The following is a 55,330-nucleotide window of genomic DNA, read 5'->3' on the forward strand; positions in this document are numbered from 1 at the left end:
GTTGTGACCGGTCGTATCGAGCGCGGCATTGTCAAAGTCGGCGAAGAGATCGAAATCGTCGGCATCACCGATACCGTCAAAACGACTTGCACCGGCGTGGAAATGTTCCGCAAGCTGCTGGACCAAGGTCAAGCTGGCGACAACGTTGGTCTGCTGCTGCGCGGCACCAAGCGTGAAGACGTGCAACGTGGTCAAGTTCTGGCAAAACCAGGCTCGATCAAGCCGCACGCCCACTTCACCGGCGAGATCTATGTTCTGTCGAAAGACGAAGGCGGCCGTCATACGCCATTCTTCAACAACTACCGTCCACAGTTCTACTTCCGTACGACGGACGTGACTGGTTCGATCGAGTTGCCAGCAGACAAAGAAATGGTCATGCCAGGCGATAACGTGTCGATCACCGTCAAGCTGATCAACCCGATCGCGATGGAAGAAGGTCTGCGCTTCGCTATCCGCGAAGGCGGCCGTACCGTCGGCGCTGGTGTTGTTGCAAAAATCATTGCTTAATTTTTAAGCAGATATAAAAGAAGACGCGTCGTCGCCCGGCGCCCTTCTTTTTATTCAACTGCCGGGGTTGGCAAGCATTTTGGTGCTATCATGTCGACCCTGACGGTTGTTGCGTCAGAAATCCCCGTATGACCTCATTGCCGTGCGCACCGCGCGGTTCGTTCTTTTAAGGAAATATCATGTCGGCACCAAACCAAAAAATCCGTATCCGCCTGAAGGCTTTCGATTACAAACTGATCGACCAGTCCGCTCTGGAAATCGTTGAAACCGCGAAGCGCACCGGCGCTGTCGTCAAAGGCCCAGTACCACTGCCTACCCGTATTCAGCGTTTCGATGTGCTGCGTTCCCCGCACGTCAACAAAACTTCGCGCGATCAGTTCGAGATCCGTACGCACCAACGCCTGATGGACATCGTTGACCCAACGGACAAAACCGTTGACGCGCTGATGAAGCTGGACCTGCCAGCTGGTGTTGATGTCGAAATCAAACTGCAATAAGATTTTTAAGCGTTACCCAATCGGGTAGCGTCTGCCGGCGCGGTATGCCGCGCCAGGCCTGTCAGGGCCGGTTCCATCATCGATGGCACCGGCCCTGATTGCATTGCGGCCCCGGTCTTTACTGCAAGCCGGCCGCCACCGCCGCGAAGCGCTGGCCCAGCGCCGCCTGCGGGCCGCCCTGCAGCTGTTTGGCATACTGCTGCAGCACTTGCGCCGCATAGCCGCGCGCGGCCGGCGACAGTTTCGGCAGCAGGGGCAGGGCGCGTTCCAGGTACGTGCTGCCCTCCTGCCATTTGCCTTGCGCCGACAACGCCGAAGCCAGCTCCACCAGGCGCCGGCCGACGCGCGCATCGCTGCGCGGCTGTGCCGCTTCCTCCGTGGCCAGCGCTTGCCGATACAGTGTTTCCGCTTCCGCGTTCTTGCCCTGCAGCCGCTTGATGCGGCCCAGGTTGTACTGGCGCTGCGAAATGATGTCCGCGCCGGCACCGGCCTGTTCGGCCATGCGCAGCGCCTGCACGCAGGCCAGTTCCGCCTCCCCCAGCTGGCCCTTGAGTTCGGCCGCGTTACAGGCATCGTACTGTTCGTTGGAAGCGGTGGTGAGCGACGCGGGCGTCGTGCAGGCGGCCAGCAGGGTGGCCGCGCAGAGCAGGGTGATGCCATGGTGCTTGAGCGTAAGATGCTTCATAGTCTCCTCGTACGGGTGTGGGACACGGGGTAGCAATGGCGTCATGCGATATGAAATATACCACCAGTTTTTCATCGCGGGCGGCCTTTTGCCGGTGTCGCTTTCCGGCCACTGGCGGGGCGCTGCATGCGCGCGATTGACGCCGCTTGCCTGCTTCAGGGATACTCCGGCTCTCTCCCTCAACGTGCGATGCCGCCATGTCCAAGACTATCCTCATCGTGGAAGATGAACAGGCGATTGCCGACAGCATCGCCTATGCCCTGCGCACGGATGGCTTCACGCCGCAGCACGTGATGCTGGGCGAGCAGGCGCTGGCCGCGCTGCGCCCGGCGCCGGGCAACGCCGCGCCAGCGCCCGTTCTGGTGGTGCTCGACGTGGGCCTGCCCGACATGAGCGGCCTGGAGGTGTGCCGCCGCCTGCGCCAGTTTTCCGACGTGCCGGTGATCTTCCTGACGGCCCGCAGCGATGAAATCGACCGTATCGTGGGCCTGGAAATCGGCGCCGATGACTATGTCACCAAGCCGTTTTCACCGCGCGAACTGGTGGCGCGCATCCGCGTCATCCTGCGCCGCGCGGGCGCCGCGCCAGTGCCGCGCGAGACTGGCATGACGATAGCCGCCACGGTCGCCCCTGCCGCCGCGCCGGCGCGCTTCGAGTTGCGCGCGCTGGAGGCACGGGTGCTGTTCCACGGCCAGCCCCTGGCGCTGACGCGCTATGAATACCTGCTGCTGAAAACCTTGCTGGAACATCCTGGCCATGTGCTGTCGCGCGAGCAGCTGATGCAGCGCGTGTGGAGCGGGGCGCCCGACACGCTCGACCGTACCGTCGATGCGCACGTCAAATCGCTGCGCGCCAAGCTGCGCGCGATCGATGCGCAGACCGATCCGATCCACACCCACCGTGGCCTCGGCTACAGCCTGGCTGGCGCATGAAGATCGGCCTGCGCATCCTGCTCGGCTACTTCCTGATCGTCGGGCTGGCCGCATGGTTCCTGCTGAATGTGTTCATGGAGCAGGTCAAGCCGGGCGTGCGCTCGACCCTGGAAGATACCCTGGTCGATACCTCGCAGCTGCTGGCCAGCCTGGTGGCGCCCGACATGCGCGCCGGTGCGCTGGCGAACTCGCCCGTGGTGGCGCGCATGCAGGATTACGCGCGCCATGGCGTGGACATCAACATCAACGGCGTGCGCAAGCAAACCCTCGATTACCGCATTTACATTACGGACCGGCGCGGCATCGTGCTGTTCGATTCCAGCGGGCGCGACGTGGGGCGCGACTATTCGCGCTGGAACGATGTGTACCTGACCCTGCAGGGCAAGTATGGCGCGCGCAGCACGCGCAGCGTGCCTGACGACGAGATGTCGACGGTCATGCACGTGGCCGCGCCCATCCGCGAAGGTGGCGAGGTCATCGGCGTGCTGACGGTGGCCAAGCCGAATGCCAGCGTGCAAGCCTTCGTCGAACGCAGCCAGCGCAAGATCCTGCAGCGCGGCGCCGTGCTGCTGCTGTTGTCATTGCTGATCGGTCTGGCCTTCGCCTGGTGGCTGCACCATGCGCTTGGCAAGCTGATGCGCTATATCGGCGAGGTGGAGGCGGGGCGCAAGGTGGCGTTGCCGGCGCTGGGCCGGAACGAGTTCGGCACCCTGGGGCGGGCGCTGGAAGCGATGCGCATACGCCTCGAAGGCAAGGAATATGTGGAGCAGCTGATGCATACCCTGGCGCATGAATTGAAAAGCCCGATCGCCGCCATCCAGGCGTCGGCCGAGCTGCTGCAGGAAGACATGCCGCCGGCCGAACGGCGCCAGTTTCTCGCCAGTATCCTGGAGCAGAATGCGCGCCAGCGGCAACTGATCGACAAGCTGCTGGCCCTGGTCCGCGTGGAGAAGCAGCAGCGCCTCGACCATCCGGAGCGCATCGCGCTGGCGCCGCTGCTGGCGCAGGTGGCGCAGGATGCGGCTGCCACGCTGGCGGCGCGTGGCCTGCATTTGCAACTCGATGCCGACGAGCTGGCCGTGGCCGGCGACGCCCTGCTGCTGCGCCAGGCCCTGGGCAACCTGCTGGACAACGCGGCCGGCTTCGCGCCGCCGGGCAGCCGGATCGACCTGACGGCGCATCGCCAGGGGGCGCACGTGGAAATTGCCGTGCGCGACCGCGGCGCGGGCATCCCCGCATATGCGCGCGAGCGCGTCTTCGAGCGTTTCTATTCCCTGCCGCGTCCCGCCAGCGGCAAGAGCACGGGCCTGGGCCTGCCCTTCGTGCGCGAGGTGGCGTCCCTGCACGGTGGCACGGTCGAGGTCGTCAACCATGCGGAAGGCGGCGCCTGTGCCCGCCTGTGCCTGCCCCTGGCGTAGCTGGCCCGCTGCCGGCGTAAACTTGTTGCCGGACTTCACACGCAGCGCATCGTCAATGCACATGGTTTTTTTACACTGGCCGCCTTACTTCAAGGATGCGCCATGCAAAAAACTTTATTCGTCAAAGCGTTGATCGTGTTCGGCCTGATGCTGCTGATCGGCTTGCCGTTGCTGATGATTCAGGAAACGATCAAGGAAAGGATGGAATTCCGTCAGGAAGCCGTCAACAGCATCGCCGCCGATTCGGTGCGTGAACAAACCATCATCGGGCCCATCCTGGTGATCCCCTACACGGAGCAGTACGACGAGCGCGTGGAAGTTGCCAAGGGCGATGACAAGGAAGCGAAAACGCCGGTGCGCACGGAGTTGCTGCGTCGCACGGTGCAGCGCCGTTTCCTCGTCTATCCGAACGATCTGCAGATCACTGGCAGCATCGACACGGACCGCCGCTACCGGGGCATCCACCAGGTGCTGGTCTACAGTGGCCAGCATGCCTTCAAGGGCGATTTTACGTTGCCGGCCAGCACCCAACTGCCGCGCAAGTCGCCCGATTCGCGCGTGACGCCGGGCGAGCCTTTTGTCGCCCTGTCCATCGAGGATGTGCGCGGCATCCGCAATATCCCGAAAATCGACTGGGGCGGCCAGAAGATCGAGTTCGAGCAGGGCACCGACCTGTTCGCCTTCCGCAGCGGCCTGCACGCGCCGCTGGGCGCCGTGCCGCTGGCGCAAGCGCAACAGGTGAAATTCAGCTTCGACCTGGGCCTGGACGGCATTGAACGCCAGCACTTCGTGCCGGTGGCGAAAAACAGCCAGATCAGCATCAAGTCGAACTGGCCCCATCCGCAGTTTGGCGGGCGCTTCCTGCCGTCGCCTAAATCCCGCCAGATCAGCGCCGATGGCTTTCAGGCCGAGTGGCATATCTCGTCGCTGGCCACCAATGCGCAGACGCAGCTGAGCACCATCGAAGGCGAATTCAAGGTGCCCGACAGCGCGCCGCTGGGCCAGATCGACCGCTTCAGCGTCGGCTTCATCGAGCCGATCAATGTCTACTCGCAATCGGACCGCGCCACCAAATATGGGCTGCTGTTCGTGGCGCTGACCTTCGCCGCCTTCTTCATCTTCGAGATCCTGAAGAGCCTGCCGATCCATCCCGTGCAATACCTGCTGGTCGGTCTGTCGCTGGTGATCTTCTTCCTGCTGCTGGTGGGCCTGGCCGAACACATCGCCTTCCTCGCCGCCTACCTGATCGCCAGCGCCGCCTGTATCGCGCTGACCAGCTTTTACCTGGCGCATGTCTTGCGCAACGCCTGGCGCGGCATCGGCTTCGGCGTCGCCTTGACCCTGCTGTACGGCGCCCTGTATGGCTTGCTCAGTTCGGAAAGCAATGCGCTGGTGATGGGCAGCATCCTGCTGTTCGCCGTCCTGGCGGCCATCATGGTGGTGACGCGCAAGGTCGATTGGTACCAGGTGGGCAAAGGCCCCGCGCAAGAATAGGCGGGAATGCGCCGCCGGCATCGCGGCGCGCTGGCCGCCCCGCCCCTGTGACTGGGTGGTTGGCGGCCCGTCCCTGGCACGATTGTCAGACGCCTGAGCTTATCTGTTTTGTCAATTAATTGGTGTTTGGTTGGTATTGTTTACGGTATTCTATTGGCATTACTTTTTTAGTAATGGCAGGCTGCGTGCAGCTTGCCGGGGCGGGGCGCCGAGGGCGTCGCGGCCCTGCCGGTTTTCCCATCGCATTCGCCCATCAACCAAACGGAGACTTACCATGATCAAGAAAACCGCGGCCTTCCTGTTTGCGCTCGGCCTGAGCGCGTCGTATGCATTTGCCGCCGGCGACGTGTCGCAGTGCTACATGGACTGCGGGCAAAAGGTGGCGAATTGCCAGGCGCACCTCGGTGGCAGCCCCATCTGTACCGAGCTGTATGACCATTGCCTGGCCAACTGCCAGAAATAAGCGCCAGGACAGTGTGGGGGAGGGCCCGTACGCCATGTGCGCGCCCTTGTTGTTGGCGGGATAGCCAGCCTTGGCGTCGTGCGCGCAAGCCGCATGCTGCCGTGCTTTACCACCTTTTCCTTGCCTGGCGACGCACTTTTCGCGCGCCGCCGACAACTCCCGCAGGGGCGTCGCGCAACACTTTGACATACCTCGTGTTAACTTGTTGCGTCAAGGGTTTTTGTGCTATATACTAGCCGGCTTCGGTATGGATTCGTCTTTTTTGAGTCCTACGTTACTTTGTAGTTAAACAAGCCCCGCCCAATCGCAGGTGGGAATGGAGAAAAAATGAGCCTAGGCCTTCTCGGTCGCAAGGTTGGTATGATGCGCATTTTCACGGATGAAGGGGATTCGATTCCTGTCACCGTGTTGGACGTATCGAACAACCGTGTTGCGCAAATCAAAACCCCTGAAACAGATGGCTACTCCGCTGTTCAGGTCGCATTCGGTCAACGTCGCGCTTCCCGCGTGACCAAAGCTGTTGCTGGTCATCACGCTAAAGCTGGTGTTGAAGCCGGTACTCTGTTGAAAGAGTTCCGCGTTGACGCTGCTAAAGCCGCTGAACTGAAAGCTGGCGAAGTTATCGCTGCTTCCCTGTTCGAAGTCGGTCAAAAGATCGACGTGCAAGGCGTTACCATCGGTAAAGGCTATGCAGGCGTTATCAAACGTTACCACTTCGCTTCCGGCCGTCAAACGCACGGTAACTCGCGTTCGCACAACGTTCCAGGTTCCATCGGTATGGCACAAGATCCAGGTCGCGTTTTCCCTGGTAAGCGCATGACCGGTCATCTGGGTGACGTTAACCGTACGATCCAGAACCTCGTGATCGCCCGTATCGATGCCGACCGTCAGCTGCTGCTGGTCAAAGGCGCGATTCCAGGTGCGAAAAATGGCCAGGTAGTTGTCTCGCCAGCCATCAAAACCAAAGCCAAGAAGGGAGCTTAAACGATGGAACTCAAGCTTCTGAATGCGCAAGGTCAAGCCGCCTCGAACGTTGCTGCAGCCGATACGATTTTCGGCCGTGACTACAATGAAGCGCTGATCCACCAAGTCGTCATCGCTTATCAAGCGAATGCACGTAGTGGTAACCGCAAGCAAAAAGACCGTGAAGAAGTTCACCACACGACGAAAAAGCCATGGCGCCAAAAAGGTACCGGCCGCGCGCGTGCTGGTATGTCGTCGTCGCCACTGTGGCGCGGCGGTGGTCGGATTTTCCCGAACTCGCCTGACGAAAACTTCACCCACAAAGTGAACAAAAAAATGTATCGCGCAGGTATCTGCTCGATCCTGTCGCAGCTGGCTCGCGAAGAGCGCCTGATCGTCATCGACGATCTGACGATCGACGCGCCAAAAACCAAGCTGCTGTCGCAAAAATTGAACGGCCTGGGCTTTGATTCGGTTCTGATCATCACCGACGTTCTGAACGAAAACCTGGAACTGGCATCGCGCAACCTGCCTAACGTACTCGTCGTTGAGCCACGTCACGCAGACCCGATGTCCCTGGTGTTCTACAAGAAGATCCTGGTCACCAAAGCTGCATTGGCCAAGATTGAGGAGATGCTGGCATGAGCGCGATTTTGAAACATAGCGAAGAACGCTTGATGAAGGTGCTGTTGGCGCCCGTGATTTCCGAAAAGGCCACCATGGTCGCGGAAAAGAACGAGCAAATTGTATTCCGCGTACTGCCGGATGCAACCAAGCCTGAAATCAAGGCAGCGGTCGAACTGCTGTTCAAGGTTGAAGTTCTGTCCGTGCAAACTGCAAACCGCGAAGGTAAGCAAAAACGCACCGGCAAGTTCAACGGTCGTCGTAACCATACCAAGCGTGCTTTCGTGTGCCTGAAGCCTGGCCAGGAAATCAACTTCTCCGAGGAGGCTGCATAATGGCACTCGTTAAGATGAAACCAACCTCGCCAGGCCGTCGCGGCATGGTGAAGGTGGTGAATGCCGACCTGTACAAAGGTCGTCCGTTCGCTGCCCTGGTTGAAAAGAAATCCAAGACCGCTGGTCGTAACAACAACGGTCATATCACCACCCGTCATATCGGTGGTGGTCACAAGCAACACTATCGCCTGATCGACTTCAAGCGCACCAAAGATGGTATTCCAGCGAAAGTGGAACGTATCGAATACGATCCAAACCGCACCGCGAATATCGCTCTGCTGTGCTACGCCGACGGCGAGCGTCACTACATCATCGCAACCAAGGGCATGGCCGTTGGCGACAGCGTGATGAACGGTTCGGAAGCACCGATCAAATCGGGTAACTGCTTGCCAATCCGTAACATCCCAGTCGGTACCGTGATGCATTGCGTCGAAATGCTGCCAGGTAAAGGTGCCCAAATGGCACGTACCGCCGGCGCCGGCGTCGTGCTGATGGCCCGCGAAGGTACCTACGCTCAAGTGCGTCTGCGCTCGGGTGAAGTACGTCGCGTGCACATCGAGTGCCGTGCTACCGTTGGTGAAGTCGGCAATGCCGAGCACAGCCTGCGTAAAATCGGTAAAGCTGGTGCGATGCGCTGGCGCGGTGTTCGTCCTACCGTTCGCGGTGTGGTCATGAACCCGGTCGATCACCCGCACGGTGGTGGTGAAGGTAAAACAGCAGCTGGTCGTCATCCAGTTTCGCCTTGGGGCCAACAGACTAAAGGTAAGAAGACGCGCAGCAACAAGCGTACGACTTCCATGATCGTCTCGCGCCGCGGCAAGAAATAAGGGGTAGCACATGACACGTTCATTGAAAAAAGGGCCGTTCTGTGACGCCCACCTGGTGAAAAAAGTTGAAGCCGCGCAAGCAGCCAAAGACAAAAAGCCAATCAAAACCTGGTCGCGTCGTTCGACAATCATGCCTGACTTTATCGGCCTGACGATCGCGGTACATAACGGCAAGCTGCACGTGCCGGTGTATGTTTCCGAAAACATGGTTGGTCACAAGCTCGGCGAATTCGCACTGACCCGTACGTTCAAGGGCCATGCAGCTGACAAAAAGGCTAAGAAATAATGGAAACTAAAGCTATCCTCAAAGGTGTGCGCCTGTCGGACCAAAAGGGCCGCCTGGTTGCTGACCTGATCCGTGGCAAGAAAGTTGACGCAGCACTCAACATCTTGCAATTCAGCCCGAAAAAAGGTGCTGCGATCATCAAGCGCGTTCTGGAATCCGCTATTGCGAATGCCGAGCACAATGATGGCGCGGACATCGACGAATTGTTCGTGAAAACGATCTACGTCGAAAAGGGCCCCGTCCTGAAGCGCTTCACCGCGCGTGCAAAAGGCCGTGGCGACCGTATTTCGAAACAATCCTGTCACGTTTACGTGACTGTCGGTAACTAAGGAGCCACGATGGGTCAGAAAATTCATCCAACCGGTTTCCGTCTGGCGGTCACCCGTAACTGGGCTTCGCGCTGGTATGCAGGCAACGGTAATTTCGCTGCCATGCTGAACGAAGACTTGAAAGCACGTGCTTACCTGAAAAAGAAACTGAAGAACGCTTCCGTTGGCCGCATCGTTATCGAGCGCCCAGCCAAGAACGCGCGCTTCACGATCTACAGCTCGCGTCCAGGCGTGGTCATTGGTAAAAAAGGCGAAGACATCGAAGTACTGAAGTCCGCGCTGACCAAGATCATGGGCGTGCCTGTTCACGTGAACATCGAAGAAATCCGCAAGCCGGAAATCGACTCGCAACTGATCGCCGATTCGATCGCTCAGCAGCTGGAAAAACGGATCATGTTCCGCCGCGCCATGAAGCGCGCAATGCAAAACGCAATGCGCCTGGGTGCTCTCGGTATCAAGATCATGTCGTCCGGCCGTCTGAACGGTATCGAAATCGCGCGTAAAGAGTGGTACCGCGAAGGCCGCGTGCCTCTGCATACCCTGCGCGCCGATATCGACTACGGTACCAGCGAAGCGTCGACCACCTACGGCATCATCGGCGTCAAGGTGTGGGTATACAAAGGTGACCGCGCGCCTAACGGCGATGCACCAGTCATCGATACTCCAGCTGACGAGAAGAAGAGCCGCGGTCCACGCCGTGACGATGGCAAGCCAGCCGGCCGCCCACGTCCAGCGGGTGCGAAACCATCCACAGCACCAGGTGCTGCTCGTGTGCGCGCCGCTAAACCGGCCGCCGCTGCACCAGCTGAGAAAGCAGGAGAATAATCATGCTGCAACCAGCACGCAGAAAGTATCGTAAAGAGCAGAAAGGCCGTAACACCGGTATTTCGCACAGCCGCGGCACCGCCGTGTCGTTTGGCGAATTCGGTCTGAAGGCAGTTGCGCGCGGTCGTATCACTGCGCGTCAAATTGAAGCGGCGCGTCGTGCAATGACGCGTCACATCAAGCGCGGTGGCCGTATCTGGATCCGTATTTTCCCGGACAAACCGATTTCGAACAAACCGGCTGAAGTCCGTATGGGTAACGGTAAAGGTAATCCTGAGTACTACGTCGCTGAAATTCAGCCAGGCAAAGTACTGTACGAAATGGATGGCGTTGATGAAGCGCTGGCACGGGAAGCATTCCGTCTTGCCGCCGCTAAACTGCCACTGGCGACGACGTTTGTCATCCGCCAAGTCGGCCAATAATTGGAGTTGTATATGAAAGCATCTGAACTCCGCGGCAAGGACCAGCCAGCTCTGCAAAAAGAGCTGAATGACCTGTTGAAGGCACAGTTCGGCCTGCGCATGCAAATCGCTACGCAGCAGCTGAGCAACACTTCGCAGCTCAAGAAGGTACGCCGCGATATCGCGCGTGTGAAGACGGTAATGAATCTGAAGGAAGCCAAATGAACGAACCAGTGAAACAGTCGCTCAAGCGCACGCTGATCGGTAAAGTGGTTTCGGACAAGATGGACAAGACCGTTACCGTTCTGATCGAGCGCCACGTAAAACATCCTTTGTATGGCAAGATCATCATGCGTTCGAACAAGTATCACGCGCATGACGAGACCAACCAAGTCAAGGCCGGTGACACGGTCGAGATCCAGGAAGGTCGCCCGATCTCCAAAACGAAGGCATGGACGGTGACACGTGTGGTTCAAGCCGCACCAACCGTTTAAATAAAAACCACCGTTTCGGCGGTGGCTTTTAATTAGTACTTGCAGGCCCGCAAATTGTATGTAATACTTGCGGGCTTCGTTCATGTAACGCCGCAAAGTGTCTGGCCACAGACAGTAGCATTCGCGGTCAGTTGATGTATGAAGGTCATGCACCCAAACAGTGAAGCCCAGCAGGGCGGCTCTGGCGGGACCAAGACTGACCGTGGGTCTACATTGTGTGGATTCTTCGGCTTAAGTTGGGAAAGAGAATACTATGATTCAAACTGAAAGCCGGCTCGAAGTGGCTGACAATACCGGTGCCAAAGAAGTAATGTGCATCAAGGTATTGGGCGGCTCCAAGCGCCGTTATGCTGGCATTGGCGATGTGATCAAGGTAACCGTTAAGGTTGCTGCGCCACGTGGCCGTGTCAAAAAAGGTGAAATTTATAACGCCGTGGTTGTGCGCACCGCTAAAGGTGTTCGCCGCCAAGACGGTTCCCTGGTGAAGTTCGACGGCAACGCCGCCGTTCTGTTGAACGCCAAGCTGGAACCGATCGGTACCCGTATTTTTGGACCTGTCACGCGCGAACTGCGCACTGAGAAGTTCATGAAAATCGTGTCCCTGGCACCGGAAGTCCTGTAAGGAGTCGTAATGGATAAGATTCGTAAAAACGACGAAGTCATCGTTCTGACCGGGAAAGACAAGGGCAAACGTGGTGTGGTACAGCAGCGTATCGATGCTGAACATATCGTGGTTGACGGCATTAACATCGCTAAAAAAGCGACTAAGCCAAACCCGATGACTGGCGTAACTGGTGGTATCGTCGATAAGACCATGCCAATTCACGTGTCCAACGTTGCATTGTTCAATGCAGCGACTGGCAAGGCAGATCGCGTGGGTTTCAAAGAAGTGGATGGCAAAAAAGTCCGCGTCTTTAAATCCTCCGGCGAAGTAGTGAAGGCTTAAGAAATCATGGCACGTCTCCAAGAATTCTATAAAGAAAAAGTCGTTGCCGACCTGACCAGCAAGTTTGGTTACAAGTCGGTAATGGAAGTTCCACGCCTGACCAAGATCACCCTGAACATGGGTGTTGGTGAGGCTATCGCGGATAAAAAAGTTCTCGAGCACGCAGTTGCTGACTTGACCAAGATCGCCGGCCAGAAGCCAGTGACCACCAAGTCCCGCAAAGCGATCGCAGGCTTCAAAATCCGTGAAGGTTACCCGATCGGTACGATGGTCACCCTGCGCGGCGCTCGCATGTACGAGTTCCTGGATCGCTTCATTACCGTGGCTCTGCCGCGCGTACGCGATTTCCGTGGTGTGAACGGCCGTGCATTTGATGGTCGTGGCAACTACAACATCGGTGTCAAGGAACAGATCATTTTCCCTGAAATCGAATACGACAAGATTGACGCGTTGCGCGGTATGAATATCAGCATCACGACAACCGCTAAGACCGATGACGAAGCCAAAGCTTTGCTCGCCGCCTTTAAATTCCCTTTCAGGAACTGATCATGGCCAAACTGTCACTGATTAATCGTGAGATCAAGCGTGCTGACCTGGTGGCGAAATTCGCCCCTAAGCGCGAAGCTCTCAAGGCCATCGTCGATGACCAATCGAAATCGGAAGAAGAGCGCTACGAAGCTCGCCTGAAACTGCAGGCGCTGCCACGTAACTCGAACCCGACGCGTCAACGTAACCGTTGCGCCATCACCGGTCGTCCGCGCGGCACATTCCGTAAATTCGGTCTGGGTCGTATCAAGCTCCGTGAATTCGCCATGCGTGGTGAAATTCCGGGTATGACAAAAGCAAGCTGGTAATAGGAGAATATGCAATGAGTATGAGCGATCCTATCGCCGATATGCTGACCCGCATTCGCAACGCACAAGGCGTGCAAAAAACGACCGTGGCCATGCCATCGTCGAAAGTCAAAATTGCGATTGCCAACGTCCTGAAGGACGAGGGTTACATTGAAGATTTCGCTGTTGCCGAAGCTGGTGGCAAGGCGGAACTGAAGATCGGTTTGAAGTATTATGTTGGCCGTCCCGTTATTGAGCGCTTGGAGCGCGTGTCCCGTCCGGGTCTGCGCGTCTACAAGGGTAAAGACGAGATCCCTGTTGTGATGAATGGCTTGGGTGTGGCGATCGTGTCGACTCCGCAAGGCGTCATGACTGACCGCAAAGCACGCGCTACCGGTGTCGGCGGCGAAGTTATTTGCTACGTGGCTTAAGGAGTTACACATGTCTCGAGTAGCTAAAATGCCTATCGTAGTGCCAGCTGGCGCCGAAGTCGCCATCTCCGCACAAGCGATCACCGTAAAAGGCCCGCTGGGCGTGCTTTCCCAAGCCCTCACCGGCCTGGTCAAAGTAGAAAACAATGCAGGAACCCTGAGTTTCGACGTGGCGAATGACAGCCGCGAAGCCAATGCCATGTCCGGCACGCTGCGCGCACTGGTCAACAACATGGTTGTTGGCGTCACCAAGGGTTTCGAGAAAAAGCTGAACCTGGTAGGCGTGGGTTACAAGGCGCAAGCTCAAGGCGACAAGCTGAATCTGTCCCTGGGTTTCTCGCACCCTGTAGTGCATGACATGCCAGCCGGCGTTACCTGCGCAACACCAACCCCGACCGAGATCCTGATTAAAGGTATCGACCGTCAACAGGTTGGCCAGGTAGCCGCTGAAGTTCGTGCTTACCGCGCTCCTGAGCCTTATAAAGGCAAGGGCGTTCGCTATGCGGACGAAGTGGTTAAGCTTAAAGAAACCAAGAAGAAGTAATTAGGGGCTGACGATGGATAAGAAAGAATCACGGCTTCGCCGCGGACGCCAAACCCGCATCAAGATTGCGGAATTGAAAGTAAATCGCTTGTCGGTGCACCGCACCAACCTGCACATTTACGCCAACCTGATCAGCCCGGACGCTAAAGTCCTGGTTTCGGCCTCGACGGCTGAAGCGGAAGTACGCGCTGAACTGGCAGGCCAATCCGGCAAAGGCGGCAATGCCGCTGCTGCAGCCTTGATCGGCAAGCGCGTCGCTGAAAAAGCGTTGAAAGCAGGAATTACCGAAGTTGCGTTCGACCGCTCCGGTTTCCGTTACCACGGCCGTGTGAAAGCGTTGGCAGAAGCCGCACGCGAAGCCGGTCTGAAGTTCTAAGGATCAATCATGGCAAAAATGCAAGCAAAAATGCAAAGCGACAAGCCGGATGATGGCATGCGCGAAAAAATGATCGCGATCAACCGCGTGACCAAAGTGGTCAAGGGTGGTCGTATCATGGGTTTCGCCGCGCTGACCGTAGTTGGTGATGGCGATGGCCGCGTCGGCATGGGCAAGGGCAAATCGAAAGAAGTGCCAGTTGGCGTGCAGAAGGCAATGGAAGAAGCCCGTCGCAACCTGATCAAAGTACCGCTCAAAAACGGCACCTTGCATCACACGGTTGTTGGTCGTCACGGCGCCTCCAAGGTCCTGATGAACCCAGCTAAGCCGGGTACTGGCGTTATCGCTGGTGGCGCAATGCGCGCTATCTTCGAAGTGATGGGCGTGACGGACGTGGTGGCGAAATCCACCGGTTCGAACAACCCATACAACCTGGTACGCGCTACGCTGGACGGCCTGTCGAAAATGAGCACTGCTTCCGATATCGCTGCCAAGCGCGGCAAGTCGGTCGAAGACATTCTGGCTTAAGGTGGACAAAATGACAAACACAGTCAAAGTGCAATTGGTCAAGGGCTTGATCGGTACGCGCGAATCGCATCGCGCTACCGTGCGCGGTCTGGGTCTGCGTCGTGTAAATTCGGTTTCCGAATTGCAAGACACCCCATCCGTACGCGGCATGATCAATAAAGTATCGTATCTCGTTAAAGTTGTCGGGTAAGCCTTCGGGCTTACACGAACGGAGCAAATCATGGAATTGAATACTATTGCACCAGCCGAAGGCGCTAAGCACTACAAGCGTCGCGTCGGCCGCGGTATCGGCTCCGGCCTGGGTAAAACCTCGGGTCGTGGTCACAAAGGTCAGAAATCGCGTTCGGGCGGCTTTCATAAAGTCGGTTTCGAAGGCGGTCAGATGCCTCTGCAACGCCGTCTGCCTAAGCGCGGTTTCAAATCGATGCACGCAACCTTCAAAGCTGAAGTGCGCCTGTCCGATCTGAACAACCTGGCTGTTGGCGATGTCGACATTCTGGTCTTGAAGCAAGCTGGCGTTCTGGGCGTGTTGGCCCGTGACGTGCGCGTGATCTTGTCCGGCGAAATCACCAAAGCGGTGAATTTGAAGGGCTTGAAAGTGTCCGCTGGCGCGAAAGCAGCCATCGAAGCAGCCGGCGGCTCGGTAGCCTGAGTTGACCGCTAACAGCTTGATCGGAGCGAAAATTGGCGACTAATCCACAACTTGCTAAAAGTGCAGCGGCCGGTTTCCCTTGGGGACGGCTCTGGTTTTTGCTTGGCGCATTGGTGGTTTATCGTATCGGTGCTCACGTCCCGGTTCCCGGGATTGACCCGACACAATTAGCCTCGCTGTTCAAGGAGCACGAAGGCGGCGTCCTGGGCATGTTCAACATGTTCTCGGGCGGTGCCTTGTCTCGTTTTACAGTGTTTGCGTTGGGTATCATGCCTTATATCTCGGCCTCGATCATCATGCAATTGCTGTCGATCGTGTCACCGCAGATGGAAGCGTTGAAAAAAGAAGGCGAAGCAGGTCGTCGCAAGATCACCCAGTACACCCGGTATTTCACGGTTGCCCTGGCACTGTTCCAAGCGTTAGGCATTGCAGTCGCACTGGAGTCGCAAGCTGGTCTGGTGTTGGAACCTGGTCTTGCATTCCGCTTCGTGACGGTCGTCACTTTGTTGACCGGAACAATGTTTTTGATGTGGTTGGGTGAGCAAATTACCGAGCGTGGCTTGGGGAATGGCATCTCGATCATCATTTTTGCCGGGATTGCAGCCGGTCTGCCGTCGGCGTTGGGTGGCTTGTTCACTCAGGTGTCGAATGGTTCGATCAGCAGCTTCAGCGCGATTTTCATCGTCATCCTGGTAGCACTGGTAACGTACTTCGTTGTATTCGTCGAACGTGGTCAGCGCAAAATATTGGTCAATTACGCGAAGCGCCAGGTAGGCAACAAGATTTATGGCGGTCAAACCAGCCATTTGCCGTTGAAGCTGAACATGGCCGGCGTGATCCCGCCGATCTTTGCTTCTTCGATCATCTTGTTTCCGGCCACTATCGTGGACTGGTTTTCAAAGGGCGCCGACAACGCTAACCCTGCGGTGCGGTTCTTGAAAGATTTGGCAGCATCGATGGGGCCTGGTGAGCCTATCCATGCGCTGTTGTACGCAGTGGCGATCGTGTTCTTCTGTTTCTTCTATACAGCGCTGGTATTTAACAGCAAGGAAACAGCGGATAACTTGAAGAAAAGCGGTGCGTTCATTCCCGGGATCCGTCCAGGCGAGCAGACAGCCCGTTACATCGACAAGATCCTGACACGCTTGACACTTGCCGGCGCAGTCTACATCACCCTGGTGTGTTTATTGCCGGAATTTATGCAAGCCCAGTGGAAGGTACCATTCTATTTCGGCGGTACTTCTTTATTGATTATTGTAGTTGTCACCATGGATTTCATGGCGCAAGTACAGAACTACGTGATGTCGCAGCAATATGATTCGCTGCTGCGCAAAGCAAATTTCAAGGGCGGAATTCCGACGCGTTAAGCGCGGTAAACATACCGAATGGCAAAAGACGACGTCATACAGATGCAGGGCGAGATTCTTGAGAATCTCCCAAATGCAACATTTCGAGTGAAGCTGGAGAACGGACACGTGGTGCTCGGGCATATTTCAGGTAAAATGCGGATGAATTATATTCGCATTCTCCCTGGAGACAAGGTGACGGTGGAGTTGACGCCGTACGACCTGAGCCGAGCCCGCATTGTGTTCCGTACCAAGTAACACACTGAATCAAACCAAAGAAGCGAAAGAAAGAGCCCAAAAATGAAAGTTCTCGCATCAGTCAAGCGGATCTGCCGCAACTGCAAGATCATCAAGCGCAAAGGCGTAGTCCGCGTTATCTGCGTGGAACCACGTCACAAGCAGCGTCAAGGTTAATCGAGGAATAACAAATGGCACGTATTGCAGGGGTTAATATCCCAAATCATCAGCATACCGTTATCGGCCTGACGGCCATCTACGGTGTGGGCCGTCCACGCGCAGAGAAAATCTGTGCATCGACCGGTGTAGCAACCAACAAAAAGATCAAAGATCTGGATGACAGCGAACTGGAAAAGCTGCGCGATGAAGTAGGTAAATTCATCGTCGAAGGCGATCTGCGTCGTGAACTGTCCATGAACATCAAGCGTTTGATGGATCTGGGTTGCTACCGCGGCATGCGTCATCGTAAGGGTCTGCCTTGCCGTGGCCAGCGTACGCGTACGAACGCACGTACCCGCAAGGGACCGCGTAAAGCCGCTCAATCGCTGAAAAAATAATCCGCTAGGGAATAATTATGGCTAAGTCGCAAAATAACGCCGCATCAGCACGCGTGCGTAAAAAAGTTAAAAAGAACGTCGCTGAAGGCATCGCACATGTCCACGCATCGTTCAATAACACCATCATTACCATCACCGATCGTCAAGGCAATGCCTTGTCGTGGGCTACCTCCGGCGGTGCAGGCTTCAAGGGTTCGCGTAAATCGACCCCGTTCGCAGCGCAGGTCGCCGCGGAAGCCGCTGGTAAAGTGGCTGTTGAGTGTGGCGTCAAGAACCTGGAAGTACGTATCAAGGGCCCAGGTCCTGGTCGTGAATCCGCCGTTCGCGCGCTGAACAACCTGGGCATCAAGATCACCGAGATCCAGGACGTGACGCCGGTACCGCACAACGGTTGCCGTCCACCGAAACGTCGTCGTATCTAAGATAGTGTTGCAGAGGGCGCTTCGGCGCCAGCTGCTTTGCTGTCTGTTGTAACTCAGTACAGTTGTGTGAAAACGCTGGAGCAGGGGGCCGGAAACGGTTATACTGCCCGGCTGTTCTTGCCTGTCAAATCCTGTTTGACGGGTTTTTCGTTTTCAGCCACCGTCTGATTGAAACCAAATCAGACTAGCGCCTAACCGCATCAGTGTGTTTGATCATGCATGTGGCTGGGGCGTTATCATTTAAAAAAAGGAAGTATCGTGGCACGTTATATCGGACCTAAAGCAAAACTTTCCCGCCGTGAAGGTACAGACCTGTTCCTGAAGAGCGCACGTCGCTCGCTGGACAGCAAGTGCAAACTGGACGTCAAGCCAGGCCAGCACGGTGTCAAATCCGGCGCCCGCACCTCGGACTACGGTAACCAACTGCGCGAAAAGCAAAAAGTCAAGCGCATGTACGGCGTGCTGGAACGTCAATTCCGCCGCTACTTCGCTGAAGCAGACCGTCGTAAAGGCAACACCGGCGAAACGCTGTTGAAGTTGCTGGAAACGCGTCTGGACAACGTTTGCTACCGCATGGGCTTTGGCTCGACCCGCGCTGAAGCGCGTCAACTGGTCAGCCACAAAGCGTTCACCGTGAACGGTATCGTTGTGAACATCGCTTCGTACGCAGTTAAAGTCGGTGACATCATCGCTGTTCGTGAAAAATCGAAAAAGCAAGTGCGTATCGTTGAAGCACTGTCGCTGGCTGAACAAGTTGGTATGCCTAGCTGGGTTTCGGTTGATGCCAAGAAAATGGAAGGTACCTTCAAGTCCCTGCCAGAGCGTAACGAAATCGCTAACGACGTCAACGAATCGCTGATCGTCGAGCTGTACTCGCGTTAATAGTAGTCAGTAGCAAGATCTCCGCCCACTTTGCTTTGGTAAAGTGGGCGTTTCACTAATGCCATCAGCCTTATCGGTGTAATGAGCCGAGGGTATTGAAAAGGACATTTCATGCAAAACAGTTTGTTGAAGCCACGTATTATCGATGTTGAAGCTCTCGGTGCAGGTCACGCCAAGGTCGTGATGGAACCGTTCGAGCGCGGCTATGGCCACACATTGGGTAACGCGTTGCGCCGCGTTCTGCTGTCGTCGATGGTGGGCTACGCGCCGACCGAAGTGACGATCGCTGGCGTCGTCCACGAATATTCCTCCCTCGATGGCGTGCAAGAAGACGTCGTCGATCTGTTGCTGAACTTGAAGGGTGTGGTTTTCAAAGTCCACAACCGCGATTCCGTAACGCTGACACTGAAAAAAGAAGGCGAAGGCGCGATCCTGGCCTCCGACATCGACCTGCCGCATGACGTCGAACTGATCAACCCTGACCACGTGATCGCCCACCTGACCGCTGGTGGCAAGCTGGACATGCAGATCAAGGTTGAAAAAGGCCGCGGCTACGTTCCTGGTAACGTGCGTCGCCTGTCGGAAGACACCAACAAGACGATCGGCCGCATCATCCTGGACGCGTCGTTCTCGCCAGTGCGCCGCGTATCGTACTTCGTTGAATCGGCCCGCGTTGAACAGCGTACCGACCTGGACAAGCTGATCATCAACATCGAAACCAACGGCGTGATCTCGCCGGAAGAAGCGATCCGCCAGTCGGCCCGCGTCCTGGTGGACCAGTTGAATGTGTTCGCTGCCCTGGAAGGCACGGAAGCCGCCGCCGAAGCGCCATCGCGCGCGCCGCTGGTCGATCCTATCCTGTTGCGTCCAGTCGACGACCTGGAGTTGACCGTGCGTTCGGCAAACTGCCTGAAAGCGGAAAACATCTACTACATCGGCGACCTGATCCAACGTTCGGAAAACGAACTGCTGAAAACGCCAAACCTGGGCCGCAAGTCCCTGAACGAAATCAAGGAAGTGCTGGCATCGCGCGGCTTGACCTTGGGCATGAAGCTGGAAAACTGGCCGCCTGCCGGCCTGGAAAAGTAATTTGTAGCAAACTGCCTGGGACAGGTGTCCCAGGCTTTTATTTTGTCGTACCAAACCGGTCCGCGGCCAGTCGGGGTTTCCCGCCCAGCCGATCGAAGAACTGGAATTTAAACACTCACCGAAAGGATTTATCATGCGTCACGGTCACGGCCTCCGTAAACTGAATCGTACCTCGTCCCACCGTCTGGCAATGCTGCGCAACATGACAGTATCGCTGCTGCGTCACGAAGCGATCAAAACCACCCTGCCAAAAGCAAAAGAACTGCGCCGCGTTGTCGAGCCAATTCTGACCCTGGGCAAGACCGACTCCCTGGCAAACAAGCGTCTGGCCTTCAACCGCCTGCGCGACCGTGAAATGGTCGTCAAACTGTTCGCTGAACTGGGCCCACGTTTCGCCAACCGTAACGGTGGTTATGTGCGTATCCTGAAAATGGGTTTCCGCGTCGGCGATAACGCTCCTATGGCGTTCGTTGAACTGATGGATCGTCCAGATACGACCGAAGCAGTTGAAGTTGCTGGCGAGTAATCCCAGTAATTGCATCTGAGAAAGCCAGGCCTAGCCTGGCTTTTTTGTTTTCTGCTGCAGCCATTCGTACTGCAGTGTACTATTCTCCTTTCGCGCCGGCCCGGCACATGCGCTGCCTGCTCCGCGCGTCCTCTGTCGAATGGTCGAAAAGGTAGTTCATGTCCCGTTTCCCCTCCAGCGCCACCGCGCGCGCCGCGCCACGCCATCCTTTGTTCACCTGGTTTGCTGCCTGCCTCTTCCTGCTGGTCGCCGTTTTTGGCGCCGGCCATGCCCGTGCCGACGATGAATTCCTCGATCCGGAACTGGCGTTCAAGTTTTCCGCGCGCATGCAGGACCCCTCCACCATCGCCGTCACCTATGTGATCGCCGATGGCTACTATATGTACCACGAGCGCTTCAAGTTCGAGGCCGTGGGGGCCAAGCTGGGCACGCCCGTGTATCCGAAGGGCAAGGTGAAGTTTGACGACACCTTCCAGAAAAACGTGGAAACCTTCCGCAAGACCCTCACCATCACCATTCCCGTGGAAGCGGCCGGTGCCTTCACCCTGAAGGCGACGGGCCAGGGCTGCTCCGACAAGGGCCTGTGCTACGCGCCGCAGGATGCCACGGCGCAGCTGGTGGGGGGAGGCGGCGGGCAGAGTCTGGCGCCGGGCGGTCTGCCGTCGAAATTCGCCTTGCCGGCCGCGCCGGCGGTCGACACGGCGGCCGTCAACGGTCCGCAGGCGCAGGCGTCGCCTGGCGTGTCCGTGATGAGCATTCCCCAGGCGGACATCACCAGCACGCCGGACCCGGTGGCGGCGGCGCCCGTGGCGGCAGCGGCCGCGCCGCAGCAAAACGAGATGGGCAAGATCGAGTCGGCCCTGAAGGGCGGCAAGCTGCTCGTCATCGTGCCCCTGTTCATGCTGCTGGGCCTGGGCCTGGCGTTTACGCCGTGCGTGCTGCCGATGGTGCCGATTTTGTCGTCGATCATCGTCGGCGATGGCGCCAAGGTCAGCCGTTCGCGCGGCTTGCTGCTGTCGCTGACGTACGCGCTGGGCATGGCCATCGTCTACACGGCGCTGGGCGTGGCGGCCGGCCTGGCGGGCGAAGGCCTGGCGGCCAAGCTGCAAAATCCATGGGTGCTGGGCTTCTTTGCCCTGCTGATGGCGGGTTTGTCGCTGTCGATGTTCGGCTTCTATGAATTGCAGGTGCCGGCTTTCCTGCAAGGCAAGCTGACCTCCGTGTCGAACCAGCAATCGTCGGGCCGCCTGGCCGGCGTGTTCGTCATGGGCGCCATTTCCGCCCTGATCGTGGGGCCGTGCGTGGCCGCGCCGCTGGCCGGCGCCTTGCTGTACATCAGCCAGACGCGCGACGTTGTCATCGGCGGCAGCGCCCTGTTCGCCATGGCGGTGGGCATGAGCGTGCCCTTGATACTGGTGGGCGTGTCGGCCGGCACCCTGCTGCCGCGCGCCGGCGCCTGGATGGATGCCGTGAAGCGCTTCTTTGGCGTGCTGCTGCTGGGCGTGGCGTGGTGGCTGGTGTCGCCCGTCCTGCCGGGCGCCGTGCAGATGCTGGGCTGGACAGTCTTGTTTGTCGGCTATGGCATGTATCTGCTGGTGGGCAAGAGCGGGGCGAAAAATGCCTGGGTCGCCAAGGCCTTCGGCCTCGTGTTCGCCGTGCTGGGCGTGCTGCAGCTGGTCGGCGTGGCCAGCGGTGGCCGCGATCCGCTGGCGCCGCTGGCGCACCTCGGTGGCGGCCAGGTGCACGCGCAAGCGTTTACGCGTGTCAAAACCGTGGCGCAGCTCGATGCGGCGCTGGCCCAGCTGAATGGCAAGCCCGCCTTGCTGGATTTCTATGCGGACTGGTGCGTGTCCTGCATCGAGATGGAAAAACTGACCTTCGTCGACCCCGCCGTGCGCGAAAAGATGGGCCAGGCCGTGCTGCTGCAAGTCGATGTGACGGCCAACGATGCGGACGACAAGGCCATGCTGAAGCGTTTTCAACTGTTTGGACCACCGGGCATCATCATGTTCAACCCGCAGGGGCAGGAGATCGCACAGTCGCGCGTGATCGGCTTCCAGAGTGCATCGACTTTCCTGACCTCCTTGCGCAAGCTTGACGGGCAGTAAGTATTTACTTGTGTTTGCCATAAGAAAAAAGCCCGCATCGCGGGCTTTTTCTATTTCTGCACAGCGAACACTTAGCTGGCTTTGGGATGCTCCTGCATGCCATGGTGTTCGCCATGATGGCGGCCACGCATGCCGCCATGTTTGCCGCCAGGCACGCTGTCGTCAAACACTTTCTTCTGTTCCGGCGTCAGCACGGCATAGAAGGTTTTCAGCGAGGCCAGGCGGCTTTCCTGGCTGGCGATGCGTTCCTTCGACATGGCGATCCATTGTTCCATGCGTTCCGGCGCCGACAGCTTGGCCATCGCTTCGCGCTTGGCTTTCCAGTCGCCCATGGGTTTTTTCGGCGCATTGGCGGCCGTGAACGTGGCCCAGGCCGGTTCCTGCGCGGCCGTCAGCTTCAGCTTGTCGTGCAGGCGGGCCTGGTACTTGGCCATGCGTTCCGCGGGATTGCTTGCGCGGTGCGGGCCGCGCTGGCCTTCATGTTGTTGCATCTTGGTGCTGGCGGCTGGCGCGCTGGCGGCCGCTTCCTGGGCGTGGACGGTCAGCGATGCCGCACCCATGCTGAGCACGCTCATGGCGATGATCACATTCTTGCGCAAGGTTTTCATTGAGGCGTTCATCTTGATTCCTTTATAAGTGATGAGAGATGTACATGTTGCTGCACATGAATCCATGTTGGACTCCCCATGTTTCCCCGAAGTGTCCGCTGCCAGACAGTTTGTATCTATATGTTTCCTCACCTCCCCTATATACAAGACGATACAAATGCGCTGTGCAAGCCATGGCGAAGTGGGGATAATTCGTCCTATGGAACCCACTTCTACAATTCTCATCGTCGACGATGACCGCGACATCCGCAGTTTGCTGGCGGATTACCTGGAAACGAACGGCTACCGCACCCTGGGCGCGGCGGATGGCACGGCCATGTGGAAAATCCTCGATGAAACGCGGCCCGATTTGATCGTGCTCGACTTGAACCTGCCTGGTGACGATGGGCTGACCCTGTGCCGCAAGCTGCGCGCCCAGTCGACGGTGCCGGTGATCATGTTGACGGCGCGTAATGAGCCGCTGGACCGCATCCTGGGCCTGGAGATGGGCGCCGACGACTACCTGCCGAAACCGTTCGAGCCGCGCGAGTTGCTGGCGCGCATACGCAGCGTGCTGCGCCGCAGCCATGCCATGCCGTCGAACGTGCCGTCGGACAAGGCGCAGCAAATCCGCTTTTCCGGCTGGACCCTCGATTTGACGGCGCGCCATTTGCTGAACCCCACGGGTCTCGTGATCATGCTGTCGGGCGCCGAGTTCCGCCTGCTGCGTGTTTTTCTCGAGCACCCGAACCGCGTGCTCAACCGTGACCAGCTGCTGAACCTGACGCAGGGCCGCGATGCCGACCCGTTCGACCGCTCGATCGACATCCAGATCAGCCGCTTGCGGCAAAAGCTGGGCGAGGATGCGCGTCTGCCGCAAATCATCAAGACCGTGCGCAACGGCGGCTATGTGCTGGCCGGCCAGGTCAACGTGGAACCGCACGCGTGAAGGCCTTCCTGGGGTCGATGACGGGCCGCGTCTTCATGTTCTTGCTGATCGGCATCGTCGCTTCGGCCGCGCTGACGCAGTGGCTGGCCGTGGGCGAGCGCCAGCGCGCCATCGAGCAATACCGCGATTACCATGCCGTCGAGCGTGCCGAACAGCTGGTGATGGCGGCCGACGTGGTGCCGCTGGCCTCGCGCGCCGCCTACCTGAAGGTGGCCAACAAGGGCAGCGTGCGCCTGGAGCTGCGTCCCGAGACGGAACATACGCCCGGCGCGCCAACGGAATTTTCCACCGCCCTGCAAGCCAAGCTGGGTGAGGGCTTCAAGGTCAGCGCGCTGGCCGAGCGCCCGGCCGCCTGCATCGAGCCGCGCAAATCGCCGGGCATGTTCGGTGCCAAGCCCTGGGGCGGCACGTGCGAAAACCTCGACGTGCGCATGCAGGACGGCCACGTGCTGCGCCTGATGGTCCTGCCGCCGCGTCAGCAGCCCCCGTTCAACGAACATAACGACTGGATGACCTTGCTGCCATTCCTGATCAGCATTGCCATCTTGGCCTACCTGGTCACGCGCATGACCATGCGTCCGCTGAAACAGCTGGCGCAGGCGGCGAAAGACCTGGGCAACGACATCAACCATCCACCGCTGACCCTGTCGGGCGCCAGCGAGATCCGCCAGGCCAGCGCCGCCTTCAATGCCATGCAGGCGCGCATCCGCCAGCATATTTCGCAGCGCACGCAAATGCTGGCCGCCATCACGCACGATTTGCAGACCCCGCTGACGCGCTTGCGCCTGCGCCTGGAAAAAGTGGCCGATACGGAATTGTATGACCGCCTGGTGGGCGATTTGTCCGCCATGCAGAGCATGGTCAAGGAAGGGCTGGATCTGGCCCGTTCGATGGACAGCACGGAAGCGATGCAGGCGCTCGACCTCGATTCCCTGCTCGACAGCGTCTGTTCCGACGCCGCTGATGCAGGCCAGAAAGTGACGCTGGGGGGCCAGGCTGGCATGGCCTTGATGGCGCGCCCCATCGCCATGCGGCGCTGCCTGGTGAACCTGATCGACAACGCCGTCAAATATGGTCAATATGCGCACGTGAGCGTCGAGCGCATCGCGGGCGCGGCGCGCATCCGTATCCGCGATGGCGGGCCCGGCATTGCGCCGGACCAGCTGGCCAAGGTCTTCGAACCGTTTTACCGCATCGAGACGTCGCGCTCGCGCGAGTCGGGCGGCACGGGCCTGGGCCTGACCATCGCACGCAACATCGCGGAGCAGCATGGCGCCACGGTCTTGCTGGCCAATCACGTTGACGGTGGACTGGAAGTCACCCTCATCGTGCCAGAGTATTACGCTGGAAAGTGACCATTTCCATGCGACAATATTGCGCTTTATGCCCCTTGGCAACTACATTCAACCGGCAGCCCTGCGCTGCAACAGCGTGACAGAACAATGAAAAAGACTAGCGTGGCAATCGTGGTGGGTGCGGCCCTGTGTATCGGTGGTGGCATCTGGTATTTCAATCATTCTTCCACGGCTGGCGAGGGTGGCCAGGCAGGCAAAGGGGGCAAGGGTGGGGCGCAGGCGCCAACCACCGTCAGCGTGATCAAGCCGCTGCGCCAGGATGTGCCGATGGTGCTGCAGGCGAACGGCAGCGTAACGCCGATCAGCAGCGTCGATCTGCACCCGCAGACCACCAGCACGATCACCAAGGTGCATATCCGCGAAGGCCAGTCCGTCAAGCAGGGCGAGCTGATGTTTACCCTCGATGCGCGCAGCGAACGCGCGAATGTGGACAAGGCGCAGGCGCAAGTGTTGCGCGACCGCGCTTCGGTGGCCGATCTGGAACGCCAGCTCAAGCGCAATCAGGAATTGCTGAGCAAGAATTTCATCGCCCAGGGCGCCGTCGACACCTTGCAAAGCCAGCTTGACGCGGCCCGCGCCCTGCTGGCCGCCGACCAGGCCGCCTTGCGCGCGGCGCAGGTCGATTCCAGCTATACCGTCCTGCGCGCGCCGCAGGGGGGCAGGGTGGGCGCCATCAATGTCTATGCGGGCAGCCTGGTGCAGCCGACCACGTCGCTGACCAGCATCACCCAGCTCGACCCGATCGACGTGGCCTTCACCTTGCCGGAAAGCAGCTTGTCCGGCTTGCTGTCGGCGCAAAAGGCGGGCGAGGTGGCCGTCACGGCACTGCTGGCCGATGCGGGCGGCAAGCAGCTCGACGGCAAACTGAGTTTCATCGATAACGCCGTCGATCCCGCCACAGGCGTGATCAAGGTCAAGGCGCGTTTCAATAATGGCGGCACCGACCTGTGGCCGGGCCAGTACGTCAACACGCAGCTGACCGTGCGCACGCTCAAGGATGCGCTGGTGATCCCGCAAAACGCCATCATCACGAATACCACGGGCATCTTCGTGTACTCGATGGAGCCCGATAACACCGCCAAGATGCGCAAGATTGCCCGCGTGTATGCGTTCGGGCCGAATGCCGTTGTCACGGGTTTGAATGGCGATGAGCAAGTCATCGTCGATGGCAAGCAAAACCTGCGTCCGGGCAGCAAGGTGCGCCTGGCGGACAAACACAAGGCCGCCGATGGCGCCGCCGCACCGCAGGGCAAGCCAGCATGAACCTGTCCGAACTGAGCATCCGCCGCCCCACCATGGTGGTGCTGCTGTCCCTGTCCATCATCCTGGCCGGCGTGCTGGCGTATCTGCAGATTCCCGTGGCGGCATTGCCGAGCTATAACACGCCCGTCATCAACGTCAGCGCCGACCTGGCCGGCGCCAGTCCCGAGACCATGGCGTCGTCGGTGGCCTTGCCGCTGGAAAAGCAGTTTTCCACCATTTCCGGTCTCAGCCTGATCACTTCCACGAGTACGCTGGGCAATACTTCGCTGACCCTGGAATTTGACGCCAGCATCAATGTCAATGAGGCGGCCGTCGACGTGCAGGCGGCCCTGCTGCGCGCGCAACGCCAGTTGCCGACGGAAATGACGGACCTGCCGTCGTACCGCAAGGTCAACCCGGCCGACGCGCCGGTGCTGTTCATCCAGCTGACCTCGCCATCGCTGAACTTGTCGGACCTCAACGATTACGCGGAAAACCTGATCGCGCCTAGCCTGTCGACCCTGCCTGGCGTGGCCCAGGTCATCGTCAATGGCCAGAAGCGCTTTGCCGTGCGCGTGCGTGCCCGCGCCGACCTGATGAACGCGCGCAACCTGACGATGGACGAGCTGGCCACGGCGCTGCGCACGTCGAACACGAATTCGCCGCTGGGCATTCTTGACGGCCCCAGCCAGACGCTGACCATCCAGGGCAATCCGCAGATGATGAAGGCGGCCGACTTTGCCGAGCTGATCGTCGCCACGCGCAATGGCCAGCCCGTGCGCCTGAAGGAAGTGGCGCAAGTCGAGGACAGTTTTCAGTCGATCAAGGCGGCCGGCAGTTTCAATGGCGAGCGCTCGATCAGCCTGATGGTGCAGCGTCAGCCTGACGCCAACACGGTGCAAGTGGTCGATGGCGTGCGCCGCCTGCTGCCCGGCTTCAAGGAACAATTGCCGCAGTCGATACAGATCAGCCTGGTCAATGACCGCTCGCTGTCGATCCGCGAAGCCATCCACGACGTCAACCTGACCCTGGCCCTGACGGTGGTGCTGGTGGTGCTGGTGATCTTCCTGTTCCTGCACCGCGCGGCCGCCACCTTCATTCCGGCCGTCACCATGCCGATCTCCCTGTTAGGCGCGCTGGCCCTGCTGTACTGGCTCGGCTACAGCCTCGACAACGTCTCGCTGCTGGGTATTACCCTGGCCGTCGGTCTCGTCGTCGACGATGCCATCGTGGTGCTGGAAAACATCGTGCGCCACATCGAGATGGGCAAAAAGCCCATCCGTGCGTCGCTGGACGGGGCCAAGGAGATGGGCTTTACCATCATCTCGATTTCCGTCTCGCTGGTGGCCGTGTTCATCCCCATCTTCTTCATGCCGGGCGTGATCGGCTTGTTGTTCCACGAGTTCGCCGTCGTCGTGTCGCTGGCCGTGCTGGTCTCGGCCATCGTCTCGCTGACCCTGGTGCCCATGCTGGCCAGCCGCTTCCTGCCCGCCGACTCGCGCGAGCACAATGACAGCGATCCCAGCCATGGCGAAAAAAGCTTTATCGGCCGCCACTTCGAAGCGGGCTTTACGCGCGTGCGCAATGGCTACGTCTTCATGCTCGACAAGGCGCTGGGGCACCGCAATGTGGTGCTGGCCATTGCCGTGGCCACCTTCGCCCTGACGGTGATCCTGTACAGCACCATCCCGAAAGGCTTCTTCCCCGAGGAAGACCTGGGCCAGATCCAGGTGAACACGGAAGCGTCGGAAGATATCTCGTCGGAAGCCTTGCAGACCCTGCAGAACCGCATCGCCGACGTGATCCGTGCCGACCCCAGCGTGCAGGACGTGACCTCGTTCGTCGGCGGCGGCAATACGGGCCGCATGTTCATGGTCTTGAAACCGCGCAGCGAGCGGCCGAAAATGCCCGTCGTGCTGGAAAACCTGCGCCGCGCCACCAGCGCCGTGCCCGGCATGGCCGTCTATTTCCGTCCCGTGCAGAACTTGCAATTGGGCGGGCGCCAGAGCAAGAGCCGCTACCAGTACACCTTGCAAAGCGTCAGTCCCGACGCCTTGAATGACTGGGCGGAAAAGTTTATTACGGGCATGCGTGCCGATCCCGCCTTCCGCGACGTCACCAGCGACTCGCAGATCAAGGGCTTGCAGGCGTCGTTGAAGATCGACCGCGACAAGGCCAATCTGCTCGGTGTGCAGATGTCCGATATCCGCACGGCCCTGTACAGCGCCTTTGGCGAACGGCAGGTGTCGACCATTTATTCCTCGGCCGCCAGCTATTACGTGATCCTGGAAGCGGCCACGCCGGACCGCCAGTACGACGATGCGCTCACGCGCGTGTCCGTGCGCAGCAAGTCGGGCGAGCTGATCAAGTTGTCCAGCATCGCTAGCGTGGAACGCACGATCGGTCCCACGTCCGTCAACCACCAGGGCCAGCTGCAAGCCGTGACCCTGGCGTTCAACCTGGCGCCGGACGTGCCGCTGGGCATCGCCACGGGCAAGATCGACGTGATGGCCAAGGACATGAACTTGCCGGCCTCCATCATCACCCGCTACGGCGGCGACGCGGCCGTGTTCCAGAGTTCGCAATCGAGCCAGATCATCCTCATCATTGCCGCGCTGGCCGTGATCTATGTCTTGCTCGGTGTCCTGTACGAAAGCTATATCCACCCGCTGACCATCCTGGCCGGCCTGCCGTCGGCCGCCGTGGGGGCGCTGCTGACCTTGCGCCTGTTTAACATGGATCTGACCATGATCGCCATCATCGGCATCCTGATGCTGATCGGTATCGTCAAGAAGAACGCCATCATGATGATCGACTTTGCCCTGCATGCGCAGCGCAATGAAGGCATGAGCCCGCCGGAAGCCATCCGCCAGGCGTGCATCCTGCGTTTCCGTCCCATCATGATGACCACGGCGGCGGCGCTGATGGGCGCCTTGCCCATCGCCCTGGGCCTGGGTGCGGGCGCCGAACTGCGCCAGCCGCTGGGCCTGGCCGTGGTGGGCGGCTTAATTTTTTCGCAAGTCATTACCCTGTTCATCACACCGGTCATCTACCTGTTCCTGGACAGGTTCAGTGGCACGGGGCCGTTGACGGACGAACAACTGGTCGCGCTCGACAACAAGGCTTGAGCATCGGCCTGCCCCATGACCGGCGTCCCGTTCCTCGTGAATGGGGCGCCGGTTTTGTATGGGGGGTGATACATACGGTAACAACCGTCAAGAGTCGGCTCGGGTAACCTAGCTTGCGCTGCAAGGAATGCCGCTATCCTGTACGCTTCGGATTGGAAAGGCCGAGGAAGTGTTCCCAAAAGCAAGGGACTCTGGCACTATGGCTGCCCTGTAAGATTACTTTTGTCGCTACACAGAAAGCACGATTCATTTTGCATGACACGACCCATTTGATGGCTGCCGATTCAGACATTTGTCCCACCTGCGGCCAAGTGATCCAGCCACCGCCGGCCTACGGGTCCAAGACCAGCACCACGCGCAAGGTGGCACTGGGCGTGTCCGTCTTGCTGCACGTACTGCTGGCCGCGTATGCGCTGTTTCGCAGCGATAAGATCGAAAAGATTCCACCACCGAAGAAGGAAAGCGCGATGGTGTACATCGCGCCGCTGAAGGACAAGCCGCAACCGAAGCCGCAGCCAAAACCCACGCCCAAGCCGAAGGATACGAAAGTTGCCAAGGTGAAACCGCCGCCAGCGCCGAGCAAGCGCGTGGTCACGAAAGACGTGCCGCGCGACAAGCCGAAGCTGGAAACCTTTACGCCGCCGCTGGTGTCGAAAGTGCCATTGCCGCCGCCACCGGCGGAAGACATGAGTTCGATGATCGAGCAGCGCCGCAAGCAGCGCGAGGCGCAAAATCCCGCGCCGCCGGCCGAGGAAAGCGACAACGACCGCGCCATGCGCGTGGCCAAGGCGAATATCGCCGGGGCCCAGGGACGCAATGCCGGCAGCGACCGCGAGGATTCGGGCGGGGTGTTTTCCATCGTCAACCAGACCTCGTTCAGTGCCGAAGTCAAGTTCAAGGGCTGGAATGGCAACTTCAAGCGCAATTGGCTGAAGCAGGAAAAAGTCGAACTGGGCAATGAACCGGATATCGAAACAGCCATCATCAAGAAGATGATCCAGCTGATCCGTGCGGAAAAACCCGGCGATTTCGTCTGGGAGTCGCGGCGCCTGGGGCGTAACGTCAACCTCAGCGCCCGCGTGGAAGACACGGCCGAGCTGACCGCCTTCCTGCGCCAGGAATTCTTTTCCGAAAAGCGGCCGGGGCCGGGACGGCGCTAGGCGGCCGGCAGGCTGATGGCAAAAAAAAGGCTGCACCGTGTGAACGGGCAGCCTTTTTGTTTGCCGCTGAGGAAAATCAGGCGGGCTTGTCTGTTCCGGCTTCCGGCTCGACGTCGTCTTCCATCTCGATCAGCTCGACCATCTGGGCGGCGCCATCTTCGCTGATGCCGGCCAGTTCCATGATCTTGTCATTGGCTTCTTGGATGCCGACGCGTTTCAGGGCCGAGAACAGCTGCACGGTGAACGGGAAGCCGACGCCGTCTTCATCCACGTAGCTGTCGAGCTTGGCTTTCGCCTGGCGCAGCGCATTCACGGATTCATTGCGGTTGAGCTTATCGACTTTCGTCAGGATGCAGTGGATGGGCTTACCCGTCGGGGCGAACCATTCCAGCATCTGGATGTCCAGGTCGGTGAACGGGCGGCGCGAATCCATGATCAGGATCAGCCCGGCCAATTGTTCGCGGCGCTGCACGTAGTCGCCCAGCAGGCGTTGCCAGTGCAATTTCGCCGAGCCCGATACTTCCGCGTAGCCGTAGCCCGGCAAGTCGACCAGCAGGCATTCGATCTCTTCGACGATGGTGGCATCCTTGCGGTGCTGCGCCACGTGGGCGCCGCCGATGGAGAAGTAGTTGATGTGCTGGGTACGGCCAGGTGTCTTGGAGGCGAACGCCAAGCCTTTCTGATTACACAAGATGTTGATGGCGGTCGATTTACCGGCATTGGAGCGACCGGCAAAGGCGATTTCCGGCACCGTGGTATCGGGCAGGTCACGCAGTTGGTTGACGGTCGTAAAGAAGCGGGCTTGCCAGAGTTTTGACATGGGAGTAGTAAAGCAACAAAAGGGAGCGATAAGGGAGCGATAACGCCAAGAAGCTATTGTACAATAAGGGGTTGTTTATTGTTGCCGGCGTAGCAGCGATGCGGCTTGCGGCCCTGAAAATAAAGCAAAAATCCCCAGGGCGCGGCAATGTCCACCACTAATTTCTCACTGTCTCAGGGTGCCTGAATGAATCGTGCGTTTTCACCGTTTGTCCATTCCATGCTGCTCGCTTTGCTGGCCGTATCGGCAACAGCTTCCGCCGCCGAAGAACCGAAACCAGCCGCCGCCCCGGCCGTCGCCGTCAAGGCCGATGCCGCCAAGGGCGCGACCCTGTACGCCGATGGCGATGCGGCGCGCGGCTTGCCTGCCTGCGTCTCCTGCCATGGCGCGGCCGGCAATTCGACCATTTCGGTCAACCCGAAACTGGCCGGCCAGCACGAAAGCTATCTCTACAAGCAACTGGTCGATTTCACCACGCCGCAGCGCAACCAGCCCGTCATGACGACGTATGCGAAAATGCTCAGCGACGCCGACAAGAAGAATATCGCCGCCTACCTGGGCACGCAGCTGTCCAAGCCGGGTGCCGCGAAAAACAAGGACACGATCGACCTGGGCAAGAAAATCTACCGCGGCGGCATTGCAGCCAAGCATGTTGCCGCCTGTGCCAGCTGTCATGGCGCGACGGGCAATGGCATTCCCGTCCAGTATCCGCGCATCGCCGGCCAGCACCAGGATTACACGGTGGCCCAGCTGACCCAGTTCCGCAGCACCAAGGCCGATGCGCGCAAAAACAGCGTCGACATGCACACCATCGCCGCCCGCCTGTCGGATGACGAAATCGCCGCCGTTGCCGATTACATCGCCGGCCTGAAGTAAGTTTTCATAGTGGCAATGCATTGCCACGCGCATCAGCGCGCATGAACCAGGGCGGCCATCTCGACGGGCTGCCCTTTTTTATGCCAAGGGCCAAACAGGAGTATGCTGCCGCCTTGCGCGGAGAAATCATGTTTGCTCCATGCCTCCTTTTCTTGAAGATTGCATATCCCGTATGAGTATCAACGTATGAGCACAGGCACCACCGGAATCGAGTTAAAGACCCAACGCCGCAGCCTGGCTGAATTCGTCGAGCTGGTCTCGTCGATGCGCTTTGCCATCAGTTTGCTGACCCTGATCGCCGTCGCCTCCATCATCGGCACCGTGCTCAAGCAGAACGAGCCGATGCCCAATTATGTCAACCAGTTCGGTCCGTTCTGGTTTGCCGTCTTCGACAAGCTGAGCCTGTACTCGGTGTACTCGGCCTGGTGGTTCCTGGTGATCATGGGTTTCCTCGTCGCCTCGACGTCGCTGTGCATCGTGCGCAATGCGCCGAAGATGCTCAAGGATATGCGCAGCTGGCGCGACAACGTGCGCGAGCAATCGCTGCGCAACTTCCACCACAAGGCGCAGTGGCAGGCGCCATTGCCACGCCCCGTGCTGGCCCAGCAGATGGTGATGCGCCTGAAGGATGCCGGCTACCAGGCCAAGGTGGTCGAGAAGGAGAACGCCACCCTGGTGGCCGCCAAGCGGGGCGCGGCCAACAAATGGGGCTATATCTTTGCCCATGGCGCCATCGTCATCATTTGCGTGGGCGGCCTGCTCGACTCGGAAATGCCGATCCGCGTGCAGCAGTGGTTCTTCGGCAAGACGCCGTTTGCCGGCAGCGGCGTGATCGCCGAGATTCCCGCCCAGCACCGGCTGAGCTTGTCGAACCCGACTTTCCGCGGCAATACCATGATCCCGGAAGGTTCGTCGAGCAGCACGGCCATCATCCCCCAGGCCGATGGCGTGCTGATCCAGGATCTGCCGATCACCATTTTGCTGAAAAAATTCCACATCGATTTCTACAGCACCGGCATGCCCAAGCTGTTCGCCAGCGATGTGGTCGTCACCGACCATGCGACGGGCGAGACGTTCCCTGCGACCATCAAGGTCAACGAGCCGCTGCTGTACAAGGGCCTGGCCCTGTACCAGTCCAGCTTTGAAGATGGCGGCAGCAAGCTCAAGTTGACGGGGTACCCGATGACGGGCAAGACCACCAAGCGCTTCGATATCGGCGGCGAAGTGGGCGGCAGCACGCCGCTCGAGCGCAGCGATGGCAATTCCTATACGGTGGAATGGTCGGGTTTCCGTCCCTTCAACGTGGAAAACCTCAGCGCCGGCCAGGATGTGCGCGCCGTCAGCAAGGCGGAAAGTTTTAACGAGAAATTCTCCGTCGGCCTGGACAAGCGTCTCGGTTCGGCCGCGAAGAATGCCAACAACAAGGACCTGAAGAACGTCGGTCCTTCGGTGCAATACAAATTGCGCGACAAGACGGGCCAGGCGCGCGAGTACCAGAACTACATGCAGCCTGTCACGGTCGATGGCGCCACGGTGTTTTTGGCCGGCATGCGCGTCAACCCCAGCGATCCGTTCAGCTACCTGCGCATCCCCGCCGACGACAATTATGGCGTGACGGAATGGATGCGCCTGCGTGCCGCCCTGCAAGATCCGGAACTGCGCCAGCAGGCCGCCGCGCGCTATGCGGCGCGCGCCATGCCGCAGCCGGGCGCGGAAGCCCTGCGCAGCCAGTTGCAGGAATCGGCGGCGAAAAGCCTGGGCATTTTTGCCGGCAATGGGCAAGAGGGCGGTTTCCTCGCCATCTCGCGCTTCCTGGAAAAAATTCCCGCCGCCGAGCAAGAAAAAGCGGCCGATATCTTCATGAAAATCCTCAATGGCAGCCTGTGGGACTTGTGGCAGGCGGCGCGCGCCAAGGATGGCTTGAAGCCCATCGAGGCCGATGACAAGCATGGCCGTTTCCTGCAGCTGGCGACGAATGCGTTGTCCGACAGCTTCTTCTATGGCGCGCCCGTGTATCTGCAACTCGATGACTTCACGGAAATCAAGGCTTCCGTGCTGCAAGTGACGCGTTCGCCGGGCAAGAGCGTGGTGTACCTGGGCTGCCTGTTCCTCGTGATCGGCGTGTTTTCCATGTTCTATATCCGCGAACGCCGCCTGTGGGTGTGGATCAAGGATGGCGCCGACGATGCCAAGGGCAGCAGCGAAGCGCTGATGGCCATGAGCACGCAGCGCAAGACCTTGGATTTTGAAAAAGAATTTGAGACTTTGAAGGCAAAGCTGCCGCAATCGGCGTAAGCTGCGCTGGGTTTAGTGGAGTTTCGGCACGCGCCGGCGCGGCCGGAGAGGGAGAAAATGATGGAATTGGCAAATAAACAAATTTACACGCAGGAGCCGGGCTTTTTCAAGCGCCTGAGCCTGATCGACTGGCTGTATGGCGCCGGCTTGCTGGCCGCCTCCCTGTTCGGCCTGGTGCGCTTCGGCGCCTTCATGGACATCTATGAAAAGGCCATCCTGCTGGCGGCCGCGCCCACGTTCGCGTGGCTGGGCTGGTATTGGAAACCCGTGCGCTGGCTGATCCCCGTGGCGGCCGTGCTGTCCCTGTTCGCCATCGAGTTGTATGGTGGCCACCTGGACATGGCAAACCAGAAATTTTTCCTGAAATACATCTTGTCGAGCCAGTCCGCCATCCTGTGGATGGGCACCTTGTTCGTGCTGTCGACCCTGTTCTACTGGATCGGCCTGGTGGCCCGCTCGGAGTTCGGTTCGTCCGTCGGTTCGCTGCTGTGCTGGGCCGGCGTCGTGCTGGGCCTGACGGGCATGCTGGTGCGCTGGTACGAGTCGTACCTGATCGGCGCCGACGTGGGCCACATCCCCGTGTCGAACCTGTATGAAGTGTTCATCCTGTTCTCCCTGATCACGGCCATGTTCTACCTGTATTACGAGCAGCATTACGCCACGCGCCAGCTGGGCGCCTTCGTCATGCTGGTCATTTCGGCGGCCGTCGTGTTCCTCATGTGGTACACGGTCACGCGCGACGCGGCCGAGATCCAGCCGCTGGTGCCGGCCCTGCAAAGCTGGTGGATGAAGATTCACGTGCCCGCCAACTTCATCGGCTACGGCACGTTCGCGCTGTCGGCGATGGTGGCCGCGGCCTATCTGCTCAAGTCGAGCGGCTACCTGGTCGACCGCCTGCCGTCGCTGGAAGTGCTCGATGACGTGATGTACAAGGCCATTTCCGTCGGCTTCGCTTTCTTTACGGTAGCCACCATCCTGGGCGCCCTGTGGGCCGCCGAGGCGTGGGGCGGCTACTGGTCGTGGGACCCGAAGGAAACGTGGGCGCTGATCGTCTGGCTCAACTATGCGGCCTGGCTGCACATGCGCCTGATGACGGGCTTGCGCGGCAGAGTCGCTTCCTGGTGGGCGCTGGTGGGTTTGCTGGTGACGACGTTTGCCTTCCTGGGCGTCAACATGTTCCTTTCTGGATTACATTCTTACGGCAAACTGTAACGGTTTATCTGCATGACAGAAGCGTCATGAACGGCCCGGAAAACTGGTGTAAGGTATCTTCAATCACCTTTTTTCCGGAGCCGCCATGTTGATCAAGCGCAGTCCCAACGGCATTGAGTTGCCGTTCTCTTCCGAAATTACGCCGCGCGCCGTGTTTGAGTCGCGCCGCAGTTTCATCAAGCAGATCGCCCTGGGCTCCGTGTCCAGCGCGGCGCTGCTGGAAATGGCCAGCCGCGAAGCGTTCGCGCAAGGCACCAATCCCAAGCTGGCCGCCAAACTGAATCCCGCCTATTCGGCGCTGGAAAAGCAGACGGCCTATAAAGACGCCACCACCTACAACAATTTCTACGAGTTCGGCACGGACAAGAGCGAGCCCGCGCAAAACGCGGGCACCCTGCGCACGCGGCCCTGGACGGTCAGCATCGAAGGCGAAGTCAAGAAGCCGATGACGCTCGATCTCGACGCGCTGCTGAAGCTGGCGCCGCTGGAAGAGCGCGTCTACCGCCTGCGCTGCGTGGAAGGCTGGTCGATGGTGATACCGTGGATCGGCTACTCATTTTCGGAGATCATCAAGAAGGTCGAGCCGACGGGCAATGCCAAGTACGTGGAATTCGTCACCCTGGCCGACAAGAAGCAGATGCCGGGCGTGGGCAGCCGCGTGCTGCAGTGGCCATACGTGGAAGGCTTGCGCATCGACGAGGCGAACCACCCGCTGGCCTTGCTGACCCTGGGCATGTATGGCGAAACCTTGCCGAACCAGAATGGCGCGCCCGTGCGCATGGTATTGCCGTGGAAATATGGGTTCAAATCGGCCAAATCCATCGTCAAGATCCGCTTCGTCAAGGAGCAGCCGCGCACGGCCTGGAATCTGGCGGCGCCGTCCGAATACGGTTTTTATTCGAATGTGAACCCGAACGTCGATCACCCGCGCTGGTCGCAGGCCACGGAGCGGCGCATCGGCGAAGACGGTTTTCTCACGCGCAAGCGCAAGACCCTGATGTACAACGGCTATAACGATGTCGCTTCGCTGTATGCGGGCATGGATCTGAAGAAATTCTTTTAAGGACCTACGATGGCCATCAACCCCACGCCCAGGCAGCTGTCGCTGCTGAAAAGCCTGATTTTCCTGCTGGCGCTGATCCCGTTCGCGCGCATGGTGTGGCTGACGTATTCGGGGCAGCTGGTGGAGCCGCTGGAATTCATCACGCGCGGCACGGGCGACTGGACCCTGTATTTCCTGTGCATCAGCCTGGCCGTGACGCCGCTGCGCCGCTTCACGCAGTGGAACTGGCTGATCAAGCTGCGGCGCATGCTGGGCCTGTTTGCGTTTTTCTACGCGGCGCTGCACTTCACGACCTTCCTGTGGTTCGATCACTTTTTTGACATGCAGGAAATGTGGAAGGATGTGCTCAAGCGCCCGTTCATCACGGTGGGTTTCATCGCCTTCGTGCTGCTGATTCCGCTGGCCGTGACGAGCACGAACGGCATGGTGAAACGCCTGGGCGGCAAGCGCTGGCAATGGCTGCACCGCCTGATCTATGTGATCGCGCCGCTGGGTATCCTGCACTTCTGGTGGATGAAGGCAGGTAAACATAATTTCGCGCAACCGATCCTGTTTGGCGTCATCGTCGCGCTACTGCTGGCAATACGCGTGTTTTTTGCCTGGAGCAAGCGCGCGAAAAGCGCCAGGGCGGCCGCCGCGGCCACCCCGGCGCGTCAGGCTTAGGTCACGGGCACGATGACCGGTGGCGGCGGCACGGGCGCCGGTTCGATCGGGCCTTTGGCTGGCGCGCCCTTGGCCGCCGGCGGCTTGGGCAGGTACAGGGGACCGGGCTGGCCGCAGCCCGCCAGGACGCTGGAAACCACAATGGTAATGCCGATATAAAACGCTGAGGATGACTTCACGATTAGAATCACGGTTTGATTAAGATCTTTGGAGTGTAGCATGAGCGAATCGGAATTCCTGGCCCTGGCCGAAGCCACCCTGACCCAGATCGAGGCGGCGCTGGACCGGCTGAACGATGAAGACGTGCTCGACGTCGAATGCAGCCGCAGCGGCAATGTGCTGGAAATCGAGTTCATCGACAACGGCACGAAAATCATCGTCAACAGCCAGGCCCCCATGCGCGAGATGTGGGTGGCGGCCCGTTCCGGCGGTTTCCACTACAAGCGCGTGGGCGACGAGTGGATCAACACGCGCGACGGCTCGGAGCTGTTTGCGGCCTTGTCCAGCATGGCCAGCGAGCAGGCGGGCGCGCCGGTGGTATTGAAGTAATTGTTTTAGCCGCGCGCAATAAAAAAGGGCAGCCTGCATGGGCTGCCCTTTTTGCTTGCGTCATCCGACAACAGGTGGCGCCGGCGTGGTGTCGGGTTACGGCCTGCGGCCTGACCCGACCTACTCCATGCGCTGTCGTCAGAACAACTCGTTCTTCACGGCTTCTTTCGCCTTTTCTTCCTCCGGCGTGCCGCGCGCCGCGCCTTCCAGGCTGCCCACGCCCGTACCCGGCGGATTTTCCGCATAGTAGTACTCGTCGCCCACGTGGATCAGGCCTTCCGGCACGGCGCGTTCCTCGACGGGAATGCTCTTCAGGGCCTTGGCCATGTAGTTGACCCAGATCGGCAAGGCCAGGCCGCCGCCCGTTTCGCGGTTGCCCAGGTTGCGCGGCTGGTCGTAGCCGATCCAGGCGATGCCCACCAGCTTGGCCTGGTAGCCGGCGAACCACGCATCGATGGAATCGTTGGTGGTGCCCGTCTTGCCCGCCAGGTCGGGGCGCTTCAATGCCATGGCTTTATTCGCCGTGCCGAAGCGCACGACGTCGTTGAGCATGCTGTTCATCAGGAAGGCGTTGCGTTCGTCGATCACGCGGTGGGCTTCCTCGCCCGCCAGGTCCGGCTTGGCCTGCGACAGGACGTTGCCATCGCTATCGGTCACCTTGGCTATCAGGTAGGGATTGACCTTGTAGCCGCCGTTGGCGAACACGGCATACGCGCCCGCCATCTGCAGCGGCGTGACGTTGCCGGCGCCCAGGGCCAGCGTCAGGTAGGGCGGGTTCTTGTCCGCGTCAAAGCCGAAGCGCGTCGCGTATTCCTGGCCATATTTGGCGCCGATCTTGTGCAGGATGCGGATGGAAATCATGTTTTTCGATTTCATCAAGCCCTTGCGCATGGTCATCGGGCCGTCGTACTTGCTGTCGTAGTTCTTCGGCTCCCACGCCTGGCCGCCCGTCTGGCCCGCGTCGAACGAGATCGGCGCATCGTTGATGATGGTGGCTGGCGACAACCCCCGTTCCAGCGACGCGGAATAGATGAAGGGCTTGAAGGCGGAGCCGGGCTGGCGCCACGCCTGCGTGACGTGATTGAACTTGTTGCGGTTGTAATCGAAGCCGCCCACCATGGCGCGGATGGCGCCGTCCGTCGTGCTGGCCGAGACGAACGCCGACTGCACTTCCGGCATCTGCGTCAAGACCCAGGTGTTGCCTTCCTGCATGACGCGGATCACGGCGCCGCGCTTGATGCGGCGGTTCGGCGCCGCTTTGTCCGACAGCCACGCCGCGCCGAAGGTCAGGCCAGGGCCGGTGATGGTGATTTCCTCGCCGGCCGAGGTGACGGCCTGGATGGACTTGGGCGACGCCTGCAGCACCATGGCGGCGATGATGTCGTCGCTGTCCGGGTGGTCGGCCAGTTCCGTTTCGATGGCATCGTCCGCTTCGGCCTTGGTTTTTGGAATCTCGATATATGCTTCCGGGCCGCGGTAGCCATGGCGTTTCTCGTAATCCATGACACCCTTGCGCAGGGCCAGGTAGGCGGCGTCCTGGTCAGCCTTGGTGATGGTGGTGTAGACGTTCAGGCCGCGCGTATAGGTATCTTCCTTGAATTGCTCGTAGACCAGCTGGCGCGCCATCTCCGACACATATTCCGCGTGCACGCCAAAGGCGCTGCTGTCCGTTTTCACTTTCAGTTCTTCATTCTTTGCTTCTTCGTACTGCGCCGGCGTGATGTAGCCCAGCTGCGCCATGCGCTGCAGGATGTATTGCTGGCGCATGCGCGCGCGCTTCGGATTGACGACGGGGTTGTAGGCCGACGGCGCTTTCGGCAAGCCGGCCAGCATGGCCGCTTCGGCCACGGTCAGGTCCTGGATATTCTTGCCGAAATAGATTTGCGCGGCCGAGGCGAAGCCGTAGGCGCGCTGACCCAGATAAATCTGGTTCATATACACTTCCAGGATCTGGTCCTTGCTGAGGTTTTTCTCGATCTTCCAGGCCAATAACACTTCATAGGCCTTGCGTTTCAGGGTCTGTTCGCTGGACAGGAAGAAATTGCGCGCCACCTGCTGCGTGATGGTCGACGCGCCTTGCTTGGCGCCGCCCGTCAGGTTGTGCAGGGCCGCGCGGGTGATGCCCAGGTAGTCCACGCCACCGTGCTCATAGAAGCGGTCATCCTCGATGGCCAGCACGGCTTTCTTCATGACATCGGGGATATCCTTGATGTGCACCATGTTGCGGCGCTCTTCACCGAACTCGCCGATCAGCACGCTGTCGGAGGTGAAAATGCGCAACGGCATTTTCGGCTTGTAATCGGTCAGGGTATCGAGCGCCGGCAGGTTCGGATACGCCATGGCCAGGCCGAATACCACCAGCAGCACGCCGACGACGCCCAGGCCCAGGAACGATACCAGGGCCATCAGCAGAAAGCGTTTGGGTTTGCTGCCCTTCTTGGGCGGTTTCGAGCCAGCGTTGCCGGCGGAAGATGAAGATGTCATGCGTGTCGTGTCTTTCAGTGAATTTATGCCGCCCAATTATAAGCGAGCTTGCGGGGGCGGCAGCGCGCCGTGGCGCCGGCCCGGGGGCATGTGGAAACTTGTCGCTACTCTATATAAGCGCGTATTGGCCTGCTGGCAACCAGGATTTGGTAACAATTATTCTGCGCCAGATCACGGCCGGGCCAGATAGGGGCCGCGCGCCGCAGGCACAGGCGGGAAATCCATTTACAAGCCATCAGCGTCGAGACTAGGATTTTGCATGGCAGCGGCCATCCCACGGTGACATTTCTCCATGAAAAACATGTCCATACGTCGTCTTCTTGGCAGGGGCTTGCTCGGCGTTGACATAGGGCAAGATTTCGTGCGCGTCATTGAACTGGTGCGCCGGCGGGGCAGCTTGGCTTGCCGGCATTGCGGCAGCGCCGCGCTGGCACCGGGAATAATGCTTGAGGGAAATATCGAGGATGTGCAGGGCCTGGCCGATGCGTTGCGCCAGGCTTGGCGCGACAGTGGCAGCGGTTGCATCCGGGTGGCGCTGGCCATGCCGGCCACGGCCCTGATCACGCACGCGATCCGCCTGCCTGCCGGCTTGCCCGAGGAACAGCTGGAAATGCTGGTGGAACTGGAGGCGGCACACTACATGCCGTTCCCCCTGGAAGACGCCAACCTGGACTTTTTCACCCTGGGCCCGGCGGCGCCGCTGGCTGGCAAGGATGGGCTGGAGATCGACGTGCTGCTGGTGGCGGCGCGGCGCGCCAGCGTGCAGCGCCGTCTCGATGCGGCCAAGACGGCCGGTTTGCTGGCGGTCGTCATGGATAGCGAGGCGCTGGCCTTGCAGGCGGCCATGGCACAGGGCGGCTGGCAAACCTTGCCTGACGGCGGATCGGCATACCAGCTGGCCTGGGGCCTGGCCTTGCACGGGTTTGCCCGATGACGCCGGCAGCGCGCGTGCCGCGTATCAATCTCTTGCCCTACCGGCAGGCGGCGCGGCGGCGGCGCGTGCAGTCACTGCTGTGGCTGCTGGCCGGCGGTGCGCTGCTGGGATTGCTGCTGGCGCTGCTCACGGCGCTGTGGCTGCAGTTGCGGCTCGATAACATCGCGCAGCGCCAGGATGGCTGGCGCCACGCCACACGGCAATTGGATGGCGTGCTCGCTGGCGGCCGGCACCTGCAGGACGAGACGGCGGCCTTGCTGGCGCGCCGGCAGGCGATTGCAGCACTGCAAGAACAGCGCAATGGCGCCGTCGTCTTGCTCGATATCGTGGCGCGGGCGATGCCGCCCGGCGTGGCCTTGCGCAGCGTGCGGCAGGAGGCGGCGACGGTGCGCCTGCAAGGGCATGCCGTGGCGCAGGAGCAGGTCGCGGCCTTGCTGCTGGCGCTGGCAGAGGCGGCACCACAGTCGAAGCCGGAATTGCTGGAAGTGCGCGGCGCGGCGGAAGGTGCGGTGGAGTGGACGCTGCGCCTGGCCGGGCCATCTGTGGCAGCAGCGCCGGCACGGGAGGTGGCCGAACATGGCGCGCCTGATTGAAGCAGCGCTGTGGCCGCTGCCAGCCCGCCTTGCCAGCGCCGCCTTGTGTGCCGCGCTGGTGGCGGCACTGCTGTATCTGCTCTGGCTCGATGGCTTGTCTGCTGCCGTGCACGGCGCACTGGGAGAGGAAAGCCGTCTGCGCGCCGCCTATCTGCAGTCCAGGGCACGGGCAGGGCAGGCGCCATATTGGCGCGAGCAGCGGCGTCTTGCCGGTGCCGAGCTGGCCGGGCTGGAACAGCAATTGGCTGATCGTCAGCACATGGCGGTGCTGTTGTCCGATATCAATGCGGCGGGCCAGGCGCGCGGCGTGCACTTTACCCTGTTCAAGCCGGGCGCGCCCCAGCCGCAGGCATTAATTGTCGCCTTGCCCATCGCCGTGCAGCTGCGCGGCACCTATCACGCCATGGGCGAACTGATGGCCGACCTGGCACGCTTGCCGCACATCGTTACCGTGCATGAACTGGCGTTGACAGCGGGCAAGGACGGCGTGCTGACGCTTGATGCCGTGCTGTACGCGTATCGCTTGCCCGACGCGCAGGAGGGTGCGGCGCTGGCGCGCCTGCCGCCGACGCCGGCATCGGGCCGGCAGGCGCCGCTGGCTTGGCAGGCGCTGCCGGACTTCGTGCCGCGCGCCTATGCAGGCAGCGGCTTGCCCGATCCATTTGCGCCGTCGTTGCCGGCGCCGGCAGGGCATGGCGGCGTGGTCGGGCCGGACCCGCGCCGTCCCCGCGAGCCGCTGGAAAGCGTGGCCATGCCTGCCCTGAGCATGGTGGGCAGCGTGCGCCTGGCGGGTCGCCTGAGCGCGTTGCTGCTGGCGGGGCAGCGCGTGCACCGGGTGGAAGTGGGCCAGCATCTGGGGCAGGACCACGGCGTGGTGACGGACATCAGCGAACAGGCTGTGCAGTACCGTGAACTGCTGCGCGAGGCGGACGGTCCCTGGCGCGAGCGGCGCGGCAGCCTGGGCTTGCAGGTGGCTGCCGCCGCGGCGGCAACTGCCAAGGCCAGTCCGCCCGAGGTGGCGCCATGACGCCGCGCCGCCTGCTTGTGGCCACGCTCCTGTTCCTGCATGCCGGCAGCCTCGCCCAGGAAGCGGTGGTGCTGGTGACGGCGCCGCGACTGTATGCCGGCGAGAAGATTTCCGTGGATTTCCAGAACGTGGGCGTGCGCGCGGCCCTGCACATCCTGGCCGATGCCTCGGGACAGAACATCGTCGCCAGCGACAGTGTGGCGGGCAATGTCACCTTGCGCCTGCGCGACTTGCCGTGGGACCAGGCGCTCGACGTCGTGCTGCAAGCGAAGGGCCTGGACATGCGGCGCAATGGCAACGTGCTGTGGATCGCGCCGCGCGAGGAAATCCTCGCGCGCGAAAAGCTGGAGCTCGAAACGCGCGCGCAGATCGCCGAACTGGAACCCTTGCAATCGGCCATCTTCCAGCTCAACTACCAGAAGGCGGAAGCGTTTCGCAGCGTGTTCGGCCTCGATGCGGGGGAAGGGCGCAGCCGGCTGCTGTCGCGCCGTGGCAGCGTGCTGATCGAGCCGCGCACGAACCAGCTGTTCGTCACCGACGTGCCGGCGCGCCTGGAGCAGATCCGCTTGCTGATCGTCAAAACGGATATCGCTACGCGGCAAGTCATGATCGAAGCGCGCATCGTCGAGGCGAACGATAGCTTCAGCCGTAACCTGGGCGCGCGCCTGGGCTTTACGGACCAGCGCCTGGCGGCGGGCCAGTTGCCCGGCTTTTCGCTGGGCGGCAGCGGACGCCGTGCCGCCATCGGCGGCAGTTACCAGGGCGTGGGCGAGGCGACGGGGCAAACGGTGGCCGGTGCCGGTGCCTTCGTGCCGAACTCGCACTTCGTCAACTTGCCGGCCGCCAGCCTCAATGGCTTGCAACCGGCCAGCTTTGCCTTGAGCCTGTTTTCGGCGGCGGCCAACCGTTTTCTGAACCTGGAATTGTCCGCGCTGGAAGCGGACGGCCAGGGCAAGATCATTTCCAGCCCGCGCGTGGTGACGGCCGACAAGGTGCTGGCGCTGATCGAACAGGGCATCGAATTGCCCTATCAGGTGGCCACCAGCAGCGGCGCCACCTCGATCACGTTTCGCAAGGCGAATTTGCGCCTGGAGGTGACGCCGCAGATCACGCCGGATGGCCATGTCGTGCTGGAAGTGGACGTCAACAAGGACAGCGTGGGCCAGGAAACGCGCTCCGGCTTCGCCATCGACACCAAGCACGTGCGCACGCAGGTGATGGTGGAAGACGGCGGCACGGTGGTGCTGGGCGGTATTTATCAGCAGTCGGAGCGGGGCACGGACAGCAAGGTGCCGGTGCTGGGCGACATCCCCGTGCTGGGGACTTTTTTCCGCAGTATGGGCCGCAGTCAAGAAAAAACCGAACTGATGGTGTTCATTACACCGAAAATAGTGGCAGATCGGCCAGCAACACGTTAATGTCGCATCTTTACGTTTAAGTAACAATGCAGACGAAAGCGGACGGATGGCGACTATGCGGAATGTATCCTGGAGTAATACTTATTGGAGTAGGGTATCGAATTGGCTGGGTTTGCTGGTGTTGGGCACCTTGCTGGCCGCGTGTGGCGGCGGTGGCGGCGACCCGACCATCGACGGCGGCAGCAGTGGCGGCACGACGGGCGGGGTCCCGGCAACGGTCAGTGTCAGCTTGCTCAATGCAAATGGTCAGCCCGGTAATACGGCCAGCGTCAACGCGCCCTTGAGCGCCCGGGCACAAGTGCTCGACAAAAATGGTGCCGGCGTGGCCAATGCCCTGGTGGCGTTCTCGGTGGATGGTGCGCTGGCCGTGCTGTCGCCCGCGACAGCATTGACCGATGCCAAGGGGATTGCCAGCGTGACCTTGCGTCCCGCCAGTAACGCGGCCAGCGGCGCGGGCAAATTGACCGCCAGCGTGACTACTGCCGCAGTCACCGTCAGCGGTGAAGCCAACTACCAGATTGCGTCCGGCGTGGCCTCGAAGGCCAGCATCGGCGTCGCCTTGCTGACGGCGTCGGGCAGTGCCAGCAACGCACTGTCGAGTTCCGCTCCCTTGACGGCGGTGGCCATCGTCAAGGACCAGGATGGCAATCCGTTGCCGGACGCCCTGGTGGTGTTTGCAACGGATAATGCCCTGGCCACGCTGTCGCCTTCCGCCGGCACGACCCTGAGCGATGCCAAGGGCGAGGCGCGCGTGATCCTGCGGCCCGTCAGCCTGGCAGTGGGCGGCGCGGGGACGCTGACGGCGGCCGTGGTCATGAATGGCACGACCTCGACCAGTGCCATCAACTATGTCGTGGGTGCCACAACCCTGACCTTTGGCAACATCGCCTTTGAAACGCCGTCGCTGGAGGCATATGGTTCGACCCAGGTATCGCTGGATGTGTTGTCCGGCAGCGCGAAATATACGGACCAGAGCCTGGCCGTGAACTTCACTTCATCCTGTGTCACGGCCGGCAAGGCCACCTTTGCGTCCGTGGTGCAAACGGCCAACGGCAGTGCGCGCGCCGTCTACCGCGATCTCGGCTGTGGCGTCAACGACGTGATCTCCGCCACCGCCAGCGGCGTCTCGGGCAGCCGCAGCGCGGTGCTGGCGATCGCTGCGCCGCAGGCGGCCTCGATCCAGTTCTATTCGGCTGTTCCTGCCGACAAGTCCATCGTCATCAAGGGCGAGGGTGGCCTCTTGCGCAGTGAAACGGCGACCTTGAAGTTCCGTGTTTTCGATACCTTCAATAATCCCCTGCCGGGCTTGAAGGTATCGTTCTCGAAAGCCGATCCGAATGCGGAAGTCGATCTCAACCCCATTTCGGGCACCACCGATGCCAATGGTGAAGTCACCACCAGCGTCAGTTCCCGTGCTACCCCCTTGTCCTTCCGCATCCGTGCCACGCTCGACGGCAAGGGCGTGTCGACCCTGTCCGATTCCATCGTGGTCTCGACGGGAACGCCGGTGCAGAAGGCGTTTTCGCTGTCCATCAGCGACAGTAACGTCGAAGGCCTGGATGTGGACGCCAACGGCAGCGCGGCGTCGGCATCCGTGACGGTGGCCATGGGCGACAAGTTCGGCAATCCCGTTGCCGATGGCACGCCCGTTGCCTTCCAGACCAACGTGGGCGTGGTGGGCAGCGCAAGCAAGGGCGGCTGCAATTCCGTCAACGGCGCGTGCACGGTCGATTTCCGTGCGCAGCAACCACGCGTGCCGACGCCGAATACGCCAGCCACCGTCTGCAATGGCCCGCTGGGCAGCAGCGACAGCACCCGCGCTGGCGTGGGCACCATCTGCGCCAGCACCAGCGACGGCAGCGCCATCCCCATTTTTGCGAAAATCAATTTCTTCATCAGTGGCAGCCGTCCGGCGACAACCATCCTGGACGGCAACAGGATTGTGACGACGGGAAATGATGTCAACGACCTGGGCAACGTGAGCTGGAACGTACCCAAGGTGTTTACGTTGCAGATCAATGACGTCAACAATAATCCCATGCCTAGCGGCACCACGGTGGAAGTGGCCAATATCGTGCGTGCGGCCAGTGGCGGCGTTTCGCCAGCGAGCGTGCAAAAGACATTCCCCAGCGCTTCCAGTCTGCCGCCCCTGTATCAGGGCACGAGCCACCTGGTCACGATCACCAGCCCGTCAGGCCAGACGTGTACGCCTGGCGTGGCGACATTCAATGTCAATATCACCACGCCACATTTACTAACTACCAGCTATCCGTTTAAACTGACGTTCACATGCCAATAATGGAGTCACAGGGCGACAGTGGCAAGACAGGGTTGTCGCCTGAGTGAAATGCAAATAGTGTCTGAAATTTCCAACAGTAATATTTTCCTTGTCGGCCTCATGGGCGCAGGCAAAACCACGATCGGGCGCATCCTGGCCCGCAAGCTGGGCTTGCGCTTTGTCGATTCCGACCACGAAATCGAGGCACGCACGGGCGCGACCATCCCGTGGATCTTTGAAATCGAGGGCGAAGCCAGCTTTCGCCGGCGCGAGGCCGAAGTCATCCGCGACCTGAGCGCCCAGCAAGGCATCGTCATGGCCACCGGCGGCGGGGCCATCCTCAATGCCGACAGCCGCGCCTACCTGAAGGAGCGGGGCACGGTCGTGTACCTGCGCGCCAGCGTCAGCAACATCCTGGCGCGCACCAGCCACGACAAGAACCGCCCCCTGCTGCAGACGGCCGACCCGCGCAAGAAGCTGGAAGAATTGACGGCGCAGCGCGAGCCCCACTATCTGGAAGTGGCCGACATTGTGATCGACACGGGCCGTCCTAACGTACAATCGATGGTTCAGACCATCCTGATGCAGCTGGCCAGCCTCGAATGCGAGGCTTCGCCCAACTGCGTCATTCATGCAGAGCCTTCGATGAACGAGCAATCCAAAATGTTGTTGAGCGTAGACCTCGACGAACGCAGTTATCCGATCGCCATCGGTCCCGGCCTGCTGGCCGACGCCGATGCGCTGTTGCGCCATATCAGCGGCCACAAGGTGGCCATCGTCACCAATACCACCGTCGCCCCGCTGTACCTGGGCCGCCTGCAGGCGGCGCTGGCCAGCGATGGCCGCGAGGTGATCAGCATTGTCCTGCCGGACGGCGAAGAGTATAAAAACTGGGCCAGCCTGATGCAGATCTTCGACGCCCTGCTGGCCAACAAATGCGACCGCAAGACCACGCTGGTGGCCCTGGGCGGTGGCGTGATCGGCGACCTGACCGGCTATGCGGCGGCCAGCTACATGCGCGGCATCGGCTTCGTGCAGGTGCCCACCACCCTGCTGGCGCAGGTCGATTCCTCCGTCGGCGGCAAGACGGGCATCAACCACCCGCTGGGCAAGAACATGATCGGCGCCTTCTACCAGCCGCGCGCCGTGATCGCCGATACGTCGACCCTGGAAACCCTGCCGGCGCGCGAGCTGTCGGCCGGCCTGGCCGAAGTGATCAAGCATGGCGCCATCATCGATGCCGCCTTCTTCGACTGGATCGAGGCGAACATGGCCAAGCTGATGGCGCGCGACAAGGGCGCCCTGGCCTACGCCATCGCCCGCTCGTGCGAAATCAAGGCCGACGTGGTGCGCCAGGACGAACGCGAAGGCGGCTTGCGCGCCATCCTGAACTTTGGCCACACCTTCGGCCACGCCATCGAGGCGGGCCTGGGCTACGGCCACTGGCTGCACGGCGAAGCCGTCGGCTGCGGCATGGTGATGGCGGCCGACCTGTCGTGCCGCATGGGTTATATCGATGAAGCGGCGGTGCAGCGCGTGCGCAAGCTCGTCGCCGCCGCCGGCCTGCCCGTGAAAGCGCCGGACCTCGGTGTCGCGCGCTGGCTGGAACTGATGGAAGTGGACAAGAAGAACGAGGGCGGCGCCATCAAGTTCATCCTCTTGAAACCGCTGGGCAGCCCGTGCATCACGGCCGCGCCGCACGAACTGGTGCTGGCCACCCTGGCCGCCGGAGTGCAATAACATGCTGCCCGAAGACTTCCTTGCTCCCTACGCGGCCCATTCGGCACAGGGGCAGGGACGTCGCTTTGCCGAGGCGGCGCACGCCTCGCGCAGCCAGTTCCAGCGCGACCGCGACCGCATCATCCATTCCTCGGCCTTCCGCCGCCTCGAATACAAGACGCAGGTGTTCCTCAACCACGAGGGAGACCTGTTCCGCACGCGGTTGACGCACAGCCTGGAAGTGGCGCAGGTGGGGCGCTCGATCGCGCGCAACCTGCGCCTGAACGAAGACCTGGTGGAAGCCATCGCGCTCGCGCATGACCTGGGCCACACGCCGTTCGGCCACGTGGGCCAGGACGTGCTCAACGAGTGCATGCAGGCGCACGGCGGCTTCGAACACAACCTGCAAAGCCTGCGCGTGGTCGACACGCTGGAAGAGCACTACGGCGCCTTCGATGGCTTGAACCTGATGTTCGAGACGCGCGAAGGCATATTAAAACACTGCTCGCTGGCGCATGCGCGCGAACTGGGGCCCGTGGCGCAGCGCTTCATCGACCGCACGCAACCGACCTTGGAAGCGCAGCTGACCAACCTGGCCGATGAAATCGCCTACAACAGCCACGATATCGACGATGGCCTGCGTTCGGGCCTGATCAGCATCGCGCAGCTGGAAGAGGTGGCATTCTTCGGCCGCCTGTGGCGCGACGTGCAGCAGGCGTTTCCCGGCCTGTCTGGCCGGCGCGCCATCTACGAGACCCTGCGCCGCCTGATCACGGCCCTGGCCGACGACCTGATCGTCACCTCGACGCAGCTGATCGCGGACGCGGCGCCGCGCGACGTCAGCGAAGTGCGCGCCAGTCCGCCGCTGATCCGTTTTTCGGACGCCATGCGCAACGATGCGACGGAGCTGAAGCGCTTCCTGCGCGCGAACCTGTACCGCCACTACCAGGTCAACCGCATGCGCGTAAAGGCCAGCCGCATCGTGCGCGAACTGTACGACAGCTTCATGGCCGAACCGGCGCTGCTGCCGCCCGATTATCAAATCAAGGGCGATGATGTGACAAAGCAGGCGCGCAAGATCGCCGACTACATCGCCGGCATGACGGACCGCTACGCGATCCGCGAGCACCGTCGTCTGTATTCTCTCGATGAGTTGTAGGGCGGCTTAGCCGGAACGGCGTAACCCGACACCACCACCATCGCCGCCAGCAAGGTTGTCGGCTTACGCGCTGGCGCGCCTCGGCGGCCCCGCTAATCCGGCCTACTCCGCATTGTCGGTCCTGTCAATCGGCATGATCATCTAGGCCCTCGCACGATCACCCCAATATCCCCGTAGCCCCTTCTTTTCTATCATGGCAGCAAGTCAACAAGGGCTTGCCGCCCATCGTCAAGGAGAGTGCCATGATTGAATCGCGCCGCAGTTTCTTGCGCGCCTTGCCCGCCATTACCGTCGGGGCGGCCATCGCGCCGCTGCCGGGCAAGGCCGCCACCAGGGGCGAGGGCGGCCAGCGCTGGGCGATGGTGGTCGACGTGCAGAAGTGCATCGGCTGCCAGGCGTGCACCGTCTCCTGCATCATGGAAAACGCCGCGCCGGAAAACAGCTTCCGCACCGTCGTCTCCACCTATGAAGTCAAGGAAGAGAACCGCTGCGGCACCTATATGCTGCCGCGCCTGTGCAACCACTGCGCCAATCCCCCCTGCATTCCCGTCTGTCCCGTGGGCGCCACCTTCCAGCGCAAGGATGGCGTCGTGGTCGTCGATGGCGACCGTTGCGTGGGCTGCGCCTACTGCGTGCAGGCGTGCCCGTATGACGCGCGCTTCATCAACCACGAAACGGGCAAGGCCGACAAATGCACGTTCTGCGCGCACCGGGTCGACGAAGGCTTGCTGCCGGCCTGCGTGGAAACCTGCGTGGGCGGCGCGCGCATCTTCGGCGACCTGAATGACCCGGAAAGCATGGTGCACCAGCTGCTCACGGAGAACAAGGTGAAGGTGCTCAAACCCGAGCAGGGCACCCAGCCCCACGTGTTTTACCTGGGACTGGACACACGCTTCGCCGGCCACGTCGAGGGCGAAGCGACACTTTGGCAACCGAGCAAACACGGGAAATAAACCATGGACAGCCACATCACCGAAATTCTCAACGTCACGCGCGAAGCGGCATGGCTGCCGTGGGCGGTGCAGTATTTTTTCCTCATCGGCCTCAGTTACGGCAGCTTCATGCTGACCCTGCCGTACTTCGTCTTCGGCCGCAAGGCGTATGAACGCCTGGGCCGCATCGCGCTGCTGGCCGCCCTTGTGTGCGGCATGACGGCGCCCGTGGCGCTGCTGGCCGACTTGCACGGGCCGGGCCGCTTCTACCATTTCTATATTTACTTCCAGCCGCAGTCGTGGATGTCGTGGGGTTCCTTTTTCATTCCCCTGTATCTGGGCTGCCTGGTGCTGTACGCGTGGCTGGCGCTGCGCGTGGACTTCGCCGCGCGGGGGCAGGGCAAGGACCGCCTGGCCTTTGCCTACCGCCTGCTGGGACGCGGGGGAGCGGCGTCGCTGCGCGCCATCCGCGTGGCAGCCGCCTTCACCCTGCTGGCCGCCTTCGTGGTGGGCCTGTACACGGGCATGGAAGTGATGGTGGTGCGTGCCCGTCCCCTGTGGTACACGCCCTTCCTGCCGGCGCAATTTGCCGCCACGGCCTTTGTCGGGGCGGTGGGCCTGGCGCTGCTGTTCAACCGCTTCCTGCCAGGGCGCGAGCAGGCCCTGGAAGTGTCGCTGAACCGCGCGCTGGCCCTGTCGCTGGCGCTGGTGCTGGCGCTGGGCGGCGGCTGGCTGTTCGTGAGTCTGTCCGGCGTAAGCGCCAGCCACAGCATGGCCTTTACCCAGGTGGCGGGCATGCCGCAATGGCAGTTCACTGCCGTGTGGGCCGTGCTGTCGTCCATCGTGCCGATGGCGCTGGCCATCTGGCGCCCGGCCACGAGTGGCCTGGTCAATGGCCTGATCGCGCTGCACAGCGCCTGGATGATGCGCTGGACGATCTTCATCGGCGGCCAGAACATCCCGAAGACGGGCGCGGGCCTGTACGACTACCACCTGCCGATGGGGAACGATGGCTTGATGGGGATTATCGGCACGGCGGGCCTGTGGATCGCGCTGCTGTTGCTGATGCTGGAATTTTTGCCATGGGCGGGACGCCTGGTACGCAGCCGTCCCGCCATGGCGACGCACTGAGGAGTTGAAAATGAACGAACGCACCCCTATCGACGATCGTAACGACGTCCCTGAAGATGACAACGAAAAGCGCCGCAAGCTGCTGCGCTACGGCGCCATCGGCGGCGGCCTGGCCGCGTTTGCCGCCAGCTTTTCCACCACGGCCGGCCGCATGGTCGACCACGCGCTGGGCAAGGACAAGCCGGTGCAGAAACTGCACGGCAACTCCCTGGCGCCCGAGTTTTCCGTCGACACGGCCACAGGAAAATTGACGGTCAATCCGGACCAGCAGGTCAGCTACACCATGTGCATGGGCTGCACCACGTTTTGCGGCGTGCGCGTGCGCCTGGATAAAAAAAGCGGCAAGGTGCTGCGCGTGGCGGGCAATCCGTACAGCCCCCTGTCGGCCGATCCGGCGCTGCCCTATCAAACCTCGATCCGCGACAGCTTTGTGTCGCTCTCGCGCTTCCAGGAAAAGGGGCTGAAAGGGCGCTCCACCGCTTGCGGCCGCGGCAACGGCGTGCTGGAACAGATGGAGTCGCCGTTCCGCGTGCTGGCGCCCATGAAGCGCGTGGGACCGCGCGGCGGCGGCCAGTGGGAGCCGATCGCTTTCGACCAGTTGGTCAAGGAAGTGACGGAAGGCGGCGACCTGTTCGGCGAAGGCCACGTACAGGGTTTGCGCGCCTTGCGCGAGCTGGAAAAGCCCATCGATCCGGCGCAGCCGGAACTGGGCCCGCAAGTCAACCAGGTGGGTCTGATGTGCAGCACCGACGATGGCCGCCTGGCGTTCGGCACGCGCTTTTTCAAGCAGTCGTACGGCAGTTTGAACCTGGTCAACCACGGTTCGTATTGCGGCGGCGCCTACCGCAGCGGCTCGGGCGCCATGTTCGGCGACATGAAGAAAATGCCGCACGCGAAAGTGGACCTGGAAAACACGGAGTTCTGCATTTTTGTGGGCACGGCGCCGGGCAATGCGGGCAATCCGTTCAAGCGGCAAGGCACGCTGATCGCCAAGGCCCGTTCGGGCAAGCGCGCATTCAGCTACGTCGTCGTCGACCCCGTGCTGACGAATGCGGATAGCCTGGCCGCGGGCGACCGCAGCCGCTGGGTGCCCATCAAGCCGGGCACGGACGGCGCGCTGGCCATGGCCATGATCCGCTGGATCATCGAGCACGAACGCTATGACCGCCACTTCCTCGCGCAGCCGAACCTGAAGGTGGCGGAAGCGGCGGGCGAGGCCGCCTGGTGCAACGCCACGCATCTGATCATCAACGAGAAGGGGCATCCGCGCGACGGCCGCTACCTGCGCGCGTCGGACATCGGCGCGGTGACACTGGCGGAAGAAGAGCGCTACAAGGAGGGCGACGCGTTCTGCGTGATCGACGCGGCCACGCAAGCGATCGTGCCGCACAACGCCGCCCAGGGCGAGGCGCGCCTGTTCTTCGACGGCCCGCTGGACGTGGCCGGGGCGCCGCTGCACCTGAAGACGGCCATGACGATGCTCAACGAGGAAGCGCAGCGCCACAGCATGGATGACTATTCCAGCGCCTGCGGCATCCCGCTTGACATCATCGAAGGGCTGGCGCAGGAACTGACCAGCCATGGCAAGCGCGCGGCCGTCAATGCGCATGGCGGCATGATGTCGGGCGCCGGTTTTTACAACGCGTATGCGCTGGTCATGCTCAATACCCTGATCGGCAATTTGAACCGCAAGGGCGGCACCCTCGTCAACGGCGGCAGCTTCAAGGATGCGGGGCCCGGCCCGCGCTACAACCTCGAGAGTTTCGACGGCGAGATCAAGGCGGCCGGCATGCCGATCGGGCGTAACGTGCCGTATGAAAAAACCTCGGAATTCAAGCTGAAGAAGGAAGCGGGCAAGGCGTATCCGGCCAAGGCGCCGTGGTATCCGAACGCGCCCGCGCTGGCCACCGAATGGCTCACCAGCGCCATGAACGGCTATCCCTACACCTTGAAGGCGCTGATCCTGTGGAGCTGCAATCCCGTGTACGGCATCACGGGCCTGCGCGCGCAGATCGGCAAGGAACTGGCCGATCCGAAGAAGATTCCCCTCATCGTCGCCATCGATCCCTTCATCAATGAAAGCTCCGCGTTTGCCGACTACCTGCTGCCCGATACCCTGCTGTATGAAAGCTGGGGCTGGGCCGGCGCCTGGGGCGGCATGCCCGTCAAGATGAGCACGGCGCGCTGGCCCGTGGTTGAACCGCGCGTGCACAAGACGCCGGACGGCCAGACCATCTGCATGGAATCGTTCTTCATCGCGCTGGCCAAAACCATGGATTTGCCCGGCTTCGGCCCGGACGCCCTGCAGGACATGGAGGGCCAGCGCTTCCCCTTGCAGCGGGCGGAAGACTGGTATCTGCGCGGCGGCGCCAACATCGCCTGGCAGGGCAAGACGGCCGTGCCGGAGGCCAGCGACGACGACATCGCGCTGTCCGGCGTGGCGCGCATCCGCCCCGAACTGGAGCGCACCCTGAAGCCGGAGGAGTGGCGCAAGGTGGCCTTCATGCTGGCGCGCGGAGGGCGCTACCAGAGCTATGGCGAGATGTTCGGCCTGCGCCTGCCGCCGCCGGCGAACGCCAAGGCGCCGGCGGCGCCCGTGCCGGTGCTTGATGAGACGCCGTATCCGCAGGACTGGTCCACGCACCGCTACCTGAAGCCCATGATGCTGTACAACGAGGGCCTGGGCGTGAGCAAGAATAGCCTGAGCGGCAAGCGTTTTCCCGGCACGCCAGCGTGGCGAGTGGCGGCGTTTGCCGATGGCACGCCCGTGCGCAAAACCTATCCGGCCAGCGAATGGCCGTTCGAGTTGATCAGCTTTAAGTCGGCGCTGCAAAACTCGTACAGCATCGGCGCGCGGCGCTTGCGCGGCATCCACCCGGACAACCCCGTCGCCGTGCATCCCGACGATGCGGCGCGCCTGAAGCTGGAAAATGGCGATGCCATTTATCTGGAGACGCCGGGCGGCAGGGCCAGGGCCACGGTGATGCTGCGCCATGGCGTGCAGCGCGGCGTGATCGCCGTCGAACATGGCTTCGGCCACAAGGAGCATGGCGCGCGCGCCCACCGCATCGGCAAGCTGCGCCAGCCCGATGAACCGGCCATCGGCGCGGGCATCAACCTGAACGACCTGGGGCTGACGGACCCGAGCCGCGGCGACAAGAACGTGTTTGTCGATCCCGTCTCGGGCACGTCGGTGCGG

60 protein-coding genes and 1 pseudogene (1 of these 61 cut by a window edge) are annotated in these 55,330 nt (G+C 61.0%); 56 read left to right on the top strand and 5 right to left on the bottom strand.

Annotation, left to right across the window (positions count from 1 at the left end):
* Together BM193_RS23800 and rpsJ are read left to right on the top strand one after the other, a co-directional pair.
* A partial coding sequence (locus BM193_RS23800; RefSeq protein ID WP_092832531.1) for an EF-Tu C-terminal domain-related protein occupies nucleotides 1–507 on the top strand: 507 nt, incomplete at its 5' end.
* Nucleotides 508–686: 179 nt separating this feature from the next.
* Nucleotides 687–1,004 carry a 30S ribosomal protein S10 gene (gene rpsJ / locus BM193_RS23805; RefSeq protein ID WP_010394389.1) on the top strand — a complete coding sequence of 106 codons (318 nt, stop codon included), beginning with the start codon at nucleotides 687–689 and terminating at the stop codon, nucleotides 1,002–1,004.
* 118 nt (nucleotides 1,005–1,122) lie between these two features.
* On the opposite strand, the gene BM193_RS23810 is transcribed toward rpsJ, so the two are convergent.
* Entirely contained in the window at nucleotides 1,123–1,689 is a 567-nt protein-coding gene (locus BM193_RS23810; protein ID WP_092802137.1) for a tetratricopeptide repeat protein, read from the bottom strand.
* A gap of 197 nt (nucleotides 1,690–1,886) precedes the next feature.
* Here BM193_RS23810 and creB point away from each other — a divergent pair, with 197 nt between their 5' ends.
* The 33 genes from creB to dsbD all read left to right on the top strand — a co-directional run bounded on the left by creB (nucleotide 1,887) and on the right by dsbD (nucleotide 22,557).
* Nucleotides 1,887–2,621, top strand: a complete 735-nt coding sequence (gene creB / locus BM193_RS23815) for a two-component system response regulator CreB (protein ID WP_092802134.1) — start codon at nucleotides 1,887–1,889, stop codon at nucleotides 2,619–2,621.
* The gene (creC, locus tag BM193_RS23820; RefSeq protein WP_092802131.1) at nucleotides 2,618–4,039 is read left to right on the top strand and encodes a two-component system sensor histidine kinase CreC; all 1,422 of its coding nucleotides are present in this window, start codon (nucleotides 2,618–2,620) and stop codon (nucleotides 4,037–4,039) included. The genes creB and creC overlap by 4 nt, the downstream gene beginning before the upstream one ends.
* 102 nt (nucleotides 4,040–4,141) lie before the next feature.
* Nucleotides 4,142–5,533, top strand: coding sequence for a cell envelope integrity protein CreD (gene creD / locus BM193_RS23825; protein ID WP_092802127.1), 1,392 nt, complete (start codon nucleotides 4,142–4,144; stop codon nucleotides 5,531–5,533).
* A 274-nt stretch (nucleotides 5,534–5,807) separates the two neighbouring features.
* Entirely contained in the window at nucleotides 5,808–5,996 is a 189-nt protein-coding gene (locus BM193_RS23830; protein ID WP_092802124.1) for a hypothetical protein, read from the top strand.
* A 327-nt stretch (nucleotides 5,997–6,323) separates the two neighbouring features.
* Nucleotides 6,324–6,980, top strand: a complete 657-nt coding sequence (gene rplC / locus BM193_RS23835) for a 50S ribosomal protein L3 (RefSeq protein ID WP_092802121.1) — start codon at nucleotides 6,324–6,326, stop codon at nucleotides 6,978–6,980.
* A 3-nt stretch (nucleotides 6,981–6,983) separates the two neighbouring features.
* Nucleotides 6,984–7,604, top strand: coding sequence for a 50S ribosomal protein L4 (rplD, locus tag BM193_RS23840; protein WP_034753197.1), 621 nt, complete (start codon nucleotides 6,984–6,986; stop codon nucleotides 7,602–7,604).
* On the top strand, nucleotides 7,601–7,918 hold the full coding sequence (rplW, locus tag BM193_RS23845) for a 50S ribosomal protein L23 (RefSeq protein ID WP_010394398.1): 318 nt from the start codon (nucleotides 7,601–7,603) through the stop codon (nucleotides 7,916–7,918). The genes rplD and rplW overlap by 4 nt, the downstream gene beginning before the upstream one ends.
* Nucleotides 7,918–8,745 carry a 50S ribosomal protein L2 gene (gene rplB / locus BM193_RS23850; RefSeq protein WP_034753198.1) on the top strand — a complete coding sequence of 276 codons (828 nt, stop codon included), beginning with the start codon at nucleotides 7,918–7,920 and terminating at the stop codon, nucleotides 8,743–8,745. Before rplW ends, rplB begins: the two co-directional genes overlap by 1 nt.
* Nucleotides 8,746–8,755: 10 nt before the next feature.
* Nucleotides 8,756–9,031: a 30S ribosomal protein S19 gene (gene rpsS, locus BM193_RS23855; RefSeq protein WP_008444295.1), complete on the top strand. Its 276-nt coding sequence runs from the start codon at nucleotides 8,756–8,758 to the stop codon at nucleotides 9,029–9,031.
* Complete coding sequence (gene rplV / locus BM193_RS23860; protein ID WP_170840583.1) at nucleotides 9,028–9,360, top strand: 50S ribosomal protein L22; 333 nt, start codon at nucleotides 9,028–9,030, stop codon at nucleotides 9,358–9,360. Before rpsS ends, rplV begins: the two co-directional genes overlap by 4 nt.
* 9 nt (nucleotides 9,361–9,369) lie before the next feature.
* Nucleotides 9,370–10,185, top strand: a complete 816-nt coding sequence (gene rpsC, locus BM193_RS23865) for a 30S ribosomal protein S3 (RefSeq protein WP_071325663.1) — start codon at nucleotides 9,370–9,372, stop codon at nucleotides 10,183–10,185.
* 2 nt (nucleotides 10,186–10,187) lie between these two features.
* A complete protein-coding gene (gene rplP / locus BM193_RS23870; protein ID WP_034753201.1) occupies nucleotides 10,188–10,607 on the top strand; it encodes a 50S ribosomal protein L16 in 420 nt (139 codons plus the stop codon).
* A gap of 12 nt (nucleotides 10,608–10,619) precedes the next feature.
* Nucleotides 10,620–10,811 carry a 50S ribosomal protein L29 gene (gene rpmC, locus BM193_RS23875; protein WP_010394412.1) on the top strand — a complete coding sequence of 64 codons (192 nt, stop codon included), beginning with the start codon at nucleotides 10,620–10,622 and terminating at the stop codon, nucleotides 10,809–10,811.
* Nucleotides 10,808–11,080 (top strand): 30S ribosomal protein S17, encoded by a 273-nt coding sequence (rpsQ, locus tag BM193_RS23880; RefSeq protein ID WP_010394415.1) that lies wholly within the window; start codon nucleotides 10,808–10,810, stop codon nucleotides 11,078–11,080. Before rpmC ends, rpsQ begins: the two co-directional genes overlap by 4 nt.
* Before the next feature lie 253 nt (nucleotides 11,081–11,333).
* Complete coding sequence (gene rplN, locus BM193_RS23885; RefSeq protein WP_008444317.1) at nucleotides 11,334–11,702, top strand: 50S ribosomal protein L14; 369 nt, start codon at nucleotides 11,334–11,336, stop codon at nucleotides 11,700–11,702.
* A 9-nt stretch (nucleotides 11,703–11,711) separates the two neighbouring features.
* Nucleotides 11,712–12,026, top strand: coding sequence for a 50S ribosomal protein L24 (gene rplX, locus BM193_RS23890; protein ID WP_010394419.1), 315 nt, complete (start codon nucleotides 11,712–11,714; stop codon nucleotides 12,024–12,026).
* A gap of 6 nt (nucleotides 12,027–12,032) precedes the next feature.
* Nucleotides 12,033–12,572, top strand: coding sequence for a 50S ribosomal protein L5 (gene rplE / locus BM193_RS23895; RefSeq protein ID WP_010394421.1), 540 nt, complete (start codon nucleotides 12,033–12,035; stop codon nucleotides 12,570–12,572).
* 2 nt (nucleotides 12,573–12,574) lie between these two features.
* Entirely contained in the window at nucleotides 12,575–12,880 is a 306-nt protein-coding gene (gene rpsN / locus BM193_RS23900) for a 30S ribosomal protein S14 (protein ID WP_010394423.1), read from the top strand.
* Between the two features lie 14 nt (nucleotides 12,881–12,894).
* Nucleotides 12,895–13,290 carry a 30S ribosomal protein S8 gene (gene rpsH / locus BM193_RS23905; protein ID WP_071325662.1) on the top strand — a complete coding sequence of 132 codons (396 nt, stop codon included), beginning with the start codon at nucleotides 12,895–12,897 and terminating at the stop codon, nucleotides 13,288–13,290.
* Between the two features lie 10 nt (nucleotides 13,291–13,300).
* Nucleotides 13,301–13,834: a 50S ribosomal protein L6 gene (gene rplF / locus BM193_RS23910; protein WP_071325661.1), complete on the top strand. Its 534-nt coding sequence runs from the start codon at nucleotides 13,301–13,303 to the stop codon at nucleotides 13,832–13,834.
* A gap of 13 nt (nucleotides 13,835–13,847) precedes the next feature.
* Nucleotides 13,848–14,210 carry a 50S ribosomal protein L18 gene (gene rplR / locus BM193_RS23915; RefSeq protein ID WP_010394431.1) on the top strand — a complete coding sequence of 121 codons (363 nt, stop codon included), beginning with the start codon at nucleotides 13,848–13,850 and terminating at the stop codon, nucleotides 14,208–14,210.
* Between the two features lie 9 nt (nucleotides 14,211–14,219).
* Nucleotides 14,220–14,738, top strand: a complete 519-nt coding sequence (gene rpsE, locus BM193_RS23920; protein WP_010394433.1) for a 30S ribosomal protein S5 — start codon at nucleotides 14,220–14,222, stop codon at nucleotides 14,736–14,738.
* Between the two features lie 10 nt (nucleotides 14,739–14,748).
* Nucleotides 14,749–14,928: a 50S ribosomal protein L30 gene (gene rpmD, locus BM193_RS23925; protein ID WP_010394435.1), complete on the top strand. Its 180-nt coding sequence runs from the start codon at nucleotides 14,749–14,751 to the stop codon at nucleotides 14,926–14,928.
* 30 nt (nucleotides 14,929–14,958) lie between these two features.
* Nucleotides 14,959–15,390, top strand: a complete 432-nt coding sequence (rplO, locus tag BM193_RS23930; RefSeq protein WP_034753211.1) for a 50S ribosomal protein L15 — start codon at nucleotides 14,959–14,961, stop codon at nucleotides 15,388–15,390.
* Nucleotides 15,391–15,422: 32 nt separating this feature from the next.
* Nucleotides 15,423–16,757, top strand: coding sequence for a preprotein translocase subunit SecY (gene secY, locus BM193_RS23935; protein WP_071325660.1), 1,335 nt, complete (start codon nucleotides 15,423–15,425; stop codon nucleotides 16,755–16,757).
* An 18-nt stretch (nucleotides 16,758–16,775) separates the two neighbouring features.
* Nucleotides 16,776–16,994, top strand: a complete 219-nt coding sequence (gene infA, locus BM193_RS23940; protein ID WP_005663428.1) for a translation initiation factor IF-1 — start codon at nucleotides 16,776–16,778, stop codon at nucleotides 16,992–16,994.
* 42 nt (nucleotides 16,995–17,036) lie between these two features.
* Nucleotides 17,037–17,150, top strand: coding sequence for a 50S ribosomal protein L36 (gene rpmJ / locus BM193_RS23945; RefSeq protein WP_010394471.1), 114 nt, complete (start codon nucleotides 17,037–17,039; stop codon nucleotides 17,148–17,150).
* A 14-nt stretch (nucleotides 17,151–17,164) separates the two neighbouring features.
* Nucleotides 17,165–17,530, top strand: coding sequence for a 30S ribosomal protein S13 (gene rpsM / locus BM193_RS23950; protein WP_046681666.1), 366 nt, complete (start codon nucleotides 17,165–17,167; stop codon nucleotides 17,528–17,530).
* A 17-nt stretch (nucleotides 17,531–17,547) separates the two neighbouring features.
* A complete protein-coding gene (gene rpsK, locus BM193_RS23955) occupies nucleotides 17,548–17,952 on the top strand; it encodes a 30S ribosomal protein S11 (protein ID WP_010394475.1) in 405 nt (134 codons plus the stop codon).
* 258 nt (nucleotides 17,953–18,210) lie between these two features.
* A complete protein-coding gene (gene rpsD, locus BM193_RS23960; protein ID WP_071325659.1) occupies nucleotides 18,211–18,834 on the top strand; it encodes a 30S ribosomal protein S4 in 624 nt (207 codons plus the stop codon).
* A gap of 111 nt (nucleotides 18,835–18,945) precedes the next feature.
* Entirely contained in the window at nucleotides 18,946–19,923 is a 978-nt protein-coding gene (gene rpoA / locus BM193_RS23965) for a DNA-directed RNA polymerase subunit alpha (protein ID WP_008444343.1), read from the top strand.
* A gap of 133 nt (nucleotides 19,924–20,056) precedes the next feature.
* A complete protein-coding gene (gene rplQ / locus BM193_RS23970) occupies nucleotides 20,057–20,449 on the top strand; it encodes a 50S ribosomal protein L17 (RefSeq protein WP_034753219.1) in 393 nt (130 codons plus the stop codon).
* 158 nt (nucleotides 20,450–20,607) lie between these two features.
* The gene (gene dsbD, locus BM193_RS23975) at nucleotides 20,608–22,557 is read left to right on the top strand and encodes a protein-disulfide reductase DsbD (protein WP_092802118.1); all 1,950 of its coding nucleotides are present in this window, start codon (nucleotides 20,608–20,610) and stop codon (nucleotides 22,555–22,557) included.
* 71 nt (nucleotides 22,558–22,628) lie between these two features.
* On the opposite strand, the gene BM193_RS23980 is transcribed toward dsbD, so the two are convergent.
* Nucleotides 22,629–23,177 carry a Spy/CpxP family protein refolding chaperone gene (locus BM193_RS23980; RefSeq protein WP_175533401.1) on the bottom strand — a complete coding sequence of 183 codons (549 nt, stop codon included), beginning with the start codon at nucleotides 23,175–23,177 and terminating at the stop codon, nucleotides 22,629–22,631.
* Between the two features lie 187 nt (nucleotides 23,178–23,364).
* Between BM193_RS23980 and BM193_RS23985 the strand changes: the two genes are divergently transcribed.
* The 5 genes from BM193_RS23985 to BM193_RS24005 all read left to right on the top strand — a co-directional run bounded on the left by BM193_RS23985 (nucleotide 23,365) and on the right by BM193_RS24005 (nucleotide 30,978).
* Complete coding sequence (locus tag BM193_RS23985) at nucleotides 23,365–24,093, top strand: response regulator (RefSeq protein WP_092802115.1); 729 nt, start codon at nucleotides 23,365–23,367, stop codon at nucleotides 24,091–24,093.
* A complete protein-coding gene (locus BM193_RS23990) occupies nucleotides 24,090–25,448 on the top strand; it encodes an ATP-binding protein (RefSeq protein ID WP_092802112.1) in 1,359 nt (452 codons plus the stop codon). Before BM193_RS23985 ends, BM193_RS23990 begins: the two co-directional genes overlap by 4 nt.
* A gap of 87 nt (nucleotides 25,449–25,535) precedes the next feature.
* Nucleotides 25,536–26,711 carry an efflux RND transporter periplasmic adaptor subunit gene (locus tag BM193_RS23995; protein ID WP_092802109.1) on the top strand — a complete coding sequence of 392 codons (1,176 nt, stop codon included), beginning with the start codon at nucleotides 25,536–25,538 and terminating at the stop codon, nucleotides 26,709–26,711.
* Nucleotides 26,708–29,818, top strand: a complete 3,111-nt coding sequence (locus BM193_RS24000) for an efflux RND transporter permease subunit (protein ID WP_092802106.1) — start codon at nucleotides 26,708–26,710, stop codon at nucleotides 29,816–29,818. The genes BM193_RS23995 and BM193_RS24000 overlap by 4 nt, the downstream gene beginning before the upstream one ends.
* A 272-nt stretch (nucleotides 29,819–30,090) precedes the next feature.
* Nucleotides 30,091–30,978 carry a hypothetical protein gene (locus BM193_RS24005; protein WP_254786396.1) on the top strand — a complete coding sequence of 296 codons (888 nt, stop codon included), beginning with the start codon at nucleotides 30,091–30,093 and terminating at the stop codon, nucleotides 30,976–30,978.
* A gap of 76 nt (nucleotides 30,979–31,054) precedes the next feature.
* On the opposite strand, the gene yihA is transcribed toward BM193_RS24005, so the two are convergent.
* Complete coding sequence (gene yihA / locus BM193_RS24010) at nucleotides 31,055–31,798, bottom strand: ribosome biogenesis GTP-binding protein YihA/YsxC (RefSeq protein WP_092802103.1); 744 nt, start codon at nucleotides 31,796–31,798, stop codon at nucleotides 31,055–31,057.
* 186 nt (nucleotides 31,799–31,984) lie between these two features.
* On the opposite strand from yihA, the gene BM193_RS24015 reads away from it, so the two are divergent.
* The 5 genes from BM193_RS24015 to BM193_RS24035 all read left to right on the top strand — a co-directional run bounded on the left by BM193_RS24015 (nucleotide 31,985) and on the right by BM193_RS24035 (nucleotide 37,907).
* On the top strand, nucleotides 31,985–32,674 hold the full coding sequence (locus BM193_RS24015; RefSeq protein WP_092802100.1) for a c-type cytochrome: 690 nt from the start codon (nucleotides 31,985–31,987) through the stop codon (nucleotides 32,672–32,674).
* 186 nt (nucleotides 32,675–32,860) lie between these two features.
* Nucleotides 32,861–34,969, top strand: coding sequence for a cytochrome c biogenesis protein ResB (locus BM193_RS24020; protein WP_092802048.1), 2,109 nt, complete (start codon nucleotides 32,861–32,863; stop codon nucleotides 34,967–34,969).
* A gap of 60 nt (nucleotides 34,970–35,029) precedes the next feature.
* Nucleotides 35,030–36,181, top strand: coding sequence for a c-type cytochrome biogenesis protein CcsB (ccsB, locus tag BM193_RS24025; protein WP_092802196.1), 1,152 nt, complete (start codon nucleotides 35,030–35,032; stop codon nucleotides 36,179–36,181).
* An 85-nt stretch (nucleotides 36,182–36,266) separates the two neighbouring features.
* The gene (gene msrP, locus BM193_RS24030; protein ID WP_092802046.1) at nucleotides 36,267–37,244 is read left to right on the top strand and encodes a protein-methionine-sulfoxide reductase catalytic subunit MsrP; all 978 of its coding nucleotides are present in this window, start codon (nucleotides 36,267–36,269) and stop codon (nucleotides 37,242–37,244) included.
* 9 nt (nucleotides 37,245–37,253) lie between these two features.
* Nucleotides 37,254–37,907 (top strand): protein-methionine-sulfoxide reductase heme-binding subunit MsrQ, encoded by a 654-nt coding sequence (locus BM193_RS24035; RefSeq protein ID WP_092802043.1) that lies wholly within the window; start codon nucleotides 37,254–37,256, stop codon nucleotides 37,905–37,907.
* Here BM193_RS24035 and BM193_RS24040 read toward each other — a convergent pair.
* Complete coding sequence (locus BM193_RS24040) at nucleotides 37,904–38,086, bottom strand: LPS translocon maturation chaperone LptM (RefSeq protein ID WP_092802040.1); 183 nt, start codon at nucleotides 38,084–38,086, stop codon at nucleotides 37,904–37,906. The two genes, BM193_RS24035 and BM193_RS24040, sit on opposite strands and share 4 nt — an antisense overlap.
* A 40-nt stretch (nucleotides 38,087–38,126) precedes the next feature.
* Here BM193_RS24040 and cyaY point away from each other — a divergent pair, with 40 nt between their 5' ends.
* The gene (gene cyaY, locus BM193_RS24045; RefSeq protein ID WP_092802037.1) at nucleotides 38,127–38,456 is read left to right on the top strand and encodes an iron donor protein CyaY; all 330 of its coding nucleotides are present in this window, start codon (nucleotides 38,127–38,129) and stop codon (nucleotides 38,454–38,456) included.
* A 138-nt stretch (nucleotides 38,457–38,594) separates the two neighbouring features.
* On the opposite strand, the gene BM193_RS24050 is transcribed toward cyaY, so the two are convergent.
* Nucleotides 38,595–40,862: a penicillin-binding protein 1A gene (locus BM193_RS24050; RefSeq protein WP_302847682.1), complete on the bottom strand. Its 2,268-nt coding sequence runs from the start codon at nucleotides 40,860–40,862 to the stop codon at nucleotides 38,595–38,597.
* Nucleotides 40,863–41,241: 379 nt separating this feature from the next.
* On the opposite strand from BM193_RS24050, the gene pilM reads away from it, so the two are divergent.
* From pilM to BM193_RS24100, 10 genes and pseudogenes are all read left to right on the top strand, one after another.
* Entirely contained in the window at nucleotides 41,242–41,874 is a 633-nt protein-coding gene (pilM, locus tag BM193_RS24055) for a pilus assembly protein PilM (RefSeq protein ID WP_254786397.1), read from the top strand.
* A 14-nt stretch (nucleotides 41,875–41,888) separates the two neighbouring features.
* The gene (locus BM193_RS24060) at nucleotides 41,889–42,467 is read left to right on the top strand and encodes a PilN domain-containing protein (RefSeq protein WP_175533404.1); all 579 of its coding nucleotides are present in this window, start codon (nucleotides 41,889–41,891) and stop codon (nucleotides 42,465–42,467) included.
* Nucleotides 42,451–43,494: a pilus assembly protein PilP gene (locus BM193_RS24065; RefSeq protein WP_092802025.1), complete on the top strand. Its 1,044-nt coding sequence runs from the start codon at nucleotides 42,451–42,453 to the stop codon at nucleotides 43,492–43,494. The genes BM193_RS24060 and BM193_RS24065 overlap by 17 nt, the downstream gene beginning before the upstream one ends.
* A gap of 86 nt (nucleotides 43,495–43,580) precedes the next feature.
* Nucleotides 43,581–44,912: pseudogene (locus tag BM193_RS24070) on the top strand (type IV pilus secretin PilQ); the annotation flags it as partial.
* Between the two features lie 118 nt (nucleotides 44,913–45,030).
* A complete protein-coding gene (locus BM193_RS24075) occupies nucleotides 45,031–47,211 on the top strand; it encodes an Ig-like domain-containing protein (protein ID WP_139176316.1) in 2,181 nt (726 codons plus the stop codon).
* 48 nt (nucleotides 47,212–47,259) lie between these two features.
* Nucleotides 47,260–48,930: a bifunctional shikimate kinase/3-dehydroquinate synthase AroKB gene (gene aroKB / locus BM193_RS24080; protein WP_092802019.1), complete on the top strand. Its 1,671-nt coding sequence runs from the start codon at nucleotides 47,260–47,262 to the stop codon at nucleotides 48,928–48,930.
* Nucleotide 48,931: 1 nt separating this feature from the next.
* Nucleotides 48,932–50,068, top strand: a complete 1,137-nt coding sequence (locus tag BM193_RS24085; protein WP_092802016.1) for a deoxyguanosinetriphosphate triphosphohydrolase — start codon at nucleotides 48,932–48,934, stop codon at nucleotides 50,066–50,068.
* Between the two features lie 242 nt (nucleotides 50,069–50,310).
* Complete coding sequence (gene dsrO, locus BM193_RS24090) at nucleotides 50,311–51,021, top strand: sulfate reduction electron transfer complex DsrMKJOP subunit DsrO (RefSeq protein WP_086145722.1); 711 nt, start codon at nucleotides 50,311–50,313, stop codon at nucleotides 51,019–51,021.
* Nucleotides 51,022–51,024: 3 nt separating this feature from the next.
* Entirely contained in the window at nucleotides 51,025–52,131 is a 1,107-nt protein-coding gene (gene nrfD, locus BM193_RS24095; protein ID WP_092802013.1) for an NrfD/PsrC family molybdoenzyme membrane anchor subunit, read from the top strand.
* A gap of 10 nt (nucleotides 52,132–52,141) precedes the next feature.
* Nucleotides 52,142–55,330: the 5' portion of a molybdopterin dinucleotide binding domain-containing protein gene (locus tag BM193_RS24100; protein ID WP_092802010.1), read on the top strand. It continues 33 nt past the right edge of the window; 3,189 of the gene's 3,222 nt are visible here — the first part of the coding sequence; it begins with the start codon at nucleotides 52,142–52,144; its stop codon lies off the right edge, out of view.

The sequence above is a fragment of the Janthinobacterium sp. 344 genome (genome assembly GCF_900112025.1).
Taxonomy (GTDB): Bacteria; Pseudomonadota; Gammaproteobacteria; order Burkholderiales; family Burkholderiaceae_D; genus Janthinobacterium.

Coding starts and splice junctions, on each gene's coding strand:
- BM193_RS24020 (WP_092802048.1), top strand. CDS start 32,861: ATGAGCACAGGCACCACCGGAATCGAGTTAAAGACCCAACGCCGCAGC.
- rpsE (WP_010394433.1), top strand. CDS start 14,220: ATGGCAAAAATGCAAGCAAAAATGCAAAGCGACAAGCCGGATGATGGC.
- creD (WP_092802127.1), top strand. CDS start 4,142: ATGCAAAAAACTTTATTCGTCAAAGCGTTGATCGTGTTCGGCCTGATG.
- BM193_RS23995 (WP_092802109.1), top strand. CDS start 25,536: ATGAAAAAGACTAGCGTGGCAATCGTGGTGGGTGCGGCCCTGTGTATC.
- creC (WP_092802131.1), top strand. CDS start 2,618: ATGAAGATCGGCCTGCGCATCCTGCTCGGCTACTTCCTGATCGTCGGG.
- BM193_RS23980 (WP_175533401.1), bottom strand. CDS start 23,177: ATGAACGCCTCAATGAAAACCTTGCGCAAGAATGTGATCATCGCCATG.
- BM193_RS24015 (WP_092802100.1), top strand. CDS start 31,985: ATGAATCGTGCGTTTTCACCGTTTGTCCATTCCATGCTGCTCGCTTTG.
- BM193_RS23830 (WP_092802124.1), top strand. CDS start 5,808: ATGATCAAGAAAACCGCGGCCTTCCTGTTTGCGCTCGGCCTGAGCGCG.
- rplW (WP_010394398.1), top strand. CDS start 7,601: ATGAGCGCGATTTTGAAACATAGCGAAGAACGCTTGATGAAGGTGCTG.
- rplD (WP_034753197.1), top strand. CDS start 6,984: ATGGAACTCAAGCTTCTGAATGCGCAAGGTCAAGCCGCCTCGAACGTT.
- BM193_RS24085 (WP_092802016.1), top strand. CDS start 48,932: ATGCTGCCCGAAGACTTCCTTGCTCCCTACGCGGCCCATTCGGCACAG.
- rplE (WP_010394421.1), top strand. CDS start 12,033: ATGGCACGTCTCCAAGAATTCTATAAAGAAAAAGTCGTTGCCGACCTG.
- rpsH (WP_071325662.1), top strand. CDS start 12,895: ATGAGTATGAGCGATCCTATCGCCGATATGCTGACCCGCATTCGCAAC.
- aroKB (WP_092802019.1), top strand. CDS start 47,260: ATGCAAATAGTGTCTGAAATTTCCAACAGTAATATTTTCCTTGTCGGC.
- BM193_RS23985 (WP_092802115.1), top strand. CDS start 23,365: ATGGAACCCACTTCTACAATTCTCATCGTCGACGATGACCGCGACATC.
- rplF (WP_071325661.1), top strand. CDS start 13,301: ATGTCTCGAGTAGCTAAAATGCCTATCGTAGTGCCAGCTGGCGCCGAA.
- nrfD (WP_092802013.1), top strand. CDS start 51,025: ATGGACAGCCACATCACCGAAATTCTCAACGTCACGCGCGAAGCGGCA.
- dsrO (WP_086145722.1), top strand. CDS start 50,311: ATGATTGAATCGCGCCGCAGTTTCTTGCGCGCCTTGCCCGCCATTACC.
- rplO (WP_034753211.1), top strand. CDS start 14,959: ATGGAATTGAATACTATTGCACCAGCCGAAGGCGCTAAGCACTACAAG.
- rplN (WP_008444317.1), top strand. CDS start 11,334: ATGATTCAAACTGAAAGCCGGCTCGAAGTGGCTGACAATACCGGTGCC.
- infA (WP_005663428.1), top strand. CDS start 16,776: ATGGCAAAAGACGACGTCATACAGATGCAGGGCGAGATTCTTGAGAAT.
- dsbD (WP_092802118.1), top strand. CDS start 20,608: ATGTCCCGTTTCCCCTCCAGCGCCACCGCGCGCGCCGCGCCACGCCAT.
- rpoA (WP_008444343.1), top strand. CDS start 18,946: ATGCAAAACAGTTTGTTGAAGCCACGTATTATCGATGTTGAAGCTCTC.
- rplQ (WP_034753219.1), top strand. CDS start 20,057: ATGCGTCACGGTCACGGCCTCCGTAAACTGAATCGTACCTCGTCCCAC.
- rpmJ (WP_010394471.1), top strand. CDS start 17,037: ATGAAAGTTCTCGCATCAGTCAAGCGGATCTGCCGCAACTGCAAGATC.
- yihA (WP_092802103.1), bottom strand. CDS start 31,798: ATGTCAAAACTCTGGCAAGCCCGCTTCTTTACGACCGTCAACCAACTG.
- BM193_RS24035 (WP_092802043.1), top strand. CDS start 37,254: ATGGCCATCAACCCCACGCCCAGGCAGCTGTCGCTGCTGAAAAGCCTG.
- BM193_RS24050 (WP_302847682.1), bottom strand. CDS start 40,862: ATGGCCCTGGTATCGTTCCTGGGCCTGGGCGTCGTCGGCGTGCTGCTG.
- rpsJ (WP_010394389.1), top strand. CDS start 687: ATGTCGGCACCAAACCAAAAAATCCGTATCCGCCTGAAGGCTTTCGAT.
- rpsK (WP_010394475.1), top strand. CDS start 17,548: ATGGCTAAGTCGCAAAATAACGCCGCATCAGCACGCGTGCGTAAAAAA.
- BM193_RS23810 (WP_092802137.1), bottom strand. CDS start 1,689: ATGAAGCATCTTACGCTCAAGCACCATGGCATCACCCTGCTCTGCGCG.
- creB (WP_092802134.1), top strand. CDS start 1,887: ATGTCCAAGACTATCCTCATCGTGGAAGATGAACAGGCGATTGCCGAC.
- cyaY (WP_092802037.1), top strand. CDS start 38,127: ATGAGCGAATCGGAATTCCTGGCCCTGGCCGAAGCCACCCTGACCCAG.
- rpsN (WP_010394423.1), top strand. CDS start 12,575: ATGGCCAAACTGTCACTGATTAATCGTGAGATCAAGCGTGCTGACCTG.
- rplR (WP_010394431.1), top strand. CDS start 13,848: ATGGATAAGAAAGAATCACGGCTTCGCCGCGGACGCCAAACCCGCATC.
- BM193_RS24000 (WP_092802106.1), top strand. CDS start 26,708: ATGAACCTGTCCGAACTGAGCATCCGCCGCCCCACCATGGTGGTGCTG.
- rpsC (WP_071325663.1), top strand. CDS start 9,370: ATGGGTCAGAAAATTCATCCAACCGGTTTCCGTCTGGCGGTCACCCGT.
- rplC (WP_092802121.1), top strand. CDS start 6,324: ATGAGCCTAGGCCTTCTCGGTCGCAAGGTTGGTATGATGCGCATTTTC.
- rplB (WP_034753198.1), top strand. CDS start 7,918: ATGGCACTCGTTAAGATGAAACCAACCTCGCCAGGCCGTCGCGGCATG.
- rpmD (WP_010394435.1), top strand. CDS start 14,749: ATGACAAACACAGTCAAAGTGCAATTGGTCAAGGGCTTGATCGGTACG.
- rpsS (WP_008444295.1), top strand. CDS start 8,756: ATGACACGTTCATTGAAAAAAGGGCCGTTCTGTGACGCCCACCTGGTG.
- rpsM (WP_046681666.1), top strand. CDS start 17,165: ATGGCACGTATTGCAGGGGTTAATATCCCAAATCATCAGCATACCGTT.
- rplX (WP_010394419.1), top strand. CDS start 11,712: ATGGATAAGATTCGTAAAAACGACGAAGTCATCGTTCTGACCGGGAAA.
- BM193_RS24005 (WP_254786396.1), top strand. CDS start 30,091: ATGGCTGCCGATTCAGACATTTGTCCCACCTGCGGCCAAGTGATCCAG.
- ccsB (WP_092802196.1), top strand. CDS start 35,030: ATGGAATTGGCAAATAAACAAATTTACACGCAGGAGCCGGGCTTTTTC.
- rpmC (WP_010394412.1), top strand. CDS start 10,620: ATGAAAGCATCTGAACTCCGCGGCAAGGACCAGCCAGCTCTGCAAAAA.
- rpsQ (WP_010394415.1), top strand. CDS start 10,808: ATGAACGAACCAGTGAAACAGTCGCTCAAGCGCACGCTGATCGGTAAA.
- pilM (WP_254786397.1), top strand. CDS start 41,242: ATGTCCATACGTCGTCTTCTTGGCAGGGGCTTGCTCGGCGTTGACATA.
- rplP (WP_034753201.1), top strand. CDS start 10,188: ATGCTGCAACCAGCACGCAGAAAGTATCGTAAAGAGCAGAAAGGCCGT.
- msrP (WP_092802046.1), top strand. CDS start 36,267: ATGTTGATCAAGCGCAGTCCCAACGGCATTGAGTTGCCGTTCTCTTCC.
- BM193_RS24065 (WP_092802025.1), top strand. CDS start 42,451: ATGGCGCGCCTGATTGAAGCAGCGCTGTGGCCGCTGCCAGCCCGCCTT.